26 protein-coding genes (2 of these 26 cut by a window edge) are annotated in these 57,671 nt (G+C 66.8%); 11 read left to right on the top strand and 15 right to left on the bottom strand.

Annotation, left to right across the window (positions count from 1 at the left end; translation table 11 throughout):
* The 3 genes from ASE91_RS11245 to ASE91_RS20845 all read left to right on the top strand — a co-directional run.
* Positions 1-299: the 3' end of a glycosyltransferase gene (locus ASE91_RS11245; RefSeq protein ID WP_156357806.1), read on the top strand. 2,191 nt of this gene lie to the left of the window's left edge; only the last 299 of its 2,490 coding nucleotides appear in the window; its start codon lies beyond the left edge, outside the window; it ends in the stop codon at positions 297-299.
* Positions 296-1,591, top strand: a complete 1,296-nt coding sequence (locus ASE91_RS19455; protein WP_162233657.1) for a glycosyltransferase — start codon at positions 296-298, stop codon at positions 1,589-1,591. Before ASE91_RS11245 ends, ASE91_RS19455 begins: the two co-directional genes overlap by 4 nt.
* A gap of 129 nt (positions 1,592-1,720) precedes the next feature.
* On the top strand, positions 1,721-2,431 hold the full coding sequence (locus ASE91_RS20845) for a CatB-related O-acetyltransferase (protein WP_056626280.1): 711 nt from the start codon (positions 1,721-1,723) through the stop codon (positions 2,429-2,431).
* Positions 2,432-2,470: 39 nt separating this feature from the next.
* Here the strand turns inward: ASE91_RS20845 and ASE91_RS11260 are convergent, their stop codons facing one another.
* From ASE91_RS11260 to ASE91_RS11270, 3 genes are read right to left on the bottom strand one after another with little or no spacing between them, the layout of a single operon-like run.
* Positions 2,471-3,820, bottom strand: coding sequence for a glycosyltransferase family 2 protein (locus ASE91_RS11260; RefSeq protein WP_162233658.1), 1,350 nt, complete (start codon positions 3,818-3,820; stop codon positions 2,471-2,473).
* 58 nt (positions 3,821-3,878) lie between these two features.
* Positions 3,879-4,526, bottom strand: coding sequence for a hypothetical protein (locus ASE91_RS11265; RefSeq protein ID WP_056626285.1), 648 nt, complete (start codon positions 4,524-4,526; stop codon positions 3,879-3,881).
* A gap of 1 nt (position 4,527) precedes the next feature.
* On the bottom strand, positions 4,528-5,421 hold the full coding sequence (locus ASE91_RS11270) for a hypothetical protein (protein ID WP_056626287.1): 894 nt from the start codon (positions 5,419-5,421) through the stop codon (positions 4,528-4,530).
* Positions 5,422-5,498: 77 nt separating this feature from the next.
* Here ASE91_RS11270 and ASE91_RS11275 point away from each other — a divergent pair, with 77 nt between their 5' ends.
* A complete protein-coding gene (locus tag ASE91_RS11275) occupies positions 5,499-6,470 on the top strand; it encodes a hypothetical protein (protein ID WP_056626289.1) in 972 nt (323 codons plus the stop codon).
* A 26-nt stretch (positions 6,471-6,496) separates the two neighbouring features.
* Here the strand turns inward: ASE91_RS11275 and ASE91_RS11280 are convergent, their stop codons facing one another.
* From ASE91_RS11280 to ASE91_RS11305, 6 genes are all read right to left on the bottom strand, one after another.
* Positions 6,497-10,150: a glycoside hydrolase family 99-like domain-containing protein gene (locus tag ASE91_RS11280; RefSeq protein ID WP_056626291.1), complete on the bottom strand. Its 3,654-nt coding sequence runs from the start codon at positions 10,148-10,150 to the stop codon at positions 6,497-6,499.
* 26 nt (positions 10,151-10,176) lie between these two features.
* Positions 10,177-11,646, bottom strand: a complete 1,470-nt coding sequence (locus tag ASE91_RS11285) for a tetratricopeptide repeat protein (RefSeq protein ID WP_056626293.1) — start codon at positions 11,644-11,646, stop codon at positions 10,177-10,179.
* Positions 11,647-11,685: 39 nt separating this feature from the next.
* Positions 11,686-13,227 (bottom strand): TolC family protein, encoded by a 1,542-nt coding sequence (locus ASE91_RS11290; RefSeq protein WP_056626296.1) that lies wholly within the window; start codon positions 13,225-13,227, stop codon positions 11,686-11,688.
* Between the two features lie 59 nt (positions 13,228-13,286).
* Positions 13,287-14,645 carry an HlyD family type I secretion periplasmic adaptor subunit gene (locus ASE91_RS11295; protein WP_056626298.1) on the bottom strand — a complete coding sequence of 453 codons (1,359 nt, stop codon included), beginning with the start codon at positions 14,643-14,645 and terminating at the stop codon, positions 13,287-13,289.
* Positions 14,646-14,659: 14 nt separating this feature from the next.
* Entirely contained in the window at positions 14,660-16,438 is a 1,779-nt protein-coding gene (locus ASE91_RS11300) for a type I secretion system permease/ATPase (protein WP_056626299.1), read from the bottom strand.
* 198 nt (positions 16,439-16,636) lie between these two features.
* On the bottom strand, positions 16,637-21,364 hold the full coding sequence (locus tag ASE91_RS11305; protein WP_056626302.1) for a cadherin-like domain-containing protein: 4,728 nt from the start codon (positions 21,362-21,364) through the stop codon (positions 16,637-16,639).
* 783 nt (positions 21,365-22,147) lie between these two features.
* Here ASE91_RS11305 and ASE91_RS11310 point away from each other — a divergent pair.
* Both ASE91_RS11310 and ASE91_RS11315 read left to right on the top strand, forming a co-directional pair.
* A complete protein-coding gene (locus ASE91_RS11310; RefSeq protein WP_056626303.1) occupies positions 22,148-29,383 on the top strand; it encodes an autotransporter outer membrane beta-barrel domain-containing protein in 7,236 nt (2,411 codons plus the stop codon).
* Positions 29,384-29,771: 388 nt separating this feature from the next.
* The gene (locus ASE91_RS11315) at positions 29,772-32,279 is read left to right on the top strand and encodes a TonB-dependent receptor (protein ID WP_056626305.1); all 2,508 of its coding nucleotides are present in this window, start codon (positions 29,772-29,774) and stop codon (positions 32,277-32,279) included.
* A gap of 374 nt (positions 32,280-32,653) precedes the next feature.
* On the opposite strand, the gene ASE91_RS11320 is transcribed toward ASE91_RS11315, so the two are convergent.
* The 3 genes from ASE91_RS11320 to ASE91_RS11330 form a co-directional block, all read right to left on the bottom strand.
* Positions 32,654-33,022, bottom strand: a complete 369-nt coding sequence (locus tag ASE91_RS11320; protein WP_056503796.1) for a helix-turn-helix domain-containing protein — start codon at positions 33,020-33,022, stop codon at positions 32,654-32,656.
* A gap of 17 nt (positions 33,023-33,039) precedes the next feature.
* Positions 33,040-33,342, bottom strand: coding sequence for a type II toxin-antitoxin system HigB family toxin (locus ASE91_RS11325; RefSeq protein WP_056626307.1), 303 nt, complete (start codon positions 33,340-33,342; stop codon positions 33,040-33,042).
* A 107-nt stretch (positions 33,343-33,449) separates the two neighbouring features.
* A complete protein-coding gene (locus ASE91_RS11330) occupies positions 33,450-34,652 on the bottom strand; it encodes a GGDEF domain-containing protein (RefSeq protein WP_056626309.1) in 1,203 nt (400 codons plus the stop codon).
* A gap of 246 nt (positions 34,653-34,898) precedes the next feature.
* Here ASE91_RS11330 and ASE91_RS11335 point away from each other — a divergent pair, with 246 nt between their 5' ends.
* A complete protein-coding gene (locus ASE91_RS11335; RefSeq protein ID WP_056626312.1) occupies positions 34,899-36,236 on the top strand; it encodes an ABC1 kinase family protein in 1,338 nt (445 codons plus the stop codon).
* Between the two features lie 222 nt (positions 36,237-36,458).
* Here the strand turns inward: ASE91_RS11335 and ASE91_RS20115 are convergent, their stop codons facing one another.
* On the bottom strand, positions 36,459-36,692 hold the full coding sequence (locus tag ASE91_RS20115) for a hypothetical protein (protein WP_200911252.1): 234 nt from the start codon (positions 36,690-36,692) through the stop codon (positions 36,459-36,461).
* Between the two features lie 66 nt (positions 36,693-36,758).
* On the opposite strand from ASE91_RS20115, the gene ASE91_RS19460 reads away from it, so the two are divergent.
* From ASE91_RS19460 to ASE91_RS11350, 3 genes are all read left to right on the top strand, one after another.
* Positions 36,759-36,920 carry a hypothetical protein gene (locus tag ASE91_RS19460; RefSeq protein WP_156357809.1) on the top strand — a complete coding sequence of 54 codons (162 nt, stop codon included), beginning with the start codon at positions 36,759-36,761 and terminating at the stop codon, positions 36,918-36,920.
* 192 nt (positions 36,921-37,112) lie between these two features.
* Positions 37,113-38,504 carry a tetratricopeptide repeat protein gene (locus ASE91_RS11345; RefSeq protein WP_056626315.1) on the top strand — a complete coding sequence of 464 codons (1,392 nt, stop codon included), beginning with the start codon at positions 37,113-37,115 and terminating at the stop codon, positions 38,502-38,504.
* Positions 38,505-38,645: 141 nt separating this feature from the next.
* A complete protein-coding gene (locus ASE91_RS11350) occupies positions 38,646-39,290 on the top strand; it encodes a helix-turn-helix transcriptional regulator (RefSeq protein WP_056626317.1) in 645 nt (214 codons plus the stop codon).
* 183 nt (positions 39,291-39,473) lie between these two features.
* On the opposite strand, the gene ASE91_RS11355 is transcribed toward ASE91_RS11350, so the two are convergent.
* A complete protein-coding gene (locus ASE91_RS11355) occupies positions 39,474-40,640 on the bottom strand; it encodes a nucleotide sugar dehydrogenase (RefSeq protein ID WP_056626320.1) in 1,167 nt (388 codons plus the stop codon).
* A 222-nt stretch (positions 40,641-40,862) separates the two neighbouring features.
* The gene (locus ASE91_RS20645) at positions 40,863-56,675 is read right to left on the bottom strand and encodes a calcium-binding protein (RefSeq protein ID WP_056626322.1); all 15,813 of its coding nucleotides are present in this window, start codon (positions 56,673-56,675) and stop codon (positions 40,863-40,865) included.
* A gap of 174 nt (positions 56,676-56,849) precedes the next feature.
* Between ASE91_RS20645 and ASE91_RS11365 the strand changes: the two genes are divergently transcribed.
* Positions 56,850-57,671, top strand: the 5' portion of a protein-coding gene (locus ASE91_RS11365) for a glycosyltransferase family 4 protein (RefSeq protein WP_056626323.1). It continues 408 nt past the right edge of the window; only the first 822 of its 1,230 coding nucleotides appear in the window; the start codon lies at positions 56,850-56,852; its stop codon lies beyond the right edge, outside the window.

The raw sequence follows: 57,671 nt of genomic DNA on the forward strand, positions 1-57,671 counted from the left end.
CCGGCGCGCTGATGCTGATGCGGCGGACGCTGGCAGAGGAACTGGGCGGGTTCGACACCGATTATGTGGTCGGCGACTTCGAGGATGCTGATCTATGCATGCAGGTGCGCGCACGCGGCCTGCGCTGCGCGGTGCATGACGGGGTCCGTCTCTATCACCTCGAACGGCAGAGCCAGGGCAGCGCCGCGCAGGCATGGCGGCAGAATCTGACGCTGGTCAACGCCTGCACCTTCGCCGAACGCTGGGATGGCGTGCTGGCCGATATTCCGGTCGAAGACGAACTGATGGTGCTGGCATGAGCCGTTCCGCAAGATCCGCCGCCGTGGCGGTCGCAACCCCGCCGGCCGCAGCCGCGGCGGAAACGCGCGTGCTGGTGATGTCGCACATGGACCCGCGCGTGTCGAAGGGCGGGGCGGAGATCGCCGCATTCCAGCTGCACGAGGAACTGTGCCGCCGTCCGGGCCATCGATCCTTCTTTCTGTCGTGCGCGCCGGGCAAGATCGAGCGGCGCGACGGCGTGGTGTTCGGCCAGCCCTTCGGTGCCGACAATTTCGTCTACACGATGCGCGGGTTCGACCATTTCCTCCATTCGAACCCGGATGGCGAAACGGTGGCCGAACTTACCGCGCTACTGCATGAAATCCGGCCCGACGTGGTGCATATGCACCATTACACCAATTTCGGGCTGGAGATGCTGCTGACCGTCCGCCGGGCGCTGCCCGAGGCCCGGATCGTCGTGACGCTCCACGAATATCTCGCCATCTGCAACCATTTCGGCCAGATGGTGAAACGCGGCAGCTTCGCGCTGTGTCAGAAATCCGGCCCGCGCGAATGCCATGGCTGTTTCCCGGAGATCAGCCCGCAGGACTTTTTCCTGCGCGAGTTGTTCATCAAGCGCTTCTTCCGCCTGGTCGACCGGTTCGTGGCACCCAGCGCCTTTCTGGCCGAGCGCTACATCGCCTGGGGCATTCCGCGCGAGCGGATCAGCGTCATCGAAAACGGCATTCCCGATCCCGGGCGGCGCGGGCAACTTCCATATCCGACGCTCGATCGCGGTATCACTTTCGGTTTCTTCGGGCAGATTTCACGGCTGAAGGGGTTCAACGTCCTGCTCGACGCCGCCGCCCAGCTCGACGACGACGACGACGCCGATATCCGGATCGAGGTGCATGGCGATTATTCGTCGCAGCCCGAGGATTTCCAGCGCGAGGTGCGCGAGCGCCTGCTCACCGCGCCGCGCAACCTGCGCTATATGGGGCCGTACGACAATGGCCGCGTCGACACGCTGATGCAGTCGGTCCATGCGGTGGTGGTGCCGTCGATCTGGTGGGAAAATTCCCCGCTGGTGATCCAGGAAGCGCTGGCCAATCGCCGGCCCGTCCTGTGTTCCGACATCGGCGGCATGGCCGAAAAGGTCCGCGACGGGGTGGACGGTTTTCACTTCCAGAGCGGCAGCGGCGCCAGCCTTGCCGCCCTGCTGCGCCGGTTGGCGGCGGACCGGGGGTTGCTGGCGGAGATACAAGGAACGATGGCTATACCACCGACAGTATGCGAAACTGCGGATCGGATGATTGACATTTATTCCGGGTAACGGTCGACAAGCATACAATCAGCTCAGGCGCAGATTATACATTATTGTAATTTACGCAATAAAAATAAATACTTATGATCGATCTCATATAGCCGCGCAGATGCTACGACTGATTGGACATGAGGTGACATGCAACTCGACACGAATGCACTGAAATCGGTCGGTATCGATCTGGCCTTTCCCCGGTCGTTCGATATCTGGGGAGATGCCGCAATTGAATCTCCGGTATTTTGCGCCTCGAACCTGCGGTTCGACACGTTCCTGCGGATCGGCGCCTTCAGCAACCTGAACGCTTCCACCGAGATCGGCCACACCTCGATCGGCCGTTACACAAGCATCGCACAGAATTGCTTCATCGGTGCGGATCGGCATCCCACCGACTGGATATCGACATCGCGTGTTTTCTATGTCCCCGATTTTCGCGGCTTTTCCACCTTCGTCGGCGGCCGTGATCCCAGCACGCCGTTTTCGGCGACAGGAACGCCGACCAGGATCGGCAACGACGTGCTGATCGCCAACAGTTGCATCATTAATCGCGGCATCACGATCGGCGACGGTGCGATCGTCGCACCGGGCAGCGTCGTGACCAAGGACGTCCCCACCTATGCCATTGCCGGCGGCAATCCGGCACGGGTGTTGCGATACCGGTTCCCGGATGCGATCATCGCAAAACTGCTCGACCTGCAATGGTGGAACTACTCGATCTTCCACCTCGAAAGCATCGATTACACGGACATCGGGAAGGTGATCGATCGCTTCGAGGAAGTTCGGGATGAATTGACCGTGTTCGAACCCGGCTTTCACCTGACCCGGGAAAATTATTCCAGCTTCCTGCAATAGCGGCGCTCGCCGCCGCCACGCGCGGCGACGTTCGTTCGATCAGATTGTGTGCCTCTTCACCCGGTCGATATAGGCCTCAACCTTCTGCTGGAAGAAAACGTCGCCTAGTGCGACGAACTTTTCGTAATCCGATCGCCAGTGGCTGCCCATGCCTTCCATTCCGGTTGCAGCTTTGAGCGCGTTGTAACCGTTGACCGTCTTGCGTTTTGCCTGTTCGACGCTGCGGACGGCATAATGGATCATGGCGAAACCATGTTCGGCGGCGATGACCATATCCGCTTCCCGGTCGGCACAATCGCGGATGAAATGGGCACCCATTTCGACCATCGCAACGCCGTCGATGCGAAATGCACATTTGCGGACCAGTCCCGGCCCGAAACGGCTTCGGCATGGAAAACTGCGATGCAAATCCTGTTCGGGTTCGAACCGCTGCAGGGCAGTCACGGAGGCGGCATGGCTCCACGCGAACACGATCATCTTCGCATCCTGGCGGTCGGCATGATCGACGATCTGTCGCAGCGAGGCTTCGCTGTCGAACGCCTGCAATTCCTCGTCGGCATCTATTGGAAACGCCCAGCGGATCGGACTCCCGATCCCCGCGAATACCCGAGCAGCATAATCCACCAGCGCCATCGTCTTCACGTCCTGATAATAGCCGACGACCGGATCGCTGACGATGAAGGTGATCGCCGATGGATGATCGGCAGCGAAGCGGCGTATCTCGTCGGCCGTATTGTCCGTGCTGCCATTGTCGGCGATCATGAACTTTCGGAAGCCCTGCCGGTGCGATGCCGCCAGACAGGCGTAAATCACGTCGCCTTCGTCCTTGGCCATCGTCACGTGCACGCATCCGGGCAATTCCGGAGCCTCCGCTGCCGGCGGTGCGAGCCGGACCTCGTAACCGGACAGAGGCTGAACCGCCAGCAAGGTGCGGGCGGACGCGAGTTCCTTCAATATCGCCTGATATTCAGCTGCCAGCACCCGCCCATGACAATGCCGTTCGCCCCGCCGCAGGATGTCCACTTCCGCAGCAAAATCACCATGTCGGCGATGAATTTGGGCAATGTGATAGTAAGACCACATATTTGCTGGCGCGACGGCAGCGGCACGTTCGAACCAGCCAAGTGCCGATGCCTTATCATGAAGGCGCAGATACATCTTGCCGAGTTCCAATGGCGCTCGAACATCGGACGGCGATCTGGTCTGCGTTTCATGCAGCAAGGAAAGCGCGGCTTCTGTATCCCCTTGCGCAAACAGCGTTTCGGCGTGGAGATTGCGCGCGACAATATTCCCATCTAAATCAGTTGCATGGCTTTCGTACAGACGATAGGCAGTGTCGTAGTCCGCTTTGGCAACCGCTGCCTGCAGTGCTGGAACCACATCGCTCATATTCGAAACTTGCCCTAAGAAAGTTGAAAATCCGATACGCCCAATCGAAACTTGCATGCTAGCCAAATAAAGTTCGTAAGCGGGCATCGCTTACCCGGCCGTCAAATCCCGCCGCCGCCCGTTCGGCATACAGCGCGCGGTCCTCCGGCGACACGGCAGCGGCTTCCTTGTCCCAGTCGACCTCGACCAGCATCGCCTGCGAATCTTGGCGCAGCGCGCCGGCCGCCATCGCCAGCACGGTCAGTTCGGTATCGGCATAATGGCTGCGATAGCCGGGGTTAAACAGGTCACCGGCATAGTTGCCGCGTGCCCAAACGGTACGGACCATGCCGAACGCTGCCAGTGCCCCTGCCCATTTGCCGTCGTGAAACGCCAGCAGCCCACCCTGTCCGGCGTCCAGCGCGCACACCCCATGCGCCAGCCATCCGCGCCCGGCGAACGCATCCTGCGCGACATAGGCGACGTACGGCGCATCCGTGCGGCGAAAGGCCGCGTTGGCGACCGCGATGAAGCCGCGCCGCCGATCGTCGGCGATGCAGACGACGCTGACCGGCGTACCCGCACGGCGGGCCAGCTGCACCGCCGACCGCTTCGCCGCCGCCACGTCGATATACGGCATCACCACCAGCGGCCGGTCGTCTCGACCGATCCGCGCCGGCAACGCCTCGGCACTGGCGAACACGACCTCGGCCGCAGGAACGGGCATGTCAGGCAAAACGGATCTCGCCCGGCGTCACCTGCCGCAGATAGCGTTGTGCCCATTGCCGGCCGTGCTGCTGCTGGAGATAGAGGCTGCGATAATTGACCCAGCATGCCGCCAGCCAGGACGACCGGTCGCGACAGGCATGGTCCTTCATCTCGCGCAGCAGCTTCTGGTGCACGTTCATCTCGTCCTCGGGGATCGGCAGCGGTAGCTTGAACCCCGACAGATGCGCGCCGGCGGTGCGCAGGAACAGCGGGAACAGCCGTTCGACGATGAAGGGCATATAAGTGCAGCCCTTGTGCACCATGCGGTCGTCGGCGGCGGTGCTGTGCAGTGCGGCCTTGTCCCCGGCCGACAGATTGGCGTCGGCGCGCCGGATCGCGCCGCGCACGAACGGCAGATAGGCCGACCAGAACGCCGGCGTGCCGACGAAATAATTGGCGGTGGAATACTGGCTGGACGGGTCGATCGTGTCGACGGCCTCCCCCGGCAGCCCGGCCGCGACCAGAAAGGCACGCGACAGCTCCACGAACCGGGGATGCGCGGTTTCGCCCTGCACCCACAGATTGTGGTAGATACCCTCATGCTGCGGATGCGGGTTGCAAAAATAGACGTCGTGACCCGGATGGGCGGCGATCAGATCGAACAATTCGCCCCCGTCCAGCCCGGTCTTTTCGGTAAAACGCCACGACAGGGCACCCCATAACGCCGCACCCTGCACATGCGGCGAGATCGACAGCCGTTCGAACAGGTCGAATTCGAGATATTCGGTCGCCGGCCCGCGATTGTCGAGCGGGATGAAGCGCGGGTCGCACACGCTGCGATGCCAATCCTCATAATGGATCTGAAAGATGCGCGGCGGTTCCTCCTGCATCCCCTGATCGCGAACATCCGGCATCGTTAACCACCTCGTGACCTCCGGGCGGTAGGGTGCGGCGACATGCACACCACCTGCCCGGTCGAGGGACGTTAACCATGGAACTGATTGACAAACCGTCACCAACGCCGACGATCGGCTATCTGGGCGCGGTCGACGACGACCGGCAGGGACGGCTGAGCGGTTGGGCGATCACGCGACAGGGCGATCCGTGCGAGGTCACGGCCACCGTAAACGGCCGCAGCTTTGCCACCGCATCCGACCTGCCGCGCCCCGATCTGGCCGCCAAGGGCCAGTCGCGCGGTGCCGGCGGATGGCGGATCGAACTGGCCGACGCACTGGAGCCGGGCGAGAACCGTGTCGATGTCACCCTGCCCGACGGCACGCCCGTGTCGGGCAGCCCGCGCATGGTGATATGGACGCCGGCCCCCGCCGCCGCGCCTGCGCCGCGCCATCTGGGCGCGATCGACAGCGCCAATGCCCGGCTGCTGTCGGGCTGGGCGCTGACCGCGACCGGCGACCCGTGCGAGGTGACGATCACGGTCGGCGAGGACGACCCGGTGACCGTGCTGTCGGAGGGGACGCGCGCCGACCTGGCGGCCAAGGGCATGTCGCGCGGTGCCGGGGGCTGGCACCTGTTCCTTGAAGGCCGGTTGATGCCGGGAGCTAACCGGGTCACGATCGCGCTACCCGACGGTTCGGCCATGCCCGGCAGCCCACTGACCATCGAGGGGCCGCCGGTTGCGGCTCCTGTGCAGCCCGAAGCGGTTGAACCACCGGCACCGCCTGCGCCGGTTGTCGTGCCACCACCCGCGCCGATGATCGCGCCTGCACCGACGAGCGCGGTCGTGACCGAACTTCCGCCACGCCAGCGTCCGGCAATGCCGTCGCTGGCCGAACTGGACGAATTGTCGCTCGACGATATCGCGCTGGCGGTCGCCAGCGGCCGGGTACGGGTCGACGCACCACCGCCCCCGGAACCGGTCGCGCCGCCGGTGATTGCGCAACCCGAGTCGGAGGCCGCGCCATCGCCCCGGCGGAGCTGGATGGCGCGGCTGCTGGGGCGGTAGCGCGCGGATCAGCCGATTGACCCTGCTTATTGCACGATCGACGCCAGATAGGCCGCCCGTTCCGCCGCCCGGTCGGGACCGGGGTCGAGTGCGTGGACGCGGGCGATTTCGGCATGGTGGCGTCCGGCATCGCTGCGTTCGGCGAAGGAAGCGGCGTGCTGCCGGTGGCGGCATAGCGGTTCGGGCACGAACACCGCACCATAGCCCGCCGCCGCCGCGCGCAGATACAACAGCCAGTCGAACGCGAAGTCCAGCGAGGCCAGCGCCGCCCGCTCGCGCTCTAGCAGCTCGGCCAGCACCGCGCGCCGCCAGACCACCGAACTGACCGACAGCACCGGATTGCGTATCCGCATCCCCGACGCGCGCAGCGTTGCTGCATCGATCGCACCATCCTGAACGGCCGTACCGATCACCGATGCCGGATAGCCCGAATGATCGGCGATCACCTGATCGTCGCCATCGATCCATTCGACCGCGGTAAAGGCATAGGCGGCGTCGGGCGCATCCTGCAACGCGGTGACGCAGCGGTCGAGCATGTCGGGCGCGATCCAGTCGTCGCCTTCGGCCAGATGGAGGAATTCGGCATCGCTGTCGGCGACGATCTGTCGCCAGCTGGTCGGCAGATGGCCACCATTGGCCGGATCGGCGCGGAAGCCGAAGCCGAGCCGCGCGGCTTCGTGGCGCGCGGCGGCGGCGCTGCCGTCGGTCGAGGCAATGTCGTGATAGGTGACGCGCATGGGCGGCAGCGTCTGCTGTGCGATGCTGGCGCAGCGCGATGCGACGAAGCGGCCATGGTTATGGCCGATGATCGCGACCTCCACGGCCGGGGGAGCGAGTACTAGTCCCAACAAGGCGCGGACATAGCCCGGCCAGTCGAACCGTTCCGCCGCCCACGCCGCACGCGCCTCCGACCGGCCCAGCGCAAGCCCGGCCTGCACCGCCGCTGCCAGCGATGCGACGTCCTCGCCCTCGGCCAGCACGCCCAGATCACTATCCCCGGCGATCAGGTCGCTGATCCCGCCGGCATCGGCCAGCGCCACCACCGGCAGACTGCACGACCACGCCTCGATCGCGGCGGAAGGCAGCGGGTCCTCGCGCGACGACAGCAGGAACAGGTCGGCCGCTGCCATCAGCGTCTCGATCTCCGGGCTGTCGGGCAGGTGGAGCAGCCATCCCGCCGCGACCAGCGGCTCGATCCGGTCGGCCAGTGCCTGCGCGGTGGCGGGGTCCCAGTCGCCCTGCCACACGAACAGCATCGCCTCGTCCGCGGCGCAGGCGGCTTCGGCGGCGGCGACGAACAGATCGACCCCCTTGCGCCGGTCGCCATAGCCCAGCGCGACGACGACCGCACGGTCGTCATCCCGACCCAGCAGCGCGCGGCTTGCGGCATCGCGATCGACGCGCGCGACGCGGCGATACTGGCCCTGCGGCAACAGCGTGATCGCATCGGCAGGTACCCCGGCATCCCCGATCACCCGCGCGACCGATCGGGTGGACGCGACGAAGCCGCGTACCGCCCCCGCCGCTGCGCGCAGATCGGGCGCGAAGCCCAGCATGTTGGCCATAGCGGGCAGTTCGTGGATCAGCGACAGGACCTTGAGCCCAGCATCAGCCAGTGGCTTGAGAGCCGAGGCCGACGCACCGCTATTGACGATCGCCGCGCCGAACCCGTCGCGCACCAGGTCGGCTGCGACGCGATCGACTGGACGATGCGTGTTGCACACGATGGTCGGCGCGACCGCCTGATAGTCGGGCAGCAGCCCGTCATAGCCAGCATCGCCGCGCAACAACACGAAGCGGACGCTCGCCCCCAGATCGGCGGTCAGCGTGCGGCCGAGATGCAGCAGCAGCCGCTGCGCCCCGGCCGGAAAGGCATCATGCCCGACCAGCACGATCTTCAGCCCGCCGGCGTCGTCCTGTGGGTGCATCACCGCCTGTACGGTGTTGAGATACGCATAGCCGAAATGGCGATCGGGTTCGAGATAGGCACCCTCGCCCCATTCGTTCCACGCGTTGATGCAGACGATCGGATCGTCGCTGTCCGCCTCCGCCGCAGCGACCAGCGGTTCGAGCCACTGGCGGAACAGCGCGGGCGTCGATCCGTGGATTACCGAAGAAGCGCCTTGTCGGCGGCTGTCATTGTCCCAAGAGGGGAAACAAGCGCGTACCAGCGGATAGGGGGTCGGTTCGGCGAGATCGGCCAGCGCCGCCGCGACGAAGCGGTCGTAATCCCATACCTTCAGCGCCGGATTGCTGCCAAAGGGGCGCTGCGGCATCGCCAGCGGCAGTTCGCGGCTGTGCTTGTGCGGCGGAAACTCCATCGCCCCGTCAAGGTCGTAGACGCGCGGGTCGAGATCCTCGAAGGTCTGCGCCATCCAGATCACCGGGTCTTCGCCGAGCGTGCGGCAGGCTTCGCGGAAGCGCGCGATCCAGCCCATCGGATCGGGCAGGTGCCCGACGCGATAGATCACGAACAACGGCCGCCCCCCGATCCGGCGATAGCGCGGGTCGGCGGCATAGCGCACCAGATCGGCGGCGACTTCGCCGGGCAGCGTGTCCGGGTAGCGCTGTTCGAGCAGGATCTCCGCCTCCGACCCGTCCCAGCGGCGCGACCAGGTCTCGTTCGCCCAGATCAAGAAGAAACCGGTATCGAGCGACGGATCGGCAACGAAGCGATCGAGCGGGCGCTCGAGCAGCCGCTGATCGCCGAAATGATAGTAATAGAAGGCGAACCCGGCGAGCCCGGCCTGCCGCGCCAGCGCCACCTGCCGCGGCATGATGCGCGGGTCCTCGAGGTCGTAGAACCCCAGCGCTGAGGGGACGCGCGGCTGATAATGGCCCGAAAAACGCGGCGTGCCGCGCACGACATTATGCCATTCGGTGAACCCCTCCCCCCACCACGCGTCGTTCTCGGCGACGCGGTGATATTGGGTCAGGTAGAAGGCATAGACGTCGCAACGCCGCCGCGTGTCCGCAACCGGGGGCGCGGCGTGATGTTCGTAGAGCGGCGAAGGCCGGTGATTGGCGCGCACCTCCTCCTGCATCCGCTCGGCCGCCGAAGTGCGGTCGGTGCCGGTATCGTCGTCGCCGCCGCCCAGCAGTCGCCAGCGCGCCATCAGCGCGCGAAACGCCTCCGCATTGCTGCCCGACAGATGATAGCGTTCGCGGAGCGCAAACCAGTTGAAATCGGGCGAGGGCAGCCGCCCTTCATCGGCACCGACATGGACCCAGTGCCAATAGGGATCGACCCCGGCCGCGACCACATCCGGATTCTGTTCGCCATACCATGCCGCCGCGAAAAAACGGTTGGGATCGACCGGACGCCCGGCCTCGACCGCGCGCACATAGCCGACCAGCGCGGGTTCGTCGCGGCGACCGGCCCGCGTCCGGACGAAGGCGGGGTCGAGGCCGATCATCGGCTGATAGCCGTCGCCGTCGCCGACCGTCAGATAATGCGCCAGCAGGCAATGCCCCTCGGGCACGCGACGCAGCTGTCCGCGATACCAGAGAGGATCGAAATAAGGCGACGGCGCACGGTTCTCCGCCTCGCCCCGCACGATGTACTGCGCCAGCAGATCCTCTTCGCCGGCCAGATCGGGATTGTTCCGGGCGTAGAAGGCGGCGTCGAACGTGCGCGTGGCGCGGATCAGGCGGTGGAACTTGCGTTGAAGCGGGGTCATCCGGATGCCGAGCGAGAGGGACAGGGTCAGGCGGGTTGCGCGATCAGCGCCGCGATCTGACGCGCGAGCGTCGGATTGCGGCCCCGGGTGCGCGCATGGGACAGCACATGGCGCTGCGCGAACAACGGCCCGCCCGATGGCGGCCCGATCACGCGCACGCCTAGATGATAGGCCTCCACGGCGGTCAGTCCGGCGGCATAGGGGGCGGTGTTGACGATCGCCCGGTGCCGCGCGACCGCCGCCAGATAGGCGTCATGGCCATCGGGCGTGACGACCGCCGCGATCGATACCCCGATCGGCTCCAGAACGCGGCGCACCCGCTCCAGCGTGGCGCCATAAGCATAGCGGCGGTCGATCAGCGTCACCTCTCGCACATCTTCGGGCCAAAGCGGGCGCAGCGCGTCGGTCACCTTCACCGGATTGCCGACCAGCGCGACGCCCTGTTTGGGCAGGTCGCGCAGCCGCGCGATCGCGGCGGGCGGGGTATAGTCGCAATAGCCGCGATCGATCTCGACCAGCGGTTCGGCATAGAGCGCGCGCGACGTCGCGGGCGATTGCCATTTGTCGCCGATCCACCCGTCGAACGCATCCAGCCCGGTGGTGGCCGACTGGCCGCCGATCCAGGTGAAGGCCCGCGCCGCCGGCCGCGCCGACAGCGCCGACAGCGCGCCGACGTCGCTCCACCCGCCCAGATCGAACACCACGTCCAGCTCGGCGGCGACCAGACGGTCGGTCAGCGCCTCGGGTGGCACATGGGCGACGTCGTGCCATTCGCCGGCAAGGGCACGGAATTGCGCGGTCGCGGCATCGTCGCGCGTCCCCCGTTGAAAGATCACCAGATCATGCGTCGCGGCCAGCGCGGCCCAGGTCGAGAAGGTCAGGAAATAGACCGGTGAGGCGGACAGCAACGGCGAGATCAGCCCGACCCGCCGCCGCCCGCTGCGCAACACCCGGACGGGAGCCGCCGGGCGTTGCAGATGGGTGCGCGCGAAGGTCCGCAGTCCTTCGCTCAACGCCACCGGCGCGAGTGCGCCGGTATAGAGCGCCGCCATCAACCGCGTCAGTTCGGCATCGCTCGCCCAGTCGGGGTCCTGCGCGACCCGACCGGCCAGCGCCGCCGCCCGCGCGGCATCGCCGAAGACGTTGAGGTGCAGGTCGGCCAGCCCCATCAGCGCCGGGGCGCTGGCCGGATCGTGCGCCAGCACCGCCTGCCACTGCCGTTCGGCCTCGACCGGCTGTCCGCCGTCGCGCGCGACGCGGGCGAGCAGGGCTCGCGCCTGCCACAAGGTGGGCTGGATCGCGACCGCGCGCGCGGCGGCCTCGGTCGCCCCGCGCCGTTCGCCTGCGGCATACCGCGCCAGTGCGAGATTCTGCCAGATCGCGGCGTCGGCCGGACGCGCCTCGGCGGCGCGTGCGAACAGCGCCGCCGCCGCCGGCCAGTCGCCCGCATCGCGGCGTGCCTGCGCATCGGTCAGCAACGTGTCGATCGGGTCCATCGCCCCCGTCCTGCCCGCGACCGCGGCCACCGGCAATGGTCAGTTCCCCAGCAGAAAGGCTTGGGTCGTCGCCATCGCATCCTCGGGGGCGACGCCGGCCAGCAGCTGGAGGTTCAGATAGTTGATCGAAAGCGTCGTCGCTGCCTGAACATAGGCGTTCTTCACCTCGAACACCGTCTGGATCGCGTTGACGACATCGACATTGGTGCGCACGCCGCCTTCATAGCTGCGACTGTTCGCTTCGACCGACAGTTCGGCGGCCTGGATCGCCTTGGCATTGATCGCCAGCGCCTGCCGCCCGCCATCGACCAGCGCGTGGAGCCGTTCGAGTTCGGTGCGGGCGCGTTCCTCGACCTGCCGCCGTTCCTCGTACGAACGGCGGACCGTCGCATTGGCCGCGCCCACCTGAAAGATCGAAGCGGCGTTGAGCGGTGCCGACAGCGACAGGCCGACATAGCTGTCGGCTAGTCCGTTGCGCCGGGTATAGGTCGCGCTGGCCCCCAGCACCGGAAAGATCGATCCGCGCACCCGGCGCGCTTCGAGCTGGTTGATCCGTTCGGTCTGGCGCGCCGCCTCGATCTGCGGATTGGCGGATTCCTGCGTGCCGAGATAGGCATCGATCGGGTCGAGCACGACCGGACCGAACCGGTCGGGAAGGCGGAACGCGCCCGGCGGCACCGGTTGTCCGGTGATCGAGCGCAACCGCGTCGACGCCGCGATCAGATCGCTGTTCAACAGGATGCGGTTGGCCAGCGCCTGTTCGTAGCGCACCTCGATGTCGCGGGCGTCGGTGACGGTGCCCTGGCCCGCCTTGTACAGCCGGCTCGCCCGCTGCGACTGGGTACTGAACGCGGCGATGCGCGCATCGTTAAGCGCGATCGCCTCGGTCGCCTTGATGATGTCGGCGACGGCGGTCATCGTGCGCGTCGCCAGATCCTGCGCGCGCACCTCCAGCGTGGCGTCGGCATAGGCGCGGCGCGGGCGGCGCTGCTTCAGCGTGGCGAGGCCCGACATGCTGACGATCGGCTGCGTCACCGTCGCAACGTGCCGCGCACCGCCTTCGGTCGGGATGTTGTTATAGGTGTAGCTGGCCTGCGGGAGATAGGCGGTGATGGTCTGGCCCGCCGTTTCGCGGTTCACGTCGCGCTCGGCGATCGCCGCTTGAAAGGTCGGATCGTTCTCGCGGCCGAGCGTGTAGGCGGAGACGAGATCGATCTCGCCGGGCACCCGCACCCGCCGTTCGCCGGGGGCCCGCGGCCCCTGTACCTGCGGATCGACCGGTCCGACCGCCTCGGGCGTGTTGCCGAGCGGTGCCTGCGGCCCGGAAACCGGCCGCTGCGGCACCGGCGGCACGTCGGGCGAAAACGACGTGGCGGGGGGCAGCGGAAAGCTGGTGACGCGCCCGCCCAGTGCCGGTTGCGGTAGCGCGGGACTGGAGGGGACCCGATCGATCGTCACCGGCGGCGGCGCGGTGCCGCCCGACGTCGCGGTGCTGCCCTGTCCGGCGGCGCTGCTCATCGGCACCGGCGGCACGTTGACCCCGCCGGTCTGGGCACGCGGGGCGGCTCCGGCCGGATTCATGGTTAATGCGATGGCCGCTGCGAGGGCGGTCGCTGGCAGGCGATGCGATGACATGGAAATCAGTCCTTGAAAGCGCGCGCGAACTTGTCGGCCAGCGGCTTGAGCAGCCACGACATGAAAGTGCGCTCGCCACGCTTGGCGATCACGTCGGCGGGCATGCCGGGGCGCAGCTGGTTGTCGCCCAGCTCCTTCAGCGCGTCCGGCCCGATCTCGACCTGCGCGAGATAATAATCCTCGTTCTCGCGCACTTCCTCGCCGGGCTTGGCCTTCAGCTTGTCGATACCGACCGACTTCACCGTACCGTGGACGACGGGGGTGATGGTGGCGTTGAACGAGGTGAAGCGGACATCGGCGGGCATGCCGACATGGACCTTGTCGATCGATGCGGGCGGCACCTTGGTCTCGACGATCAGCGCGCCGTCCGACGGCACCACTTCCATCAGCACCTCGCCGCCGTTGATGACGCCGCCTTCGGTAAATACTTTCAGGTTGACGATCGTGCCGGCGACGGGGGCGCGGATCTCGCTCAGCGACTGGTTGAAGCGCGCCGCCGACAGCTTGGTGGCCAGCGCCTCGCGGTTCTTCTGGAACTCGGTCAGCTCCTTGGCGACCTCGCTCTGGAACTGCGACTGGGTCTCGGCCATCTGCGCCCGGATCTTGCCGACATCGGCCTGCGCGGTCTGCAGCGCCGCTTCCTGATCGACCTTGTTGCGCAAGGTGGTGTTATACTGCGCCTTGGGCACGAACCCGTCCTTGGCCAGCGTCTCGACGCTGTGCAGCTCTTCCGACAGCGTGCCCAGCTGCACCCGGTGCGATGCGACCGCGCCCGACAGGCCGGCGATCTGCGCGCTCAGGCCGCGTGCCTGTTCGGCATATTGCTGGCGGCGGGTGGTGAAGAAGCGCTGTTGCAGCATCTTGGCCTCGGCGACCTCGTTCGGGCTCTCACGCTCCAGCGCGGCCAGTTCAGGGTCCCAGACGATGCCGCGACCGAGCAGTTCGGCCTTGGCGCGGCTGACGCTGACCAGCGTGTTGATATATTCCTGGCGCAGGTTGGTGAGCGTCGCCTCGGTTTCCAGCGGGTTGATGCGCAGCAGCACCTGTCCCTGGCGCACCTTGTCGCCTTCGCTGACCAACACCTTCTGCACGACGCCGCCGGTCGGATGCTGCACCGCCTTGCGATAGCCCGCGACCGTCACCGTCCCGACCATGTTCGAACCGGCATCGATGGGCGCGGTGATCGACCAGACGAAGAACGCGCCGACCGCCGTCACGATCAGCCAGGTCCCCCGGCGACGGACGGTCGATTCCTCGACCGCGACCGGCTCCAGCCCGCGCTCGGCGAGCCGGGCGGGGTCATAGGGGTTCCAGCTGCGCTTCAACCGGGCGGCCCAGCCCCCTGCATCGGTTACCGTTGCCATGTCGTCCGTTTCCTTCAGGCGGCCTGTGGCGTGATCGGGGCGACCACGACGGGCTTGGGGGCGGGCTTCGGGTCTTCCGCGCCGGTGCGCACGGTGCGCACCGCCGCGATCATCTCGGCCGCCGGGCCGAAGCCGACCTGCCGGCCCTGACGCAGCACCAGCAGGTTATCGACCACGCTCATCAGGCGCGGGCGGTGGGTGGTGATCGCAAAGCTAGTGCCGCGCGCCTTCATGGCGGTGATCGCCCTGAGCAGCGCGGTCTCGCCCACTTCGTCGAGGTTCGCGTTCGGCTCGTCCATCACGACGTACGCCGGGTCGCCATAAAAGGCGCGGGCGATGGCGAGGCGCTGGCGCTGCCCGCCCGACAGCTGGAACCCGGTCTTGCCCAGAAACGTGTCATAGCCGTCGGGAAAGGCGAGGATGGTGTCGTGCATGTCGACCAGACGGGCGGCGGCGATGACCTTTTCGCTGTCGACCTCGCCCAGACGGGCGATATTCTCGGCGACGGTACCTTCGGGGAAACGGATTTCCTGCGGCACGAAGCCGATATGCGGCCCCACCTCGTCATGGTTCCATTCGTTCAGCTCGACGCCGTCGAGCCGGACCGATCCGGCGGCGGGCTTCCACACGCCGACCAGCAGCCGGGTGAGCGAGGTCTTGCCCGATCCCGACGGACCGATGATCGCCACCGCCTCGCCCGGGCGGATGGCGAAGCTGACGTCGGTGACGACCGGCCTGGTCGCGCCTGGCGGGGCGGCGGCGGCGCCGACCACGTCGAGCCGGCCGGTGGGCGCGGGCAGCGCCATGCGTCCGGCGCTGCGGGCTTCCTCGGTGAGGAGGATATTCAACCGGTCATAGGCGGCACGTGCCTGCACGATCTGCGGCCAGTTGCCCATCAGCCGCTGGAGCGGCGAGACCGCGCGCGAGATCAGCATCGACGCGGCGATCACCATGCCGCCGGTGATCTCGCCATTGATCGCCAGCCATGCGCCCAGCGCGATCTGGAGCGAGGGCAGCGCCTTGTTCAGGAATTTCGACAGGCCGCCGGCGATACCGCTGGCCTCCGATGCGTTGACGGACATCTGCAAGAACTGCCGATGCTTGTCATGCCACCGCCGGCGCACCGCCGGCAGCATGCCCAGCGCCAGCGTCGCATCGGCCTGCGCCAGGCCATCGGCGGCGACCGCCTGCGATTCCGTATTCTCGTCGTTGGCGGCCTTCAGGATCGGCGAGGAAATCTTCTGGGTGAACCACGCCGATACCAGCATCAGCACCACCGCGACCGCGATGAACGCGGCCAGCCACGGGTGGAACAGCGCACCGACGATGATGAACACGATCGCGAACGGCGCGCTCATCAGCGCGAGGATCGGCTCGCCGGTCATGAACTGACGGAACGACACGACGTCGCCCATCAACTGCTGGACATTCACGTTCCGCCGCCCGACCGAGCGACGGAACGAGGCGTCGAACACGTCCGCTGCCAGATCCCAGTCGGTGCGCAGCGAGATGCGGATCAGCAATCGGGTGCGCATCCATTCGAGCGCCGACCAGAACAAGTATACGCCGACGATCAGCAGCGTCAGCGAGACGAGCGTGACGCCGCTGCGCGTGCTGATGACGCGGTCATAGGCGCTCATCATGTACAGCATCGGCGCGACCGCGAGGCATTCGGTGATCGCGGTAAAGAAGAAGACGAGGTAGAAGGAGTGGCGACATGCCTTGAGCAGCCGTGCCACCGGCTTGTCCGCCGCGCGAAGCGGTCCGCTGCTGCCCTGTCCGTCCGTGGCCATTCACCTGCGCCTTGCCGTTGTTCGGATCGGCTATGCGGCGGGAATGGTTAAGATGGGGTTAGACGATCGTTGCGCGAACGGTCCGATCCCCAGGAGGACCGGACCGAAATCGGCGTGAACCGATTGATTTGCAGGTAATGACCGTCCCGGCCAATGGCCGCCCCCTCCCGCCCAGGAAGGGCCGGCCATCAATGCGCCTTACCGGTCGTGATGCAGCTGGCGGTACAGTTCGTCGTCCTGCCCGATCAGCTTCACCTCGATCCCGACATCGCCGAACGCCGGCGGGGTCATGTCGTCGGCATCGGTCAGCACGTCGATTTCGGTGATGCCGATCGCCTTGAGCTGCTCCACGCCGCCTTCGACCTGCGCCAGCGCATGGGCCGCGTCGGCGTCCATCACCAGCGCGACCTTGTCGCTGCCCTGGAAGATCGGATCGGGTCCGTTCTGCCCATCGCCCAGCGAGCGGAGCAGGGCGCGGATCTCGGCCATGCCGCTATCCCCGTCCAGCCCGTCGAGGCCGAGGTCGACATAGACCGGCCCATTCTGACCATCGTCGAGGCGGACCTCGTCGACGCCCATGTCGCCGATGTCCTTCAGCGTCGCGAGCAGCTTGTCCGACGAACCGGTGCCGTCGATGACCAGCGTATCGGCGGTATAGGCGCGCAGCAGGCCCGATTCCGCCAGCGCATGATGCGCGCCGTCGGTGATGCGGTACACCCCGCCGGTGCCATCGTCGTCGGCCCCTTCGAAGCCGCTGCGCATCTCCTGGATCAGTTCGGCTTCGGCGCGAGCCTCTTCGGGATCGAGGAAGCGCTGTGCCACCGGATCGAAGGGTTCGTAGGCGAAGTCGATGCCGAACAGGTCGGTGATCTGGTCCAGCACCGCCAGCTGATCGGGATCGAGCAGGGCGATATCCTGATTGGTGACGATATGGTCGATCCCGGCATCGGCCAGTCCCTGTGCCAGTTCGACGATCGCACCCAGCTGGCTCGCATCGACCCGCAGCGTGACGTCGAGCAGGTCGTCCGACTGTGCCACGTCGAACTGCGGCAGGTCGTCGGCGCTGATCCCGGTCAGGTCGCCGGCATCGATCACCAGCTTTCCGCCGATGGTCCCCGCCACCACATCGACCTTCAGGTCGTGCAGCCCGCGCAGCGTCGTCGACATCTGCGTGCCCTCCGCCGCGACGGTGATGTCGTCGCCGTCCGCGAAGTGCAGGCCCGCCGCGACCAGATTGGCCGCCTGATCGTCGGAAATGACTGCCTGATCCTCGATCACGTCGAGCGTGTCGACATTGATCTGGCCAAGCAGCGCCGCCTCGCCAGGGGCGGTGACCGCCGCCAGTTCGGTCGCGCCCAGATGTACCACCACGTCGGCGGCAGGGGTGAAGTCCATGCCGTTGACCGACACGCCCCAGGCCTGCTGGAGCGACAGCCCCAGTGTGCCCGACCCGGCGACGCCGATATGGTCGATACCCGCATCGGCCAGTGCCGGTGCCAGCTGGAACATGTCGAATTCGCGACCCAGCATCCCGGCATCGACGGTCAGCGTCACGTCGAGCGCGGCGTCGGTCTGGTCGATGACGAACGACGGCAAATCGCCGGTCGTGATGCCGTCGAGTGCGCCGCCCGCCTCCAGCGACAGGACGGTGATGCCCGCGCCCACCGCGACCGCATCGACATGCAGCCCCTGAAGCCCCTTCAGCGTGGTCGACATGTGCGTACCCTCGACCGCCAGCGTCACATCGTCGCTCTCGACGAAGTCGACGCCCGCGCCGATCAGCCCGGCGGCCTGCGCCTCGGTGATGGTGGCGGCACCGGCGACGTCGAGGTGATCGACATGGAGCTGCGCCAGCAGCGCCGGATCGCTGGCGATCCCCGCGAGCTGTCCCGCATCCACGTCGAGCGTGATGTCGGCGGTGGTCGCGAAGTCGAGCCCTGCGCCTGCCAACGCCTGCGCCTGACCCAGATCGAGTGCCAGCGCGCCGTTGCCGGCCACGCCCAGATGGTCGATGCCGCTGTCGCGCAGTCCGGCGGCCAGCTGGGTCAGGTCGACCCCGCTACCCAGCGTGCCCGGATCGACGTTCAGCGTCACGTCGAGCGCGGCATCCGATTGCGCCACGTCGAACTGCGGCAGGCTGCCGACGGTGAGCGAGTCCAGCGAACCGCCCGCCTCCAGCGACAGCGCGGTGACACCCGCCCCGACCGCGATCGCATCGATATGCAGCGCCTGCAGCGACTTCAGCGTGGTGTTGAGGTGGGTCCCCTCGACCTGCAGCGTCACGTCGCCCGCTTCGGCGAAATCGATGCCGGCGGTGACCAGCGTGTTCGCCTGCGCATCGTCGATGGTCGCGGTGTCGACAACGATCGTCTCCACGCCCGCCGCGGCCAGATCGGCGGCGCGGGTGATCGCGAAGTCGAGCTGCTCGGCCGATACAGTGAGCAGCGGCACGTCGAGGCTGGCGGTGGCGGTGCCGGTCGCGGTCGCGCCGGCGCTGTCCGCCACGGTGTAGCCGAAGCTCTGGCTACCGAGGAAGCCGTCCGCCGGGGTGAAGGTCAGCGTGCCGTTTTCGACCAGCGTCACCGTGCCGTTCGCCACGTCGACCGACTGGCCGATCGCGATCGCGCGGCCTTCGACCGCGACGACGCTGAGCGGGCCGCCGTTCGGATCGGTGTCGTTGGCCAGCACGCCGATCTGTACCGACATGCCCAGACCGAATTTGGCGGCATCGGCCAGCGTCACCGGCGGCAGGTTGGCATCGGGCTGGTTGAGATCGCGGACGGTGTCGACCAGCGCGCCGGGCGAGGTCGCGCTCGCCACCGCCTGGTTGATCGCTGCCGCCTTTTGCGCGGCGGCCGTCGCCACGCCCGCATCACCACCGGCCGCGACCAGCACGTTCGCCAGCTGCGTCGGATTGCCGAGATCGACCGCGCCGGTCTTCGTCATCTGGGCGATCTGGGCGCTGACCGCCGTGGCGCTGACGCCCGCTGCCTGCGCCTGGATCATCACCGTTGCGATCTGGGTCGCGACCTTCTGGATCGCGAAACCGATCGCCGGATCGGCGGTGGGCGCAAGGAAATCGAAACTACCAAGATCGGTGCCTTCGGGCAGGCCGAACGCGCGGGCGATCTGCGCCTGCGCGGTTGCCACGTCGACGCCGGTCTGGGTCAGTTCGGCGACCAGCGTGGTCAGCGGCGTTACCGCCGTCGAACCCGCCGGGGCCTTCAGCGCAATGGTGTTGGGCAGACCGGTGTCGGTGTTGACGCCGCCCAGTGCGATCATCGTGCCGACCGGTTCGCCGACCAGCGTGAAACGGCCCTGTGCGTCGGTGACGGCGACCACTTCGCCATCGTCATAGGCACCGTTGCCATTCGCGTCGAAGAAGATGCGCGCACCGGCGACATAGCCGTCGATGACCACGCCCTGCGTGACCTGTGCCACGGTCAGGTTCAGCGTGTCGGTATCGGTCGCCTGACCGTCGCTGGTGACCATGGTCAGCGTTTCCGCGCCGGCATAGCCCGAAGCGCTGGTATAGCCGATCGTGGCGAGTGTCGCATTGACCTGTGCCAGCGTGCCGGTCAGCACCAGCGAACCGGTGCCGGCGCCGCTGATCGTGGCGCCGCCGGCGACGGTGCCGGCGACCAGCACACCGTGCGCAACGCTCAGCGTGGTGGTGAAGCTGGCGTTGCCGCCGTCGACATCGGCGATCGACAGGCCGTTGATCGCGACGGCGCTACCCTGCGCCACCGGTGCGACGCTGGCGGGCAGCGCGTTGACCGGGGCGTCATTCACCGGGGTGACGGTGCCGTTGACGGTTGCGGTGGCCGTGCCGCCCTTCCCGTCCGACACGGTATAGGTGAAGCTGGGGCTGCCGTTGAAATTGGCAGTCGGGGTAAAGAGCAGATCGCCGCCGGCATTCAGGCTGACGACGCCGCCGGTGACCGTGACCGGGGCGGTCGCGGTGATTGCGGTACCGTTGATCTGCGTGACGCTCAGCGTATCGCTGTCGACGTCGCGGTCATTGGCGCGCACCGCGACGGTAACGGCGGTGTCCTCGGTGGTGGTGAAGCTGTCATTGGTCGCGACCGGCGCGTCGTTGACCGCCGTGACGGTACCGGTGACGGTTGCGGTGGCCGTGCCGCCCTGCCCGTCCGATACGGTGTAGGTGAAGCTCGGGCTGCCGTTGAAATTGGCGGCGGGCGTAAAGGTCAGCCGGCCATCGCCATTCAGGCTGACGACGCCGCCGGTGATCGTCACCGGGGTGGTCGCGGTGATCGCCGTGCCGTTGATCTGCGTCACGGTCAGCGTGCCGCCATCGCGGTCGCTGTCGTTGGTCCGCACGTCGAAGGTGACGGCGGTGTCCTCGGCCGTGGTGAAGCTGTCTGCGCTCGCGCTCGGCACGACGTTGGGCGCGGGACCGTCCTTGTCGCCGCCGCCACTGCCGGCCAGCGCGACACCGCCGCCGACCACCGCCAGCCCGGCCAGCAGCCATAGCGGCGAAAAGCCGCCGTCGAGCGCCGAGTCATGATGCGTGTCAGCGCTGGCGCGCTCGGCATGGGCGACGTCGCCATGCGCGTCGCCGGCGGCGGCGATCTTCGCCTCGCCCTTGGCTGCGACCTTGATCTTTTCGCGGAACGCGGTTTCAAGGCGACGGATCGCCGCCGAGGCATCGACGTCCAGAAGCTGGATGAATTCGCTGTCGAGCCCAAGCGAGGCCAGTGCCTCGGCATCGAGCAGTTGCTTGAGTTCGTCGATCGACAGGGTGCGGATCGCTTCCGGATCGATCGCGGCGATCGCTTCAGGCAGCGCGTCGGTGGGGACGGGACCGGCATCGCCGGCACCGGTATCGGCCGGGAGCGTCTCGGCATGCGCCGACTGGGTTTCGATCATCACGGCGACGAGCAGGCCGACCGCCAGCTCGACCATGTTGCCCTTAAGCTTCAAAAATCGCCGACGCGGCAAACGGATAGCCGAAGACTTCACTTATATTCCCCCTTTGCGCCCGCTCCGACCGGTCGCGGCGCATGGAGGTTACGCCCCGACAGGGGCACGCCATGACCGGCTCGACCGATCGGCGCGCGTGCGACGATCGCCATTCGAATGCTTTGACCCGAAACTCCGCCACGGTCCGGGACCGCATCGTCTGTTCCGTTCGGAAGACGTTCTCGCCGGGAAAGATTAAGTTCAGGTCAAAATGGGGCAGCGGATAAGAGATTTATGCGGAAACTTGGTAAATACCCGTTAAGCATGTTATTGCCGGACCTATCTAATTACTTGATGATCCTGCACTCCCTTTATCACTTCTCTCCCTGATGGGGGAACACGTCCCGGCGCACCCCTTGCGAACGCTCTCCTTCCACCACCCGGGATACCTCGGCGACCGGATGTCCGGCACCTTTTGGTCACATCGGGAACATTGAACCAATCCGGACAAGCAATGGTGCAACATCCTTGCTTTCCAATGTTGAATTCCCCTTCAGGCCCGAGAGGCTCCGAATTCACGATCTACGAATAGAGCGGAGAGGTGGCTTCGGTGATTTACCAATATAAATAGCTTATAAACCATGCCGGCGCCGCCATGGGCCTTTGTGAGAGATCCAATTAAACCGAAATGGATATAACGGCTGTATTAGCACCGATAATATCATCGAAAATCTCGACAACATCCCGACCGGATTGTAAGCGCCCTCCTGCTAAAAGGGGAACATCATGATCGGTCGGAACGAGATGTCGCAATCGCGGCAGGTGCGGGCTCGTGCGTTGGGTTCGAGTGCGATGACGGTGGCGCTGATGCTGGCAGGACCGGCCTTCGCCCAATGCGCACCCGATCCGACCATTTCCGGTGCCACCACCATCTGCAGCGGCACCGATGCCGACGGTCTGGTCGTCTCGACCCGGGGTACGACCGTCGTCGTCGATCAGGCCGCGACGGTCAGCGGCGCGAACGGCAGGCCGGGGATCGACGTACGCATCCAGTCGACCGCCAATGGCGGACCGGTCGCACTGACCATCAACGGGCTGGTCAATGAAGGCGTGTTCCTGAACGTCGATCCGATCGCAGGCGATACCAATGCCCATGTGCTGGCGCTGACCGTCGGTGCCGGCGGACAGGTGAAGGATGGCGTCGTCCTTGAGCGGATCTCGGGGCAATCCAACGCCGCCAGCGGCAGCATCGACAATAGCGGCGTGATCGGCGCGTCCGCTTTTGGCGTTGCTCTCTCATCCTCCAATTCCAACGTGCCATTTTCTTCCATCGTCAATCGTGCAGGCGGAACGATCAACGGAATTTCGGCGCCGATCGACACGCTCGACAATGCCGGGACCATCGTCAGCACCGAGCGTGGCATCGGGGCAATCAGTCAGTTCGGCAATTCGCCGTCGACCGGTGTCATCAACAATAGCGGTACGATCCGGTCCACCGACGATTTCACGCCGACCGTGTCGATCGATTTCTTCAACGCGCTGAACAATAACGGGACGATCGAGAACCTGGGGGCGGAAGCCGCAATCAGCGCTCTGATACTGACCATCAACAACAGTGCGGCCGGACGCATCACCAGCACGGGCACGACCGCGATCACCGTCCGCGACAGGTTGAACCTGATCAACGCTGGCACGATCGTCGGCGACGTGCTGGCCGGCGGCACCTCGACGACGTCCGGCAGCACGGTGGATTCGACCGCCGGGCAGATCACCGGATCGCTGCTCTTCGGTTCGGGCGCCGATACGCTGATCGCCGCCTATGATGGAACGCAGCTACGCTACGGCGTTGCTGGCGCGATCGATGGCGGTGCCGGCACCGACACCGTGCGGTTGCGCTTTGCTACAGATACCACGGTCGCGGTGCCGCTGACGCTGCCGACCGCGTTCGAGCGTTTCTCGCTGATCGCCGATGCCGGCACCACCACCACGCTGGCCGCCGGCGCTGCCGGAACCGAAGCGCTGGCAATCGGCGGCGGCGGGACGATCGTCAACAATGCGGTACTGACCACGCTCGGTCAGGTCATCGCCAACGACCTGTCGGTCGCCGGCACCCCCGGGCTGACCAACAACGGCACGATCGCGCTGACCACCACCCGCGGCACGCCTTATGCGATCGATCTTGCCCGGTTCAGCCGGTTCGAGAATAACGGCACGATCAACAGTGCGCGCAACGCCGTGTCGCTCGGCGATGCGACGACCGGGGCCGTCAACAACGGCATCGTCGTCAACAACGGCACCATCAATTCATTCTTCACCGGCATGCGCGTGACCGGCGACAGCTTCACCAACGGCGCGACCGGCGTCATCCAGTCGTCGAACGGCATCGCCCTTGCGCTGGCCAGCGGTGCGGCCGGTATTGAACGCACCAATGCCGGGCGGATCGACGGACAGACCGGCGCACGGCTGACCAGCACCTCGCTGGTCAATACCGGTACCATCCAGGGTACGCGGACCGGCACGATCCTCGGCGGCACCGCGACGCTCGACAACCGGGCGGGCGGCGTCGTGTCGGGACCGACCGCGATCTCCGGCCTGCTGAGCGGGGTATACACCTCGAACAACATCGTCGCCAATGCCGGCACGATCAACGGCAACGTCGTCTTCGCCGACCCGACGGACACCATCACCAACACGAGCACCCGCAACCGCTATTTCGCGCTGCCCGGCGGCGTGCTGAACGGTGATCTGACGCTCGGCCGCGCCGATGTGCTGGTCACCGATTTCGTCAACACCGGCACGGGTGCGTTTGCCGGGATCACCGGACAGGTCACTGCGAGCCGCTCCGTGCTGCGATTGCGCGTGCGCGCGGATGCGACAGACGTCCTTGCCGAACGCGCCGGCTTCACCAGCCTCGGTTATGAACTGTCGAACGACGCCCGGCTGACGCTGAGCGGCACGTCGGACCAAACGCTGCTGGTCGCCGGTCGCGGCAGCGTCGACCTGAGCGGCGACATCAGCACCGTGCTGCGTGCCGCGATCCAGAGCATTTCCCCAACGCTCGCGCCGGGCGAAACCGCCGGCACCAACGCGCTGACCATCACCAGCAGCGGCGATCTAAACCTGTTGCGTATCGAGGAAGGCAATTTCACCGGCGCGGTGGTCATGCTGCAGAATGGCGACCGCTTCACCAACAGCGGCACGATCACCATTGCCGATCGCGCCGAGCTGAGCCCGAATGAAGTCGCCGCCATTTCGGGTGCGTCCAATTCGGGGTCGGGGTCGGCGTCGCAGGTCACCAATAGCGGTCGGATCTCGCTCAACGGCGCGATCGGCATCCGCGATACCGGTACGATCGTGAACACCGGCACCATCTCGCAATCGACGCGCAACCGCACGTCGATCGGCGTGCTCGGCAGCTCCAGCTATGCCACGACGCTGACCAATTCGGGCACGATCAATGTCGGCGGCGTCGCGGTGCAGAGCGATACCAGGGGCATGACGATCGCCAACAGCGGCCGCATCAGCAGCTTCGGTGGCCTCGCCATCGCACTGGGGACGTCCAGCACGATCAACAATGCCGCGGGTGCAACGATCGCGGGCGGTTTGGCCGAAGGACAGACCGAGCGACTGGCGATCCGGATGGGCAGTGGTACGCTGACCAATGCCGGCACGATCACCGGGACCGTCGACCTGGGCTATCTCGCTTCCGGTCGATCGTTCAGCAGCGGGACCTACATCCAGGATGGCGGCACGCTCGACGGCAACCTGCTGTTCGGCAACGGCAACGATACACTGACCGCTTACACCCCCCTCAGCATCAACGGCACGATCGATGGCGGCGCTGGCATCGACACACTGATCCAGGCCCGCCGCGCCAGCGACACGGTAACGCTTAGCCTGAACGGCACGACCAATTTCGAACGGCAGGGCGTGCGCGCAATCGGTGCGGATACCGTCGTGACGCTGCGCGCCATCGAGCCGATCACCGGTTCGGTTGCGCTCACCGGCGACGGCGCGATCGTGAACACCGCGACGATCGAGAGTCTGACGCTCGGCACGCCCGATCAGTTCGTCGGCGGCAGGTTCCAGTTTGGCGCGGTGCTGGGCAACTTCACCAACCAGAGCACGATCACCAGTGCTGTTAGCGGCAAAACGCGTAGCTTCACCAATACCGGGACGATTGGTGGAGCGCCCGTCTTGGATTTCATGCGTAACGGCAGCGTCGATATCGAAGCGAACGACACGCTCACGTTCGCCAATACCGGCCGCATCGATACCAGCGACGTCGATCTATCGGCAGTCAACCTGTTCGTTCGTAACGGCTCGGTGCTGACCGCCAGCAATACCGGCACGATCAACGGCAGCGTCTCTGCAGAATTCTGGGCAGATTATTCGCCGGATCCGATTGCCGGTTCGCAGTCGCTGTCGTTCACCAACACCGGGACGATCACCTCGGCGGAAACCTACGATCGGCCCGAGACGCTGACCCTGCGCGCTGATAACGCGTTGACCGGCGGGGCGTCGATCACGCTGGACAACAAGGGACTGGTCGAAGCCGCCAGTGCCGGTGGCGCCGCCGTCGTATTGCGCGGAAGTCGCGGTCCCGGTGTCATGACCATCGCCGTGACCAATTCCGGCACGATCAGCGCCAATGCCGGCGAGAAGATTGTCGAGGAAAACTTCAACACCGGGTTCAACTTCATCGTCCCCAGCGTCGGCGTACTGGTCGTCAACGGTGGCGGTACGACACAGCTGACCAACACCGCATCGGGCGTGATCGAGGCGACCGGCACCCGATCGGCCGCGATCGCCGTCGACGAAGGCGCGCTCGACCTTACCAACGCCGGCATCATCCGCGGCGGAGCAGGCAGCCGTCTGGCCGACCCGGAAAACTCGACCTTCGGTCACGACATCGAATCCGACTATCTGGCCGGCGCGATCCTGACCTCGATCGAAACCGACGAAGAAGGTAGCTTCACCTCCGACCGCATCATCAACACCGGCACGATCATCGGTTCGATCGACCTTTCCAAGGGCGCCGACCGGATCGAGAATTACGGCCGGATCGAGGGTGACGTCTTCCTCGGTGCCGGCAACGACACCTTCCTCCATCGCCTGTCGGCGACGCTCATCGGTACGGTCGATGCCGGCGACGGCGACGACAGCTTCATCGTCGATGCGACCGGTGGCGGCACGCTGAATGGCGACCAGTTCATCAATTTCGAACGCTTCAGCCAGACCGGATCGGGCGAGGTCCGCTATACCGGCAATTTCCGCCTGAACACGATCGACCTGTCGGGCGGCGCGATCAGCGTCGCCGCCGGGCAGACGCTGACCAGTGACGGACCGTTCACCATCACCGGTTCGGACGCGGTCGAAACGGTCGTCAATGACGGCACCGTCGCCGGCGGCATTACGCTGGGCGGCGGCAACGACCAGGTCGTCAATCGCGGCACGATCGGTGGCGCGGTGCTGCTGGGCGAGGGCGACGACAGCTTCGTCGATGGCCCGAACGGCAGTGTCGCAGGCGGCATCGACGGCGGTGCCGGCACCGACAGCTACAGCGTCGTGCTGGCGGGCAATCGCACCGGCCTGAATGCGCACAGCAACTTCGAACGGTTGTCGATCGAGGGCACCGGCACGCTGACCTTCGGCCTTGTCCAGAGCTTCCAGACGACGACGCTGACCGGCACCGGCCTCAACGCGACGCTGGGCGGCTTCTCGCTCGGTACCGTCACCGGTTCGGATGCCGCCGAACAGGTGATGGTCGATGGTGACGTTGCTTCGGTCGCGCTGGCCGCGGGCAACGACATGCTCGCACTCGGCACGGCGACCGCGACGGGCAGCTATGACGGCGGCGCGGGCACCGACACCCTCGCCTTCGCCAATACCGGCCCGGTCACGCTGACCGGGACCGCGACCGGCTTCGAACAGGTCGCGCTCACCAACGGCGCGCTGACCGTTGCCGGCACGCTCGGCACCGCCAATGCGTCGCTGTCGTTCGGCGATGGCGCGCAGGCGCTGACGGTCGCGTCGGGCGGCACGCTTGCCGGGGTCATCGACCTCGGGGCCGGCAACGATGCGCTGCGTCTGGCCGGTACGCTCACCGGCACCGTCGCGGGCGGCGCGGGCAGCGATACCGCGACCCTCGTCCTGACCGGCGACCGCAGCCTGGCCAGCACCACGCTCACCGGCTTCGAAACGCTGGCCAGCGAAGGCAGCGGCGCGCTGACGCTGACCGGCACCCATGGCTATGACGCGGTCAATGCCGGCACCGGCCTGACGCTCGCCAGCGGATCGACGCTGACCGCCCCGATCCGCTTCGGCAGCGGCGACCAGCGCTTCACCATCGCCGGCGGCTTCACCGGTTCGGTCGATGGCGGCGCGGGCAGCGACACGCTGGCGATCACCGGCGGCACCGCGGCGTTCGGCACCGTCAGCAATGTCGAGGCACTGGCAATGTCGGGCGGTCTCGCGACCGTGTCGGGCACCGCCACGCTGGGCAGCGTCGATATGACCGGCGGACGTCTGGTCGGACTAGCCGGATCGGTGCTGAACGGGACCTTCGCGGTCCGCAGCGGCGCGACCTTCGGCTCGGCGGGAACCGTCAACGGCAACGTCACCGTCGCGGGTATCCTCAGCCCCGGTGCGTCGCCGGGCACGATGACCGCCAACGGCAATGTCGCGCTCGCCTCAGGCTCGCTGTCGCTGTTCGAATTCACGCCGACCGCGCAGGACAAGCTGGTCATCAACGGCACGCTCGCGATCGCATCGGGTTCGACGCTGCAACTGACGCAGAGCGGCACGCTGCGTCCCGGGGCCAGCTACGACCTGATCACCGCCAGCGGCGGCATCACCGGCAGCTTCACCACGATCCAGAAGCCCGACAGCCTGTTCGGCTTCGTCGTCCAGCGCACCGATCGCATCCAGCTGCTCGGCCAGTTCCTGAACGATGCGAGCTTCAGCCCGCAGGTCGGCCGCTCGATCGACTATGCCAACACCGTGCTGCAGACCCAGCCCGCGACCAGTGCGCTGTTCGCGGTGCTGCCGGCGCTGACCACTTCGGGCGGCGCGTCCAATGCGGCGGCGTTCGCGCGCCTGACCCCCGAAGCCTATGCCAGCGCGACGCAGGTCGGCGTCGAAAACGCGCTGGCGCTCACCGACATCGCCCGTGGTCCGGGGTTCGCCGCCAACCGCAGCGAAGCCGGCGGCTTCACCTTCGGGCAGGCGATCGGCAGCTGGTACCGGCTCGCCGCCGATAGGTCGGAGGGCGTGTCGCGTGCCGCCACCAACAGCTACGGCTTTGTCGGCGGCATCGGCTATGGTGACAGCGCATGGTCGGTCGGGGCCTTTACCGGCTTCATCAACAGCCGCCAGCGCATCGATGCCCTCGCCGCGCGCACCGGCGTCGATGGCTGGGTCGCGGGTGTCCATGGCCGCCACGAAGCCGGCAAGCTCGGCTTCGGCGCGTCGCTCGCCTATCATGGCGGCAAGGCCGATACCGACCGCGCGCTGCCGGCCAGCGTCGCGTCGCGCGCCAGCTATGACCTGACCAGTGTCGTCGGCGACCTGTCGGCGCACTACACGATCGACATGGGCGAATGGGCACTGCGGCCGCGCGCCGGCGTGACCTATATCCGCACGTCGCGCGACGGGGCAGTCGAAGCGGGCGGCCCGTTCGCGCTGACCGTCGCTGCCGACAAGCATGTCGCTAGCTTCGCCGATGCCGGCATCGGCTTCGCCCGGGCAGAAACATCGGACGCCGCATTCCGGCCGTTCGTGTCGCTGGGTCTGCGCTACCAGATCAAGGGCGAGCGTGCCGATGCGGTGGCGGGCTATGCCGGCGGGCCGCTCGGGCTGGTGGCACAGGGCGCGGGTCGCGCACAGACGGTCGGCACAATCAGCGCCGGCCTCATCCAGCGCGTGACCGACGGTCTCGACCTGTTCTCGACCGCTTCGGCCCAGACCGGATCGAGCGACAATCGGGCAGCGATCAGCACCGGCGCACGGTTGCGCTTCTGATCGGGGAACCGGCCTGCATTCCTTTCGAGGGAGTGCGGGCCGGTTCACGCGAAGGCGAACGGGCGGGACCGGGAAACAGCGGCATCCTCCGTCGCTATCCAAACGGGCGTAGTTCATCGCCCTCTGAATCAATCCCCGCCGATTGATCCAGATAGTCCGTCCGACACCCGACCATCGTGCCGTGTGATCGAGCGGAGGAACGCGCTTCGCCGTCGACCGACTGATCCTGGCCTGATCCACCTTGCCGAGGCGGTCGAACCGGAACGCACACAGGCAATGCGGCCACACTGATCGCCCCCAAGCAAAACTACCCCCGCCCTAAATCCCCACTCTATTGATCGGCAATGCTATCCCGGCCATTCTCCCACGTAATACAGGGAGATTACGCATGGCATTGTCGTTGGCGCTGATTCTGGCGCAGGTCGCCACGCCGGTGGTGCCCGAACCGGTCGCGCCCGCAACCGCCACCCCCGCACAGGCCACACCGGCAGAGGCCACACCCGAAACCGAGACCACACAGGACCCGCCGCGCGCCGATACCGGCCGCCTTGCCCCCGCACAGGGCGGCGGGGACATCGTCGTCACTGCCCGCCGCCGGGTGGAAACGGTGCAGAGCGTGCCGATCGCGATCTCGGTCATCGGCGGCACGACGCTGGCCGATACCGGGGCGTACAACGTCAACCGCCTGACCCAGCTGCAACCGACGCTGCAATTCTATTCGACCAACCCGCGCAATTCGGCCGCCAATATCCGTGGCTTGGGCGCGCCGTTCGGTCTTACCAACGACGGTATCGAACAGGGCGTCGGCATCTATGTCGATGGCGTCTATTACAGCCGCATCGCCTCGGCGACGTTCGACTTCACCGACACCGAACGGATCGAGGTCCTGCGCGGGCCGCAAGGGACCCTCTATGGCAAGAACACCACGGCGGGCGCGATCAACATCACCACCCGCAAGCCGAGCTTCACCCCCGAAGCCCGCGTCGAACTCACCACCGGCAACTACGACTTCATCCAGGCCAAGGCATCCGCCTCCGGCCCGATCGTCGATGGCAAGCTCGCCGCGCGCATCTCCGCCTCGGTCACCTCGCGGCGCGGCACGATCCGCAACACCGTGCTGGGCGGCTATGCCAATGCGCAGGATAACCAGAGCGTGCGCGGCCAGTTGCTGTGGACGCCCGCGCCCAATCTCGATGTGACGCTGTACGGCGATTATGGTCATCAGAACCCCGATTGCTGCGCGCAGATCTATGTCCGCACCGGCACGACGCAGCGCCCGCTGAACCGGCAATATGCCGCGCTCGCCGCCGCGTTCGGCTATGCCCCGCCCTCGACCAATGCCTTTGACCGGCTGACCGACCTCGACACGCCGTTGCGTGCGCGACAGGAACTGGGCGGGGTCTCGCTGGTCGGCAATCTCGACCTTGGCGGGGCGACGCTGACCTCGGTCAGCGCGTGGCGTTTCTGGAACTGGGACCCGTCGAACGACCGCGACTTCACCGGCCTGCCGATCACCACCGTGTCGGCCAATCCGTCGCAGCAGCGCCAGTGGAGCCAGGAACTGCGCATCGCGTCGAACGGCAAACGTGCCGTCGATTACGTCGCCGGCCTGTTCTATTTCCACCAGACGATCGATACGCAGGGGTTGCAGGTCCAGGGGCCGGCCGCGTCGCGCTTCCTGCTCAACCCCGGCAGCGTCACCCCGGGCAGCGCCGGCTGCGCGTCCGTCACGGCGGCCGCCTGCAACCCGGCGGTGCTGAACGGCCTGACCGCGCGCAACACCATCGGTTTCTCGAACACCAGCGCGGCGGTGTTCGGCAAGGCGACGTGGCACATCACCGACGCGCTCTCGATCGCGCCGGGGGTGCGCGTCAATTACGACAAGAAGACCGGCGATTACGTCTCGGTCGTCACCACCGGCAGCGGATCGACCACGCTGACCAACGACCAGCGCGGCGTGCTCGCCCCGCAGTCGTATCGCCCCGATTTCGACGACTGGAACGTGTCGGGCGACGTGACCCTCGCCTATGACGTGGCGCGCGACGTCCATGCGTACGCGACCTATGCCCGCAGCTATAAATCGGGCGGCATCAACCTGTCGGGCCTGCCATTGGACGGCAGCAACAACCCGATCCTCGCGGCGGCGCAGGTGAAGCCCGAACAGGTCAATCATTACGAGCTGGGGCTGAAGACCCAGTGGCTCGACCGGCGGATCACCGCCAATCTCGCCGCCTTCTGGACCGATATCGGCGATTATCAGGCGACGGTGACCAACGGACAGCTGGGCGTGCTGCGCGGCTACCTCGCCAATGCGGAGGCGGTGCGCACCCGCGGCGTCGAGCTCGACACCGCCTTCCGCCCGACCGAGCGGCTGAACCTCTATGCCAACGCCGCCTATACCGATGCGAAGTACGTCCGCTTCACCGACGCCCCCTGCCCGCCCGAATTGTCGGGCGGCAGCGCGCCGGCGACGGGGCAGCAGACCAGCCCGGCGGGCACCGCCGGCGGCATCAGCCCGTCGGCCTGCGACGTATCGGGACAGCGCCTGCCCGGCATCTCGAAATGGGCGTTCAGCTATGGCGCCGAATATACCCTGCCGGCAAAGATCGGGACCACCGACGGCAATGCCTATCTCGGTTTCGACGGCAGCTATCGCTCGCGCTTCTCGTCCAACCCGTCGCCCTCGGCCTATACGTATATCGACGGCTACAGCCTCGCGAACTTCCGCCTCGGCTACCGCGCGGACGATGGATGGAACGCCTTCCTGTGGCTGCGCAACGCGTTCGACCAGAATTACTACGAACTGCTCGCGACCCAGTCGGGCAATACCGGCCTGATCGTCGGGCAGCCGGGCGATCCGCGGACGTACGGCGTGACGATCTCGGCGTCGTTCTGAGGGGAAGCGTTCCCCGGCGGAGGCCGGTTATCCCTTTTTCGGCGGATTTCGGCGGAAAAGGGATAATGGTTCACGCGAAGGCGCGAAGGGCGCGGAGAAAAGAAAGATAAGGGTTCGCGCAGAGACGCAGAGACGCGGAGGAGTTGCGATCCGGGTGAGCGCTCGCGATCGGGAGACACCTCTCCCCGCTGACAGATAGAGGAAGGCCGCTTGCGCGGGGGTGGCATCCGCCAAAGGCGCAACCCCTCTGCGTCCTTTGCGCCTCTGCGCGAATCCATTCCTTCTTAAATCTTCGCGTCTTCGCGCCTTCGCGTGAACCCCCTCCTTCTTTTCCCTCCGCGTCTTCGCGTGAACCAATCTGCAAGCAGGTTACCTCACCGCCCGGTCAGCGCATAATCCTGTACCAGCACCCCGGCAGGAACATGCCACGCCGCCGAAATCGCCCGGATCATCGGCAGCGTCAGTGCCCGGCGGCGGCTCAGTATCTCGGTCGCGCGCGACTGCCCGATCAGCATGGCCAGTTGCGCACGGGTATAGCCGTTCATTTCCATCGCTGCCTCGATGGCTCGTACCGGATCGAGCGGCTCGATCGGCCAGCGCTGCCGTTCATAGGTTTCGACCAGCGTCACCAGCACGTCGAGCCGGTCCCCTGCTTCGGTTCCTTCCTCGGCACCCCATAACGCTTCGATCTCACGAAGCGCATCCTCATGATCGGCATCGCTCCGGATCGGGCGAATATGCATGGCTGCGTTTCCTTCCATCAAAACAGGCTCACCGTCAGGGCATCGATCCGGTCATATTCGGGATGGGTACCAATGAACTTCACGAACGCGATCGATCGCCGCCAATCGAACGCCACGATCATCCGGTAATCGCCACCAGCTACCTCGAACCGTACCCGTTCCCCGTTCAGCGCCTTTGCCTTCGAAAAATCGGCCATGACATCCAACGGGTTCTGCCATGCGGCAGCGGCTGCCACTTCATGCCAATGCTTCAACGACGCTTCGGCAGCGGGATGCCGTTCCCAAAAGGCGATCAACCGGTTTCGGGCGATGATCCGCATGACGACCTTATAAAGCTTCCCAATATGGGAAACAAGTTGGTTTCCCATATTGGGAAGCAACCATGGTCCTTGCCGTGCCGTTCCGGGCAGTCCGCCCCCCGCCCGCGTCAGGCCGCTTCGGCAAGCGCGACATGATCGACCACCCGGTTGCGTCCCGCATCCTTGGCGGCATAGAGCGCGGCATCGGCCTGCGCGATCAGCTTTTCCCAACTCGTGCCGCCCCGGCCGGTCCGGCTGCACCCCAGGCTGATCGTACAGTGAATTTCCTGGCCGTCGGCGACGACGATCGGCGTTTGCTCGATCGCCGACCGGACGCGTTCGGCCAGGTCGACGGCGGTCAGGGGCGATGCGGGCGCGAGCAGGATCATGAACTCCTCGCCGCCGACCCGGCCGACCAGATCGCCCGGACCCACGGTCTCGCCGATCCGTCGCGCCACCGTCGCCAGCACCGCATCGCCCGCCGGGTGCCCCCAGCGGTCGTTGACCTGCTTGAAATGATCGATGTCGAGCAGGATCAGCCGCACCTCGCCCGCGTTGCGGTCGACCGCGGCGATCCGCTGCGCGCCCGCCTCCCACATCACCCGCCGGTTCGACAGACCGGTCAGCGTGTCACAGGTGGCATATCGGATCAACCGTTCGTCCAGCTGCCGCGCGATCATCCACAACAGGCAGATCGCGATCATCCACGACAGCAGCAGCCGGACGATCAACGCCACGATCGAACTCAGCTCGAACGCCGCGATCCCCTGGGTCTCGATCAGTACCGGCACCGTGCGCATCGCCATCGTCACCGCCCAGGCGAAATGGAACACCGCCGCCAGCCTTGCCGGCGGCCGATGCGATGTATCGGCATCGCGCCACAATACGACGCCGGTGGCGATCGTCAGCAGGCCGCGCAACATGACGCCGATCACCAGCATGACGCCGTAATCGGGCACGGGCCGCGACAGGGCATAGGCCACTTCGACGATGGCGATGCACCCGGCAACCGCGATCGGCCAGTTGTCGCGGGCGGGGCGATGCAGCAGGCGGTTGGTCGCGACCAGCGACAGCGCGGTTCCGGCATCGATCGTCAGGTTCGCGATCAACTGGCCACGGGGCAGCACCAATCCGACGGCAGTGGACGCCAGCAGCAGAAACCCAATGGTGAGCAGGCCATAGGCCGCAGCCCAGTACAACAGGCTGTCCGACCGTTTCAGGTAATCGGTCACCCGCCAGAAGCCAAGGAACAACAATGCGGTAGCAAACGATGTCAGTCCATTGACGAACAACATCGTTGTCAGATCGATCGGATGGGCATCGACATGCATGAACCATCCGATAGTCCGATACTATTAAGGAATCATCCTATCTGCCGGGCGACGGATCGGCATGATTACTTGCAGCGGCCAACGTCCGGCACAGGCGGTTCGGACGGACGCGCGGCGCAGACCGGGGCCGCAAGCAGCATCCGGTGCCCGTTTGCCGACACGCCGGAGCACGCGTTTTCCGGCGGACTTCGACCCCCGTCCCCCACGCACCGGAACCCTTGTGCCACTCCGACCGCTCGGCCACCCATGACCGACGAACCCACCCGCCCCGGCCGCGCCGTTCCCTCTGGCCGCCTGTCGCGCCTGTCCGGCTTCGGGCGTCTGGCCGGCGGCATCGCCGGGGGCGTGCTCGCCGAAGGGGCGCGGCGATTGGCGAGCGGTGAACGCCCGCGCATGGGCGACCTGATCCTCACCCCCGCCAATGCCAAGCGCATGGCCGACCGCCTGTCGCACCTGCGCGGGGCGGCCATGAAGCTCGGGCAGATGATCTCGATGGACGCGGGCGACCTGTTACCCCCCGAACTGGCCACGATCCTCGCCCAGCTGCGCAATCAGGGTCAGCCGATGCCGCCCGCGCAGCTCGACCGGCTGCTGATCGCCGAATGGGGCGCGGACTGGCGCAGCAAGCTCGCCAAGTTCGACGCGAACCCGATCGCCGCCGCCTCGATCGGGCAGGTCCATCGCGCCGAGCTGAAGGACGGCCGCCGCCTCGCGATCAAGGTCCAGTATCCCGGCGTGCGCGAGAGCATCGACGCCGATGTCGACAATGTCGCGACGCTGCTGCGCGTCTCCAACCTGTTGCCGCGCGAGCTGGACCTGAAACCCCTACTCGCCGAGGCCAAGCGTCAACTGGCCGACGAAGCCGATTATCTGCGCGAGGCCGACGCCATGCGCCGCTATGGACAGCGCCTTGCCGGCGACCCGCGCTATGTCGTCCCCGCGCCGGTCGACGCGCTGACCACGCCGCGCATCCTGACCATGGACTATATCGACGGCACCCCGATCGAGGATCTGGCGACCGCACCGCAAGCCGCGCGCGACGCGGCGATGACCGCGCTGATCGACCTCGTCTTGCGCGAACTGTTCGACTTCGCCGAGATGCAGACCGATCCCAATTTTGCCAATTATCGCTGGCAGGCCGACAGTGGCCGGGTCGTCCTGCTCGATTTCGGCGCGACGCGCCCCGTGCCGCCCGACACCGCCGATGCGTACCGCCGCCTCATCGCCGCCGGCCTCGCCCACGACCGCGACACGATCCGCGACGTGGCGGTCGAAACCGGCTTTCTGGGTGCCGCCGCCGTGGCAGCGCATCGCGGCGCGGTCGACCGGATCATCGCCGCGATCGACGACGCGATGGCCCGTCCCGGCCCCTTCGACTTCGGCGACCGCGCCTTCGTGCCGGTGGTCCGCGAGGAAGCCCGCACCCTCGCCACCGACCGCGCGACGTGGCACGTGCCGCACGTCGAAACGCTGTTCGTCCAACGCAAGATCAGCGGCACGGCGCTGCTCGGCGCACGACTGAAGGCCAAGGTCGACGTACGGGGGATGGCGGCGAAGGCGACGAGTCGACCTGTCGACATGTAGACCTAAAGCGTCGCTTCTGGGATCTCTCGGCAATAGCGCGCAGCGGGAGCCGCATGAGGCCCCAGCCTTCGCTCAGGCGACGCTTCCGGTTGGTTGGATCGGATCCTGATCGCATCGGTCGCCGCACTATAGGCCTCATAGGCCGGATCCGCATTCATACGAAACGCAGCGAAACTGCTCCCCTCCCCGGAAGGGAGGGAAGATGCTGAAGGTCGATCGCCCCTAGTCCTTTAAATAGCGCAGGCTGTTGCCGTACCGCATATTGATCTCGGTCCGTAGCGCTGCCCGATCGACACCGGTCCGATGCATCGCCCGATATTTCGCCTCGAGCCGATCGGACACCTCCACCGCTGGTGTGACCCGCCTTGCTTCGGCATCGGCCAGCCCCCGCGCGATCGCCGCGTCGATCCGGGCAAGATCATCGCCTGCATCACCGCCTTCTGGCTTCGTCGTCATGACGATCTCCCTCGCTCGACCGGTCCATCTTTCCGATCCGATCTCGACAGGATAGCCTGTCATCCCATGTCCGCCAACGAGACACCACTCCCCGCCGACGCTGCCCTGCTGGCAGCTCTGGATGCATCAATCGCCGAAAGCCTCGTCGAAATGCGGATTGGCGGCGGCATCGACCCCGACCTCGCTGTGGAGCGGATCCTCGCCAGCCTGCAGACACAGAGCACATAACCCTTTCCTACCTGCCCCGCCCCCGTCATGCTCGGCCGGTTCGGCCGGACGCGCGCCACCTGTCCGTGAAAACGTTTCTGCGTGGCACCTTTGCAACCTTTGCCCGCCCGAACCCCTCGCTGGACGGTCCGTGGCGTACCCGGTATCGAGTAGGAATACGCCGGGCGACGGACAAAACCGGGGGGTGGCAAGATGATGGGGCAGGTCGGGGAACCGGCGCGACGGATCGAGGGGTGGAAGTCGATTGCCGCCTATCTCGGCCGCGACCGCTCGACCGCGATCCGCTGGGCGCGGGAGCGCGGCCTGCCGGTCCATGCCCTGCCCGGTGGCCGCGCCCGCAGCGTCTATGCGCTGGCCCATGAACTCGATGCGTGGATTTCGGGGCAGGAGGCACTGCCGCCTGACCCGGCACTGGCCGATCCTGCTCCCGCCATACCCGCCCCGGCACCACCGGCCAGCCCCGCCATCGACCCGCTGGCGCTGCCCCGCCCGGCCCCGCCGCGCCGCTGGCCGATCGTGCTGGGCGCGCTGGCGCTGCTGGGGGTGAGTGTCGCCGGGATCGAGTGGATCGGGCCCTCGCCCGACCGGCTCGACGCGCCGACCCACGCGCGCTTCGTTGCCGCCCGCGACGACGTGGCGATGCGCAGCGCCGCGCGCCTGCACGCCGCCACCGCCACGCTGACCCGCCTCGCCCACGACCATCCCGGCAATGTCGAGGTGCAGGAGGCGCTGGCCGAGGCATGGGTGCTGACCCGCGAATTCGGATCGGCGTCCGACACGCTCTGCATCGGCCGGGCCCGCGCGGCGGCGGCGGCGGCCCGCGCGATCGATCCGCGCTCGGCGGTCGCCGACCGGGTCGACGGGGTCATCGCCTATTGGTGGGACGGCAAACCGCAACGGGCCGGCGAACTGTTCCGACGCGCGATCGCGCATGCCCCGGGCGACCCGCTGGCGCATCTATGGTATGCCAATATCCTTGCCGACAATGGCGAGGACGCCGCCGCGCAGCGCGCGTTCGACGCCGCGCGGACGCTGGCACCGGGCGCGCCATGGCTGCTTGCCGATTATGGCTGGGGACTGTGGTCGGCAGGGCGGACGGAGCAGGCGCAGGCACTGCTCACCACCGTCGCCACCCAATATCCGACGCTGGCCAGCGTCCACGACGCGCTGAGCGTCACCGCGCTCGCCGAGGGGGATCTCGCCGGCTATGCCCACCATCTCGCCATCCGTGCCCAGGTGCGCGGCGAACCCGAACTCATCGCCTATAGCGCCGCGCTCCGGCGCACGATCGACAGCGACCGGCGGGCCGGCATCGGACGGGCCACGACTTATGCGGTGATCCTCAGCCGTGCGGTGTCGATCACCCAGAATGACGACCTGCCCGACCATAGCTGGCCGGCGTTCGTTGCCGCGGTCGCGGGCGACCGGGCAGCGCTGCTCGCGATCCTCGACGATGCGCGGGCGCGGGGCGAACGATGGGGATCGGCCGGATTCGTCCGCCGCATCCGGGCGCATTTTGCCGGCGACGCGCGGATCGATGCCGCGCTGCGGGCGCTGGCACAGCCACGGATCGACACCGCCTGACCGGTCGATCCACCTGATTCCGCACCGATTTCGCGGTATCACCACCCGATGCGACGCTTTGCGACACCTTGCCACCGGACGATTCCGGTGCGGCGGGCCTAGCATCGAACCGTTCGGTAACGATCGGTTCGGGGGAGGCATATGGCGGGGGTACGCACGGTCGTTTCGACCGAATGGAGGAAGGTCGCGGACCATGGATCGGGGGATCGTGGCCGCGACCTGTATTGGCAGGGCCGCGTCGATCAGGCGGACGAGGCCGGCGCACTGATCGACGCCAGCGGTCGCATCCTGCGCACGACGCCGGCTTGCGACGCGCTGCTGGTCACCGGTGGCGACGGCGTGGCGCGCTGGACACTGCTGCCGTGCGAACAGGCGCGGGTCGACACTGTGCTCGCCCGTGCCACCGCGCGGATCGCGCCGGAGGCGGCGGCATTACGCTATCACGCCGCCCCCGATCGTGCGCCGCTGATCCTGATCGCGCGGCCGGTGCCATGGGCGATGCGGCTGCTGCACGCCACGCCCGGCGCGGCGGTGGTGACGCTGATCGACCCGGCCGAGCGTCCTGCGCCGGCATCACAGCTGTGGCGCGAGGCGTTCGACCTGACCCCCAGCGAGGTCGCGCTCGCCGCGCTGCTGATGGCGGGCCATTCGCTGGAATCGGCGGCGGCGGCGCGCGACTGTCGCCAGACGACGCTGCGCGTCCATCTGCGCCACATCTTTGCCAAGACCGGCGTGTCGCGGCAGGCCGATCTGGTCAGCCTGCTGGCGCGGATCGGACGGGGATAGGGGCGATATTCGATCCACCAGCGTGGATGCGGCACCGGCCCGCTCTCCCACCCGGCCACCCATTCAGGATACGCTGTGGGTGGCCGGGTGCGGGTAGCCCAGCAAAGTACTACTTTGCTGGGACCCGTGGGGGAGCGGGCCGGTGCCGCTTTGATCCAGCTTGGCTGGATCAGATCAACGATCTCAGTCCGACCCGAAGATGTCGCGCGTGAACAGCTTGGTCCCGATATCGGCCAGTTCGGGCGCGGCGCGGTTGGCGATCACCACGTCGCACTCGGCCTTGAACGCATCGATATCCTTCACGACCTTCGATCCGAAGAAATTATCCTCGTCGAGGCTCGGTTCGTACACGACGACCTCGATCCCCTTCGCCTTCACCCGCTTCATGATCCCCTGGATCGACGACTGGCGGAAATTGTCCGATCCGGCCTTCATCGTCAGGCGGTACACGCCGACCTTCTTCGGGCGGCGCGCGATGATCTGATCGGCGAGGAAATCCTTGCGGGTGCGGTTCGCATCGACGATCGCGCGGATCAGGTTCTGCGGCACTTCCGAATAGTTCGCCAGCAGCTGCTTGGTATCCTTGGGCAGGCAATAGCCGCCATAGCCGAAGCTCGGATTGTTGTAATGCATGCCGACCCGCGGATCGAGGCCGACGCCCTCGATGATCTGCTTGGTGTCCATGTCGCCGGCGATCGCATAGCTGTCGAGTTCGTTGAAGAAGGCGACGCGCATCGCGAGATAGGTGTTGGCGAACAGCTTGATCGCCTCCGCCTCGCGGCTGTCGGTGAACAGCACGGCCACGTCCTTCTTCTCGGCACCCTGCAGCAGCAGGTCGGCGAAGATCTTCGCGCGTTCCGACCGTTCGCCGACGATGATCCGCGACGGGTGTAGATTGTCGTACAGCGCGCGGCCTTCGCGCAGGAATTCGGGACTGAACACCACGTTCGGCGCGTTCAGCCGCTGGCGGACTTCATCGACGAAGCCGACCGGGATGGTCGACTTGACGATGATCGTCGCCTGCGGCGCGGCGGCCGCCGCCTTGCTGATGACCGCCTCGACCGAGCTGGTGTTGAACTTGTCGGTTTCGACGTCGTAATTGGTCGGGGTGGCGACGATGACATAGTCGGCACCGTCCAGCGCCTGAGCGGCATCGGTGGTCGCGGTCAGGTCGAGCGTGCGTTCGGCGAGGAAGCGTTCCAGCTCGGCATCGACGATCGGCGACTGGCGGCCGTTGACCAGCGCGACGCGATCTTCCGAAATGTCGACGGCGACGACGGTGTTGTGCTGCGCCAGCAGCACCGCGTTCGACATGCCCACATAGCCAAGCCCGAAAACCGCGATCTTCATGTTCGTAGCACCCCTTGCCCGCCCGGCGCATCGCCGCATGAGGAAACCGCCTAGCCCCGGAACGGGCACGCAACAACCCCCCTGAATGCGGCGTCCCGGACGGCGAAGCGCTTCGATCCGGGGCAAATTCCGGTTTTCCCGATCGAAAAATGTTGCATTGCAAAAAAGCGATGCCGGCCCGAGCGGCCGGTGCCGTGACAGGCACCGACCGCCAGCAAGCCGCTACAGCACGAAATCGCCCGCGCCGAGCGACGCCGCATACACCAGGAACGCGAAGTCGGCGACGCCGTCACGGTTGCTGTCACCCTGCACCAGTAGATAGCCGTCCGCCGCCGTCTGATAGCGTAGCTCGAACGTCGTGTGGGTCGTCGTCGTGAACGCGGCGGTGCCGATGAAGGTGAACGCCTGGTTCCCGCTGGCGCTCGACGGGTCGATCGTCGCGAGGTCGATGCGATCGCCGTCCGTCGCGACGAAGTCGGTGATCCGGTCGAGCAGATCGGCCGTTCCGAAATCGCTCACCTTGGTAAAGACGAAGCGATCCGCCCCTGTACCGCCGGTCATCACGTCGCCGCCGGTGCTGCCGGTCAGCACGTCGCTGCCCGTACCGCCCTCCAGCGTATCGTTGCCGCTGCCCGACGACAGCGTGTCGTTGCCGTCGAGACCCCGCAGCACATCGGCACCGCTGCCGGACGTGATCGTGTTGCCAAGGGCGTTGCCGGTGCCGGCGAAGGCCTTGCTGCTGGAATAGGTAAGTTTTTCCAGGTTGGCGCCCAGCGTGTAGCTGACCAGCGAGGTGGTGACCGTGTCGGTCCCCTCGCCGACCGCCTCGACGATCACGTCGCCGATATTGTCGACCACATACCCGTCGTCGCCGGTGCCGCCGGTCAGCGTGTCGGCCCCGGCCCCACCACTGAGCGTATCGTTGCCGGCACCGCCGGTCAGCGAGTCCGCATATTTCCCGCCGGTCAGGGCATTGGCGACGTCGTTGCCGATGCCGGTGAAGCCGGTGGTGCCGTTGTAGCTCAGGCTTTCGAAATCGGCGGCGAGCGTGAAGCTGGCGAGCGAGGTGACGATCGTGTCGGTGCCGCCGCCGGCCGCCTCGACGATCACGTCGGCGATGTTGTCGACATAATAGGTGTCGTTGCCGATGCCGCCGTCCATCGTGTCCGCCCCGGCCCCGCCGGTCAGCGTGTCGTTGCCGACCAGGCCATAGAGCAGGTCGTTGCCGCTGCCGCCGGTCAGGGCATTGGCAAGTTCGTTGCCGGTGCCGGTGAACGCCCCGGTGCCGGTGAACGCGACACTCTCGAAATTGGCGGCCAGCGTGTAGCTGTTCCGCGCCGTACGCACCGTATCGCGGCCGCCATTCGCCGCCTCGATCAGCAGGTCGTTGCCGTCGAGGACATAGACGTCGTTGCCCGACCCGCCGTCGAGCGTATCGTCGCCCGCGCCACCGTCGAGCGTATCGTCGTCACCCTCCCCGACCAGCGAGTCATTGCCCGCGCCGCCGACGAGTTTGTCGTCGCCGGCACCGCCGCGCAGCGTATCGTTGCCGCTGCCGGCGGTCAGGGTGTTGGCAGATGCGTTGCCGGTGCCGGTGAACGCCGCGGTGCCGGTATAGGTGACCGCTTCGAAATACAGCGCCAGCGTCCAGTTCGACAGGCCGGTGACGATGGTATCGGTGCCGCCACCCGACACTTCGACCAGCGTGTCGGTGGTGGTGTCGACGAGATAGGTGTCGTTGCCCGATCCCCCCTCCAGACGGTCGACGCCCGCGCCGCCGTCGAGCGTGTCGTTGCCCGACCCGCCCGACAGCGTGTCGTTGCCCGCCCCGCCGGTCATGCGGTTGCTCGATGCGTTGCCGGTGCCGACGAAGCCGGCGGTGCCGGTATAGACGAGGTTCTCGACGTTCGCGAACGATGCGATGGTCAGGTTGCCGAGCGCGGTGCGGACCGTGTCGGTGCCCCCGCCCGACGATTCCACGACGATATCGGTCGACAGATCGACCAGATAGGTGTCGTCGCCGGTGCCGCCGACCATCGAATCCGCGCCCGTGCCGCCGATCAGCGTGTCGTTGCCCGAGCCACCGCTCAAGGTGTCGGCCAGCGCACCACCGGTGATGACGTTGGCAAGAGCATTGCCGGTGCCGACGAAGCGCAGGCCCCCGGTATAGGTCAGGTTTTCGACATTGGTCAGCGACGCGATCGAATAGGTGCTGATCGTCGCCACCGATCCGCCGGGCAGATCGGCCTCGACCGTGTCGATGCCGCCGCTCGCCGCCTCTACGATCACGTCAGCGGCATCCTCGACCCGGTAGAGGTCGTTGCCGCTGCCGCCGGTCATCGTGTCGATACCGTCGCCGCCATCGAGGATGTCGTTGCCGGTGCCGCCGATCAGGATGTCGTTGCCGTTGCCGCCGTCGAGGCTGTCATTGCCCGCCGGCCCGCCGTCCAGCGTGTCGTTGCCGCCGAAGCCGCGCAGCGTGTCGTCGCCCTCGCCGCCCGTACGGTTGTCGGGGGCGTCGTTGCCGTCATAGACGATGCCGGTATTGCCGTCGCTGGGCACCAGATCCTGATCGGTGAAGCGCAGCAATTCGACGCCGGTGATCGTGTCGTCGCCATCGGGGCCAAGCCCGCCGCGATTGTCGACGACGCGGAACACGCCCGGCGATTCCTGCGTGATCGTATAGTCGGCGCGGACCGAGGAATAGATGGCGATATCATAGCCGTTGCCGCCATCGATCCGATCGTTGCCGCCGCCGCCGACCAACCGGTCGTCGCCGGCACCGCCCAGCAACACGTCGTTGCCGGCCCCGGCGTCCAGCGTATCGGCACCGCTGTCGTCGCCGCCGGTCAGCGTGTCCGCCGCCGACGATCCGGTGATCCGGTCGTTGCCGTCGCCGCCATACAGGTTCGCGCCGCTGCCGCCGATCGTGTCGTCGCCGGCCCCGCCATCGAGCCACGCATCGGCGGTTCCGCCCAGCAGATCGTTGCCGAGACCGCCGAGCAGCGTGCCCGACCCGGACAGCGTGTCGTTGCCGGCACCGCCGTCCATCCGGTTGGCCCCGTCGCCATCGTTCAGCACGTCGTTGTCGGCCCCGCCGTCGAGCGTGTCGTCGCCCGATCCGCCGGTCAGCGTATCGCTGCCCGCGCCGCCCGACAGACTGTCGTGGTTGGCATCGCCCGCCAGCACGTCGTTGCCGGTGCCGCCGTCGATGGTGTCGTTGCCGAAGCCGCCGGTGACGGTATCGTTGCCGGTCCCGCCCACCAGGCTGTCAGCCCCGTCGAAACCGTCGATCAGGTCGTCATTGTCGCCGCCATCGACCGTATCGTTGCCGGCCCCGGCGAACAGCGCGTCGTTGCCGCTGCCGCCCGCGATCGAGTCATCGTCGTTATAGCCGAAGATGCGGTCATTGCCGGCCGCGCCGATCAGCGTGTCGTTACCCGATTCCCCGAGCAGATAGTCGTCGAGCGCGGTGCCGGTCAGCGCATTGGCACCGTCGTCGCCGCGCAGCACGCTGCCGCCGACCGCCCCTTGCGTCACATCGGCGAACTGGATCGTTTCCATGCCGGTCAGGAAATCGGTGCCGCCGCCGCCGCGATTGTCGATGACGTACACGCCGCCATCGCCCGCCGCGACGGTGAAGTTGGCACGCTGGCCGCCGATGATCGCCCGGTCGGTGCCCGCCCCGCCGATCAGCGTGTCGCTGCCCTCGCCGGCGGTCAGCATATCGTCGCCATCGCCACCGTCGAGCAGGTCGTTGCCGCTGCCCGTGGTCAGGATGTCGACCCCCTCGCCGCCCGACAGCGTGCCGCCGCCGGTCAGCGTATCGTTGCCGGCATCGCCCGACAGGACACCGAAGCCGGTCAGCGCGTCGTTGCCGGCCCCGCCCGACAGCGTATCGACGCCCGAACCGCCGGTCAGGATGTCGTTGCCATCCTCGCCATACAGCGCGTCGTCGCCCGACCCGCCGTCGATCGTGTCGGCATCCATGCCGCCCTGGATCAGGTCGTTGCCGCTATCGCCGAACAGGCTGTCGAGGCCCGATCCGCCATAGATGCTGTCGTCGTCGTCCCCGCCGCGCAGCGTGTCGTTGCCGCCGCCGATCGTCTCGACGCCCAGTACCGGACCACCTACGGCCAAACCGGTGACCGGATCGACCGGTTGGGTGATGGTCAGGTCGCCGCCGGCCAGAATATCCTCGCCGATGCCGCCGACGATCGAGTCATTGCCGGTGCCGCCGACGACCAGATCGTCGTCGTCGCCGCCGTCGAGCAGGTCGTCGCCCGCCTCGCCATAGATGCGGTCGGCTTCGGTGCCGCCATCGATGCTGTCGTTGCCGGCCCCGGCGAGGATGCTGTCCTCACCCGCCAGACCGCGGATCGAGTCGTTGCCACCCTGTCCTTCGAGCGTGTCGTCGCCCGATCCGGCGAAGCGCGGCCCCGACGGATTGGTGACGTTGACCACGCCCGACGACGATCCGGTGGTGATGTCGCCGATCGTGTCGTTGCCCGATCCGCCGCGCAGCCAGACGCCGGGGTTGGCCTGGGCGATGTAGTCGGCATCGTCGAAGCGCAGCACGCGGACATTGGTCAGCCTGTCGGTGCCCTCGGGCGATCCGGGGCGGTTGTCGGTCACGGTGACGACGCCGTTGCTCTCGGTCACGGTGAAGTCGTTGCGATTGCCGTAATAGCGGACGATGTCGGGGGTCAGCGCGCCCGACCCGCCGCCGTCGATGGTGTCGTTGCCGCCGTTGCCTGCGAGGAAATCGCCGCCGCTGCCGCCGTCGATGACATCGTTACCGGCACCGCCCGAAATCCAGTCGGCACCGCCGCCGCCGAGCAGCGAATCCTCGCCATAATTGCCGTAGAGGACGTCGTCGCCCTCGCCACCGTCCAGCGTCTGCGCACCGTCATACCCGCTGAGCTCGGTACCGTAGAGCGTGTCGTTGCCGGCATCGCCAAAGCCGATCGCACCGGTCCGGACGCCGAGCGCGTCATTCCCCGCCTCGCCACGCAAAATGCCGTAGCCGTAGATGGCGTCGTTGCCATCACCGCCCAGCGCGTTGCCCGATCCGATGGTGATGCTGTCGTTGCCGGCCTCGCCCAGCAACTGGCCGCTGCCCGACAGGACGTCGTCGTCCTCGCCGCCGCTCAAGGTGCCGTCGCCATAGAGCGCGTCGCGACCGGTGCCGCCAACCAGTTCGTCGGTACCGCCGCCGCCGGTGAGGACATCGTCGCCATCGCCGCCGAGCGCCCGGTCGTTGCCGGTGCCGCCATCGATGGTGTCGTTGCCAATGCCGCCGTCGAGGCTGTCATTGCCCGCGCCGCCGAACAGCTGGTCGTCGTCGCTGCCGCCCAGCAGCGTGTCGTTGTCGGCCCCGCCGTCGAGCACGTCATAGCCGACGCCGCCGTCGATCAGGTCGGCTCCGCGTCCGCCGAAGATGCGGTCGTTGCCGCCCAGACCGAACAGGCGGTCGTCGCCCCGGTCCTGATCGGGATCGTCGATGCCGTTGGCCGGGGCGGTGACCCCGGCCGGCAGACCCGCGCCGCTGATCGAATCGTCCAGTTCGGTGCCGGTCAGCGTGTCGTTGCCCGCCGTTCCGTTGAACACCATGCCCGCCGTCGCTGCCGACAGGGCGAAGGCGGCGTTGGCGAAGGTCGCCCGTTCGACGCCCGACAGGCGATCGGTGCCGAGGTCGTTGCCGTCGCGGCGATTGTCGACGACGAAATAGCCGCCATTGCCGTCGCGGATCACCGAGGCGCTCTCACGCGCCATTTCGAACGAGGCGGTATCCTCACCATCGCCGCCGACCAGCATGTCGCTGGCATCGCCGCCCGACAGCCAGTCGTTGCCGGTCCCGCCGATCAGGCTGTCGGCTCCCCAATTGCCATAGACGACGTCGTTGTCGGCCCCGCCGTCGAGCGTCTGCGCGCCGTCATAGCCCGTGGGCGACCAGCCCGACAGCGTGTCGTTGCCCGCCCCGCCGGTGCCGGTGCCGCCGGTGCCGACCTGCAACAGGTCCGCGCCGATCCCACCATCAAGGGTGCCATAGCCGGTGAGGCTGTCGTTGCCGGCATCGCCCGACAACAGCCCGGTGCCATAGAGGCGATCGTCATTGTCGCCGCCATAGAGCGAACCGTTGCCGTTCAGCGTGTCGTTGCCGGTGCCGCCGAGGATGCGGTTCAACCCGCCGACATCCTCGACATAATCGGCGTCCGCCCCGGCATCGATCGTGTCGTCGCCAAGGCCGCCATAGACGGTGTCGTTGCCGTCGCCCGCGCTGATCGAGTCCGTGCCGGTGCCGCCGTCGATATAGTCGTTGCCGGTCCCGCCGGTCAGCGTGTCCGACCCGGAATCGCCGGTCAGCACGTCATTGCCCGCCCCGGCATCGATGATGTCGTTGCCGTCGTCGCCGCCCAGACGGTCGTTACCGGCAAGGCCGGTGATGGTGTCGTTGCCGCTGTCGCCGATCAGGATGTCGTCGAACGCGGTGCCGGTCAGCACCAGCCCGACATTGCTGCCCGGCAGCGTCTGTTCGTCGCCGCTGTCGAACTGGAGCAGCTCGACGCCGTACACCCGGTCGGTGCCGTTGGGGCTGCCGCCGCGCAGGTCCTGCACGGTGATGCTGCCGTCGCTGTTGTTGACGATGCTATAGTCCGACCGGCGGCCGGTATAGACCAGCTTGTCGAAGCCCGACCCGCCATAGACGGTATCGGTCCCGCCGCCGCCCCAAAGGGTGTCGTCGCCCGCACCGCCGAGCAGCGTGTCGCTGCCGCTGCCGCCCGAGATCGAATCCGCGCCCGACCCGCCGTCGAGCAGCAGGTCGCTGGCATAATAGCCCGACAGCGTGTCGTTGCCGTCATTGCCCTGCCCGCTGCCGCTCGACACATAGACGACGTCGTTGCCGTCGCCGCCGCGCACCAGCCCCGATCCGTTCAGCGTGTCGTTGCCGCCCTCCCCGTCGAGCAGCCCGCTGCCGTTCAGCTGATCGTTACCCAAGCCGCCGGTCAGCGTGCCGTTGCCGCCGATCGTGTCGTTGCCGTCGCCGCCCGACAGGACGTTGCCGTTGTCGTCATAGTCGGTGATGCGATCGTCGCCCGCGCCGCCGTCGATCGTGTCGGCCCCTGCGCTCTGGACGATGGTATCGTTGCCGTCGCCGCCGGCGATGCTGTCGCCATCCACGCCGCCATCGATCCAGTCGGCACCGATGCCGCCGTCGATCGTGTCGACCCCGGCTTCGCCATAGAGCACGTCGTTGCCGGCGCTGCCCGCGACGCTGTCCGCGCCGGTGCCGGCGACGATCCGGTCGTTGCCGGCCGCGCCGTCGATCGTGTCGTTGCCGTCGCCGCCGGTGATGCTGTCGTCGAACGCGGTACCGGTCAGGCCGTCGGCGGCGGTCGTGCCGCTCACGACGATGCCGGTGTTGGCGGCGGTCACGTCGAAATCGAGGTCGGTGAAGCGCAGCGTGGTGATGCCGCGCACCTGATCGGTACCGTCGACGCCGCGCCCGTCGCGGTTGTCGGCGACGATATAGCCGCCATTGCCGTCGCGGATCACCGACGCGAAGGCGCGCGTCCCGCTATACAGCGCGACGTCGTAATCGCCGCCGCCGACGATCGTGTCGTCGCCATCGCCGCCGTCGAGCGTGTCGTTGCCCGCCCCGCCGTCGAGGCTGTCGTTATCGCCCGACACGCCCGGATAGCGCCCACCCGACAGCGTGTCGGACCCGTCGCCGCCCAGCAGCGTCTCACGCGTGCCATAGAAGCCGATCAGGCGATCGTCGCCGGCACCACCGTCCATGGTGACCGGCCCGCTCCACGGCCACGCGGTGGCAATCGTGTCGTTGCCCGCCTCGCCATAGGCCGCGCCCGACACGATGTTGATCGCGTCGTTGCCGATCCCGCCGAGCAGCGTTCCCGACCCCGACAGCGTGTCGATGCCGTCGCCACCGATCAGCGTGCCGTCACCCGACAGCGCATCGTTGCCGACGCCGCCATCGAGCAGCCCGCTGCCCGAGAGCGCGTCGTTGCCGATGCCGCCTTCCAGGGTGCCCGTTCCGATCAGCGTGTCGTTGCCGGTATCCCCGTACAGGCGGTTGCTGCCGAGGCTGTCCTCCAACCGGTCGTTGCCGGTGCTGCCGCGCAGCGTGTCCGACCCGGCATCGCCATACAGCCAGTCGGCATCGTCGCCGCCGTCGAGCACGTCCTGGCCCGTCCCGCCCCACAGCGTGTCGTCGCCCTCGCCACCCTCCAGCGTGTCGCGGCCCGACTGACCGTACAGCACGTCGTTGCCGACGCCGCCGCGCACCGAGTCATTGCCGAACCCGGCATCGATGATGTCGAAGCCCGAATTGCCATAGAGCGTGTCGTCGCCGGCCAGCGTGGCCGAGGTCAGCGTCGCATTGGGAATGCGGTCGTCGATGCCGGCGCTGTCCTGCCAGAAGATGCCGGGCGTGCTGACCAGCGCATATTCGTCGTCGTCGAACTGGAGCAGCTCGACCCCCGACAGCGTATCGGTGCCGAATGGGCTGCCGCTGCGCAGGTCGGTCAGGATCGTCGTGCCATTGGCCCCGGCGGTGATCGAGAAATCGGCCATCCGCCCGGCCACGCGAACCACGTCCGATCCGCTGCCGCCGTCGACGCTGTCGGCACCGGCACCGGCGAACAGCAGGTCGTCGCCGGTACCGCCCAGCAGCGTATCGGCCCCCGCGCCGCCATCGATCGTGTCGGCGTCCGCGCCGCCGTCCAGTCGGTCGGCCGACGCCGATCCGCGCAGGCTGTCATTGCCGGCATCACCGGTCATCTGCACGCCCGCACCCGCCGACGACGCGTCGAGCGTGTCGTTGCCGGCACCGCCCGTCGCGGTGCCGCTGTACAGCGACATCGCGTCGTCGCCGTCGCCGCCGTCGAGCGATCCCGACCCGAAGAGCTGGTCGTTGTCCGCCCCGCCCAGCAGGGTGCCGGTGCCGCTCAAGTAATCATTGCCCGCGCCACCCTCGATCCGGTTGGTGCCGGTCAGGTCGGTGATGGTGTCGTTGCCGGCATCGCCCAGCAGCGTGTCGTTGCCGGTATCGCCCTCGATCCGGTCGTCGCCGGCCCCGCCCGAGATCGAATCGTCGCCGCCATTGCCGTCGATGGTGTCGTTGCCCCCCAGCCCCTCGATCGTGTCGTTCGAGTTCGATCCCGGCAGCGAATCCGCCGCCTCGCTGCCCTGGATCAACAGGCCGATGCCGCTGGGCGAGATCGACGGCGTGAAGTTGTAGAGCGTCAGTTCCTCGGACACCGACGTGTCCATATTGCGCAGGACCGCGACCGTCTTCCAGCCCGTGGCGGTGCCGGCGGCATCAAAATCGACCTGCAGGAACAGTTCGCCCGCCGCGCCCAACAGGCGCATATGCCCGGTCAGGAACGGGTTCTGCCCGGCGGTGAAGTTGCTGAAATAGGCCACGACGTTCGACACGTCGAGCACGTCGCCGCCCGCCCCTGCGGTGAAATTCTGGATGACGTCGGCGGTGCCGTCGCCATAGCGCAGATAATAGCCGTTCAGGCGGAACACGTCCTGCCCGGCACCGCCATCGAGCGTGTCGACGACAGTGTCATAGCCGACATTGTCGAAAACATCGTCGCCGGCATCACCCGACACGACGCCGCGGACATAGCTGAACGTATCGTCGCCATCGCCACCCGATACGGTGTTCTGGCCATATTGGTCGTTGAACCAGTCGTTGCCGTCGCCGCCCGACAGGCTGTCATCGCCCTGTCCGCCATCGATCCGGTCGCGGCCGGCACCGCCGAGGATCGTGTCGCGGCCCATGCCACCGTCGATCGTGTCGTCGCCGCCCAGCCCCTCGATCCGGTCGGGGCTGTTGGTACCATCGATATCGTCGCCAAGCTGGGTACCGGTGCGGGTAACGCCGACCGGACCGACGCCATTCGCGAAATTGTCGTAGTTCAGCGCCGTCGCGACGACATTCTGCAACCGCGCGACCGTCTGCCAGCCAAGCGTGGCGGCGGTGCCGTCATGATCGACCTGCAACAGCGTGTCGGCACCGTCCTGCAACAACCGCATATGGCCGGTTTCGAACGGATTGCCGCCATCGACGCCGGACATGTAGCCGGTGCCGAGGTTGATGACGTCGCCACCGGTACCGGCGGTGAAGTCGGTAATCGTCGTTATGCCCGAACCCGCAACCGGATAGCGGATCGAGTATTCGTAGAAGTCGTACGTATCGCGCCCAAGACCGCCCGTCAGCGTGTTCGTGACGGCTTGCCCCTGCCACGAGCCGATATTGTAGAACAGGTCATCGCCATCGCCGCCATCGATGACGTTCGTACCACCATAGTCGGACAGCCGGTCGTTACCCGCCCCGCCGCTGATCGTGTCGTTCCCCCAAGTACCCTCGATCGTGTCGTCGCCAAGCCCGCCGCTGAGGCTGTCATTGCCATCGCCGCCATCGATCGTGTCGTTTCCGGCATCGCCGACGATGGTGTCGTTCCCGCCATCCCCGGTCAGATTGTCGTTGCCGGCCCCGCCGACGATGCTGTCATTGCCGTTGCCGCCGTTCAGCGTATCGTCGCCGAGGCCACCAATCAGCGTATCGCGATCGTTCGATCCGGTGACCCGGTCGTCGCCGTCGCTGCCCTGCTGCAACTGGCCCGCACCATCGATGCTCCAGCCACCGGTGAAGTTCGCGGTCTGGAAGGCGGCGGGCAGGACGTTCTGGAACCGGATCAGCGTCGTCCACGCATTGCCGCCGCCGTCGCGGTCCCATTGCAGCAGCGTGTCGGTGCCACCATCGGCGGTCAGGCGGAAATGCCCGTCGGTCCACGGATTGACCGTGCCGGTGTAATTCTGAAGCTGGCCGAGCAATTGCGCCACATCGACGACGTCACCGTCGCCACCGGTCGCAAAGTCGGTGATGGTCGTCTGGACCTGTTGCCCATAGGGATAGAAGACATAGCTGTCGCGGCCGGTGCCGCCGGTGATGGTGTCCGCGCCGGTATTGTAGCCGACATATTCGAACCGGTCGTCGCCGGCCCCGCCATCGATGCTGTCGGCACCGGTATAATCGCGGAACAGGTCGTTGCCGTCGCCGCCGAGCAGCGTGTCGTTGCCGTCCTCGCCGTCCAGATAATCGTTGCCGGTACCGCCATCGATCCGGTCGTTGCCGCTGCCGCCGGACAGGGTATCGTTGCCGGCCCCGCCGGCCAGCGTGTCGCCGTCTTCCTGCCCGCTCAGATTATCGTTGCCGTCCCCGCCGGTCAGGCTGTCGTTACCGATCCCGCCTTGCAGATTGTCGTTGCCGGCATCGCCCGACAGCGTGTCGTTGCCCTGTTCGCCGTAGAGCAGGTCGTCGCCATCGCCGCCCGCGACGGAATCATGCCCGCCATTGCCGTCGATCGTGTCGTCGCCCGATCCGCCGGTGACGCTGTCGGCATCGGCCGTTCCGGCGATGCGATCGTCCTGCGCCGATCCGGTAACGGTCTGACCGACCCCGGCCGGATCGATACGCACGTCGCCGATGACGAAATTGTCGCGGGTAAAGGTCGCGCCCGCCTTGCCGGCGAAGGTGATGAGGTCGACCCACGTCGCCCCGCCGGTCGCGCCGTTCCAGTCGACCTGCAACACCCGGTCGCTGCCGCTGACCACCAGTCGCAGATAGCCCGTCGCGAACGGATTGCTGCCGGCGACATAGCCGGTCCAATAGCTGCCGAGCGACGCCAGCGAGACGACATCGCCATCGGCCCCGACCGCGAAATCGGTGATCCGGTCGGCGGTCACGCTGCCGGGCGAAACCGACGTCAGTTCATAGGTATCGCGCCCGTCGCCACCGGTCAGCGTGTCGGTGGCACCGCTATAGCCGACATAGCGGAAATAATCGTCGCCAGCCCCGCCGGTGATGCTGTTGGCGCCCTGATAGTCCTGAAACCGGTCGTTGCCGTCGCCACCCGACAGCGTGTCGTTGCCGGCACCGCCATCCAGCGTATCGTTGCCGCTGCCGCCATCGAGGCTGTCGGCCTCGCTATTGCCCGACAGATTATCGTCGCCACTGCCGCCGATCAGCGTGTCGAGACCGGCACCACCGTCCAGATAATCGTCGCCTGCCCCGCCCGACAGCAGGTCGTTGTCACCCTCGCCATAGAGCGCGTCGTTATCGTCGCCGCCGTCGAGCGTGTCGTTGCCCGCGCCGCCGAACAACTGGTCGCTGCGTTCACCGCCGCTGATCGAATCCGCGCCCTCATTGCCATAGAGCGTGTCGTCGCCCTGTGCGCCGTTGATGGTGTCGTTGCCGGCCAGCCCCGAATAATTGTCGCGGCCCGCGCCGGTGAAGCTGTCGGCACCGGTTGTGCCGCTCTGCGTCGCGGCAACGCCGGTCGAGCGCAGGTCTGGGGTGAAATTATCGGGGGTCAGCGCGGTTGCGGTGACGTTCTTGAGCAGCAGATATTGCTGGAAATTGTCGCCGCCGCCATTCTGGTCGAAATCGACCGCGGTATCGCTGCCGACCTGGCGCAGCCGCATCCAGCCACCCGAGATCAGCTTGGTCGCATCCATCTGCTCGCCGCCCAGCGACAGCCCGGCCTGATCAAGGACGATCAGGTCACCGCCGCTGCCGGTGGCGAAATCGGTGATCGTGCTGACGATCGGCGTCTGGTTGAACAGGTAATAGAGGTTGTAGCGATCGCGGCCGGTGCCGCCGCTATAGCTGTCATTGCCCTGATAATAGCCGACATAGTCGAAGCGGTCGTCGCCCGCGCCGCCGATGGACGTATCTGCGCCGGTATAGTCGCCGAAACTGTCGTCGCCGTCGCCGCCGATAAAGCTGTCATCGCCATATGAGAGACTAAAGCTGTCGTCCCCGGCCCCGCCGTCGAAGGTGTCGTTACCATATTCATAGCTGCTGAAGGCGTCGTCGCCGTCGCCGCCGGACAGGCTGTCGTTGCCGCCCTGTCCGATCAGCGTGTCGTTGCCGGTGCCGCCGACCAGCGTGTCGTTACCCTCGCCACCGTCGAGATAGTCGTTGCCGGTGCCGCCATCGATGCTGTCGTTGCCGGTGCCGCCATAGAGCGAGTCATCACCGCCCAGCCCGGAGAGGGTGTCGCCCATCGGCGTGCCCTCGATCCGCTGGTTGTTGGCATCGCCGGTCAGGGTCGCACCGGCAAAGCCCGGGCGGTACCATGTCGTGAAATTATCGGCGGTGAAGGCGGCCGGGTTCGTCACTCCTGCGAACCGGGCGATCGTCCGCCACGCATAGCCGGTGGCACCGGCGTCGTTGTCGACCTGTAGCACGACCGCGCCGCTTTCGGTGGTGAAGCGCAGATAGCCGGCGGTGAACGGGTTGGTCGACGCGTCCCAGTTGTAGAAATAATCGGTTTCGATCTGGAGCCGGTCGCCACCCGCGCCGGTCGCGAAATCGGTGATGACGGTCAGGTTGGCGGTCGTCGTCGGATAGGCCGACAGGATATAGGTATCGCGCCCGGTCCCGCCGGTCACGGTATCGACCGACCCGCCATAGCCGACTTCGCTGCTGAACGTGTCGTCGCCGTCGCCCAGATCGACCGTCGCGTTGCCGGCATAGCTGTAATAGCCGCCCCGCACGCTGTCGTTGCCTGCACCCGCGACCACCGTGTCGTTGCCGTACACCGCCTCGATCGTGTCGTCGCCATCGCCGCCGATCAGGCTGTCATTGCCATCGCCGCCATCGACATAGTCGTTGCCCGCATCGCCGGTCAGCGTATCGTTGCCGCCTTCGCCATACAGCCGATCGTCGCCCGAACCGCCCTCGACGTCGTCGTCGCCGTCATTGCCGTTCAGATAGTCGTTGCCGTCGCCGCCCAGCAGCGCGTCGTTCTGCCCGCCGCCATACAGGCTGTCGTCGCCGGTGCCGCCGTCGATGCTGTCCGCGCCGTAATTGCCGCTCAGCGTATCGTTACCGCCCAGCCCGGTGATGGTATCGCCGTCGTTGGAGCCGTTGATCTCCTGCGCCAGCGCGCTGCCGGTCAGCACCAGCCCCTGCGCATTGGGTGCGAAGCCCAGCGTGAAATTGTCGCGGGTAAAGGCCGATGGCGCGATCCCTTCGAAGGTCAGCCACGTCGCCCAGCTATTGCCGCCGCCATCCTGGTCTATCTGGAGCAGGGTGTTGCCGCCGCTGGCGATCAGCCGCAGATGCCCGGTCGTGAACGGGTTCGCGCCGGTGGCGAGGTTCGAGAAGTTCCAGTAGCCGTCGACGACGTCGCCGTTCGCGCCGCCTTCGAACCCGGCGATCGTGTCCGCGCCCTGCCCGGCATAATAATAATAGGTCTGGAACGTGTCGCGCCCCGCCCCGCCGACGAAACGGTCGGTGCCGGCACCATAGCCGACATAGTCGAACCGGTCGTCGCCATCGCCGCCCAGCAGCGTATTGTTGCCCTCATAATCCTGAAAAAAGTCGTTGCCCGCGCCGCCGGTCAGACTGTCGTTGCCGGCATTGCCGTAGAGCGTGTCGTTGCCGTCGCCGCCCGCGACCGTATCGTTGCCGATATCGCCAGACAGCGTGTCGTTGCCGGCCCCGCCATCGAGGCTGTCATTGCCCGCATTGCCGTCCAGCACGTCGTCGCCGACGCCGCCCGACAGGGTATCGGCGACCAGCGACCCGTTCAGCACGTCGCGCCCTTCGCCGCCGGTCAGGACATAGCCCTTGTCGGCGGGTGCATAGCCGATGAAATTGGCGGCGGTCATCGCGGTCGCGGTCACGCCGTTCAGTTGCAGCACCGACACCCAGCCATAGCCGGTACCCGCGCCGTCGCGGTCAACCTGCAACAGCGTGTTGCTGCCCGACTGCAACAGCCGCAGGAATCCGGTCGCGAACGGATTGGTGCTCGAATCCCAGCCCGACAGATAGGAGGTGACGTCGTTCAGGTCGATGACGTCACGGTTCTCGGTGCTGCCGGCCACGAAGTCGGTGACGATGTCGGTATGCTGGTTCGACGGATACGCATAAAGGCCATAGCCGTCGATCGTCAGCGTATCATTGCCCGCGCCCAGCGTGATGGTGTCCGCGCCACCCGCCTCGCTGCGCCCGCTGCCGACGAAGCGGATCTCGTCGTCGCCCGCCCCGGCATCGATGCGGTTCGCGCCGGCATTGTCCTCGAAGATATCGTCGCCCGCGCCGCCGGTCAGCGTGTCGTTGCCGGCCCCGCCAAGGATCGAATCACCCCCGTCGCCACCATCGATCGAGTCATTGCCATATCCGCCGATCAGCGTGTCGCCCATCGATCCGCCACGGATCGTGTCGTTGCCGCCGCCGCCATCAATCCGGTCGGCAAAGGCCCCGCCATCGATCAGGTCGTTGGAATCGGTACCGGTCAGCGTATCGGCCAGCGGGGTGCCGGTGATCGTCTCGCCCACGCCGGTCGGGCTCCAGCTCGGCGCGAAATTGCTCGCGACCAGCGCAGTGGCGGTGACGTTCTTGAGCACCAGCAGCGTCTTGATGCTGTGCGCGGTGGCGCCGGCATCGATATCGATGCGGATCAGCGTGTCGCTGCCCGACTGCACCGCCGACAGGAAGCCGGTGAGGAACGGGTTGGTGCCCGCGCTATAGCCGATCAGGTCGTTGACGACCTCGGACAGGTCGATGACGTCGCCCGACGCGCCGGTGGTGAAGTCGGTGACGGTGTCGGCGAGGAAGCTCAGCGGGAAATTGCGGACGCCATAGCCATCGACGCGCAGCGTGTCGCGACCCGCGCCGGTGGTGATCGTGTCGGCCCCGCCGGTGCTGCCGCCGTCCATGAAGCCGACGCCGTTGAACGTGTCGTTGCCGGCCCCGCCGTCGAGGACGTTGCTGCCGCGATAATCTTCGATGACATCGTCGCCCGCCCCGCCGCGCACGGTGTCGTTGCCGTCATTGCCGTACAGCACGTCGTTGCCGTCGCCGCCGTCGATGCTGTCGTTGCCGGCATTGCCGTACAGCGTATCGTTGCCGCCATTGCCGGCGATGCTGTCGTCCGTGGCGGTGCCCGAGTAATTGTCGCCACCGGTGGTGCCGCTATAATTCGCCATCTGCCATCCCCCACGTCCGACGGCGCGCCCCCCGCCATCGTCATCAACCATCCGACCCATTGTCGGAAATGCGCGACATAATGGTTACTTGAACGTAAATACTCAATAGTTTTACCAGTCTATTGACAGGACACATTCTGAATATTCGCACCTACCCCGAATGGAGTATTGCGGTTGGACATATTATTTATCCACCAGAACATGCCGGCGCAGTTCAAGAACCTTGCGCCCGCGCTGGCGGCATCGGGAAAACATCGCGTCGTCTTCGTAACCCGTGGCAAAGGCGTCGATATTCCCGGCGTCCGCTGTGTCGGCTATGAAGCCCCGCGTCCGGCCAATCCGACCACCCATCATTATGTCCGCCTGTACGAAGCCAGCGTCCGTTACGGACAGCAGGTCGCGCGGACGCTGCTCCAGCTGAAACGCGAAGGGTTCGTGCCGACGATCGTCATCGGCCATCCGGGCTGGGGCGAAATGATGTTCGTGCGCGACGTGTTCCCGCGCGCCGTCATCCTCAGCTATGCCGAATTCTATTATCACGGGGCCGGGGCCGATGTCGGCTTCGATCCGGCGCAGCCCGCCGATCTCGACACCGTGTGTCGCACGCGGGCGCGCAACGCGCATCTGCTGCTCAGCCTCGACATGGCCGATGCCGGCATCGCGCCGACCGAATGGCAGCGCAGCCGCCACCCCGCCATCTACCAGCCCCGCATCCGCACCATCTTCGACGGGGTGGAGACCGATGTGGTGAAGCCCGATCCGGCGGCACGCTTTCGCCTGCCCGACGGGCGGACGCTGTCGCGGCAGGACGAGGTCATCACCTATGTCGCGCGCAACCTCGAACCCTATCGCGGCTATCCGTCCTTCATCCGCGCGCTGCCCGCCATCCTGACCGCCCGGCCCGAAGCGCAGGTCGTCATCACCGGCGGCGATCAGGTCAGCTATGGCGCGCCCGCCCCCGAAGGGCGGTCGTGGCGCGAGCAGATGGAGCTGGAG

Source organism: Sphingomonas sp. Leaf62 (assembly GCF_001421915.1).
In the GTDB taxonomy this organism is placed as follows: Bacteria; Pseudomonadota; Alphaproteobacteria; order Sphingomonadales; family Sphingomonadaceae; genus Sphingomonas.

Excerpts from the sequence above, each read along its gene's own strand:
- ASE91_RS11280 (WP_056626291.1), bottom strand. The coding sequence starts at position 10,150 with ATGACCCCGCTTCAACGCAAGTTCCACCGCCTGATCCGCGCCACGCGC.
- ASE91_RS11265 (WP_056626285.1), bottom strand. The coding sequence starts at position 4,526 with ATGCCCGTTCCTGCGGCCGAGGTCGTGTTCGCCAGTGCCGAGGCGTTG.
- ASE91_RS20645 (WP_056626322.1), bottom strand. The coding sequence starts at position 56,675 with ATGGCGAATTATAGCGGCACCACCGGTGGCGACAATTACTCGGGCACC.
- ASE91_RS20845 (WP_056626280.1), top strand. The coding sequence starts at position 1,721 with ATGCAACTCGACACGAATGCACTGAAATCGGTCGGTATCGATCTGGCC.
- ASE91_RS11300 (WP_056626299.1), bottom strand. The coding sequence starts at position 16,438 with ATGGCCACGGACGGACAGGGCAGCAGCGGACCGCTTCGCGCGGCGGAC.
- ASE91_RS11295 (WP_056626298.1), bottom strand. The coding sequence starts at position 14,645 with ATGGCAACGGTAACCGATGCAGGGGGCTGGGCCGCCCGGTTGAAGCGC.
- ASE91_RS19460 (WP_156357809.1), top strand. The coding sequence starts at position 36,759 with ATGTCCGCCAACGAGACACCACTCCCCGCCGACGCTGCCCTGCTGGCA.
- ASE91_RS11355 (WP_056626320.1), bottom strand. The coding sequence starts at position 40,640 with ATGAAGATCGCGGTTTTCGGGCTTGGCTATGTGGGCATGTCGAACGCG.
- ASE91_RS11325 (WP_056626307.1), bottom strand. The coding sequence starts at position 33,342 with ATGCGGATCATCGCCCGAAACCGGTTGATCGCCTTTTGGGAACGGCAT.
- ASE91_RS11345 (WP_056626315.1), top strand. The coding sequence starts at position 37,113 with ATGATGGGGCAGGTCGGGGAACCGGCGCGACGGATCGAGGGGTGGAAG.
- ASE91_RS11320 (WP_056503796.1), bottom strand. The coding sequence starts at position 33,022 with ATGCATATTCGCCCGATCCGGAGCGATGCCGATCATGAGGATGCGCTT.
- ASE91_RS11315 (WP_056626305.1), top strand. The coding sequence starts at position 29,772 with ATGGCATTGTCGTTGGCGCTGATTCTGGCGCAGGTCGCCACGCCGGTG.
- ASE91_RS11290 (WP_056626296.1), bottom strand. The coding sequence starts at position 13,227 with ATGAATCCGGCCGGAGCCGCCCCGCGTGCCCAGACCGGCGGGGTCAAC.
- ASE91_RS19455 (WP_162233657.1), top strand. The coding sequence starts at position 296 with ATGAGCCGTTCCGCAAGATCCGCCGCCGTGGCGGTCGCAACCCCGCCG.
- ASE91_RS11335 (WP_056626312.1), top strand. The coding sequence starts at position 34,899 with ATGACCGACGAACCCACCCGCCCCGGCCGCGCCGTTCCCTCTGGCCGC.
- ASE91_RS11350 (WP_056626317.1), top strand. The coding sequence starts at position 38,646 with ATGGCGGGGGTACGCACGGTCGTTTCGACCGAATGGAGGAAGGTCGCG.
- ASE91_RS11285 (WP_056626293.1), bottom strand. The coding sequence starts at position 11,646 with ATGGACCCGATCGACACGTTGCTGACCGATGCGCAGGCACGCCGCGAT.
- ASE91_RS11330 (WP_056626309.1), bottom strand. The coding sequence starts at position 34,652 with ATGCATGTCGATGCCCATCCGATCGATCTGACAACGATGTTGTTCGTC.
- ASE91_RS11275 (WP_056626289.1), top strand. The coding sequence starts at position 5,499 with ATGGAACTGATTGACAAACCGTCACCAACGCCGACGATCGGCTATCTG.
- ASE91_RS11310 (WP_056626303.1), top strand. The coding sequence starts at position 22,148 with ATGATCGGTCGGAACGAGATGTCGCAATCGCGGCAGGTGCGGGCTCGT.
- ASE91_RS11260 (WP_162233658.1), bottom strand. The coding sequence starts at position 3,820 with ATGAGCGATGTGGTTCCAGCACTGCAGGCAGCGGTTGCCAAAGCGGAC.
- ASE91_RS20115 (WP_200911252.1), bottom strand. The coding sequence starts at position 36,692 with ATGACGACGAAGCCAGAAGGCGGTGATGCAGGCGATGATCTTGCCCGG.
- ASE91_RS11270 (WP_056626287.1), bottom strand. The coding sequence starts at position 5,421 with ATGCCGGATGTTCGCGATCAGGGGATGCAGGAGGAACCGCCGCGCATC.
- ASE91_RS11305 (WP_056626302.1), bottom strand. The coding sequence starts at position 21,364 with ATGGTCGAGCTGGCGGTCGGCCTGCTCGTCGCCGTGATGATCGAAACC.